Origin of the sequence: Sphingobacterium sp. UBA7625, assembly GCF_002484085.1 — a bacterium.
Lineage (GTDB): Bacteria > Bacteroidota > Bacteroidia > Sphingobacteriales > Sphingobacteriaceae > Sphingobacterium > Sphingobacterium athyrii.
Genome location: NZ_DLJD01000003.1, coordinates 288,358 through 345,732, shown reverse-complemented (window position 1 = coordinate 345,732; position 57,375 = coordinate 288,358). Strand labels below are relative to the sequence as shown.

Here is a 57,375-nt window from a genome sequence, read left to right as displayed (position 1 = left end):
CGGTAAAAGCACTTTCACTGCGATTTTAGCGAGTACATTACATTATAGTCGAGGACTTAATGTAGCTGTTTTTGATTGCGACTATCCCCAACACAGTCTTGCCCAGATGAGGCAGAGAGACCAATCCGCAATTATGAAAAATGAGACCTTTAAAAAATTGGCTTTCCAACAATTTAAGACAATAAATAAGAAAGCTTATCCCATATTTCAATGTAAGCCTGAACTTGCATTAAAAGAGGCAGAGCAATTTTTAACATTGTCGTCCATTCCTGTTGATATCATATTTTTTGATCTACCGGGAACAGTTAACACTCCCGGCCTTCTAAGCACTCTTGCGGGAATGAACCACATTTTTTCTCCGATAACAGCGGATCGTGTTGTGCTTGAAAGTACACTTTCTTTTACCGATGTCATGACCAATGTTTTGATTAAAAATGGAGAAACCTCGATTAAAACAATTAGACTCTTCTGGAATCAGGTAGACGGTAGGGAAAGATCTGTTCTATATAACCATTATGATAAAATAATTCATGAACTGGGATTGACATTGATGGAAACTAGAGTTACTGACAGCAAACGATTCAGAAAAGAAAGTGAATCAGAGGCAAAAACGGTTTTTAGGTCAACTCTGCTCCCACCGGATAGAAGGCTCATAAAGTCCTGTAAAATGGATTTGTTCATTGAGGAATTTCTAAAAACAATAAAAATGCAGGATAATGGATAAAAATGAGAAAAAAGCGAACCTCCCAAAAGTTGATGAAGAATATCTTATGCAAGTTATGGCTGAGGGTACACGGGATCCAAACCTGCCAGTTCAGCAAGAACCTCCCGTTGAAAATAAGCCTGCGGTGAAAGATAAACCGAGAGGAAAAAGACAGCCAGAAGGAAGCTACGGGGAACTTTTTCTTAAGAATCATTCCATGAAACGAAGAGGTGAAAAGAGTATCTATATCAGGCCGGAATATCATGAACGTTTATCAAGAATAGTACAGGTTATTGGCGAAGATAAAATCCCGCTGTATGCCTATCTAGACAATATTCTGAATCACCACTTTGAACTATTTGAAAAGGCAATTACAGATGACTTCAATGATAAGTTTAAACCAATCTTCTAATTATTTCAATTTATAACAATGAATATCAAAATGAAAAAACAACAAAATAGCCAATTGAAAAAAACACTTCATATAGATGAGTATGAATGTGCTTTTTTAAAGCCGACAAGCACGGTAGCCAGATGTGGAAAATCGGTTTATATATGTTCAGATTTTCACAAAAAACTTACCCGGATCGTATATATTCTTGGGGATGGTGAAATTACGCTCACTGACTATATCCATAATGTCCTGAAGCAGCATTTTGAAAATTTCGCTGACGAGATAAACACGATCCATGCCCTGAACCAAAAACCAATATTATAACGATGGAAGTATTGATTTTAATCTTTCTTTTAACAATAATTATTCTTTTGTTGAAAGATAAATTGGTTATAAACAAAATTGCAAGAACTCAGGTCGTCGCTCCTAAGAAAGATCAGAAGGATATCATGGGCAAATCCACCTATGATGGAAGACTTACCACGCCAAGTGTATCCTCTGAAAGCCAAATAAATGAGCGAAAAGATAAAGAGGATAATTTTGAAATGAAAACCGAGGGAAAGGGTTTAGAACATCCTGTTTCAGATGGAAATTCTGATGAGACTTCCAAAGAGCAAATTGACTACGAGGAAGAAGAGGAAGAATTTAAAAACATGGGACTTCCGAAAGAGGTCAGAGGGTATGCCAAAGGGGTTTCCTTTCAAGAGCTCAATGATGCCGGGCAGGTATTGAGGAACAATGATCCGGAACCTGTTTCAGTTAAAAAGGCGGTCGCTGTAGTTCGTAAAATTGAAGGTACCGACCTGTTTTATCTTTTGGAAAATGCTATGGAGGGTTCATCCCGTAAGATCGCAGATCTTTTGAATAAGAATTTGCCAAGCGAAGAAGAACCTAAAATTTCTGAAAACAGTGATGATTTTAACATTGGGGATTTTATTTAAGATCCCCTTTGTCTTTCCATAATAACCTAAATTTAAAATATTACAACTATGGTAGGATCAAAAGATAACCCGGACTATATATTTGAGGAATATAAGGGATATATCATTGCTAGCCACAAACGGAATGTGGCTGAAAGGCATGTTGATAATTTCATCTTAATTTATAAAGAATTTGATTTCCCTCATTATGGATATGTGCTAGGTCTTGATGATAGTAAATCATCCGGAGGAAGAGTAATGTACCCAAGCAATCTTGAAGATGCAAAATTTCATATTGATAGGGAGCTTAAAGAAATAAGGAAAAAGGCCCTGGCAGTAATACCTAAAAAGTTAAAAGGGCCAAAGTTGTAGCGATAGTTATCGCAGTAATTATTAAACCAATAATTATGAATACCGAAAACCTTTCGATACCGGAGATTGAAATTCTGGGGACAATTTTCCAATTCGATATTGATAGAATTGAACTGATTGAAAAAGCTAATCCCTACAATAGAATCTACTTCAACTGCATGACTGACTATGGAACACATTACAAATTCGATTACAGTGCCAGACCAAAAAAACTATTCCTTTGTTATTTACTGTAGTGATTCAGGAAGTATTGTTATTCATCTGGTTGACATAAAATTACAATATGAAAAAACTATAGAATAATAGTTTTAATACTAGGCTTAAGAGAGGACCAAAATTGAAAATCTGCCAAATAAATATTTATAATATTAACTTTTGGCGTCAACGTGATTTGTTGGCGCCTTTTTATTGCAATAATCCACACAAATATGCCACTCAAAGCCAAATAATTCCCAGGAATTCATCTTTATCCAATGTCATCAATTTTCGGATCATTTTTACCATAAAATAAAAAAGAAAATTATGGATAAAGAAAACAGAAAATTACCGGAGATTGAAATTGAGAAAACAATTTTTCAATTTGACATTGATAGACTGGCGCTCATTGAAAAGGATAATCCAAGCAATTCGATCAGCTTTGCCTACATGAAAGATCACGGGACACACTATTCCTTTAATTACAGCCCAATCTCTAAAAATCACGATTTTATCGTTATCAATCCCGAATTTGACGACACTGGAAAAATAATCCTTGATCCTTATTTTGAGACCAGTGTTAATGTGATGATTCCAAGGATTACAGAGATTGATCCATTGGGGGTTAGTCAGAAGTACAATTGCACCAGCAAAGATATGGTTGAGAAGACTGACTTTGAATTGATGGTTAACCAGGAGGTTTACAATAAGAGAATTGATGGTCATCCCGTAAAAGTAAACATTTGCGACAATGAATATGTAGTTGATCCTGACAATGATATCTTATGGTCAATTCAGGGAAAACCGGATATTGAACTTGAAGGTTTGAGAGATTATTATAGTGACAAAAACAGAGCCTATAATATATTATATGAACCGGCAACCGGACGGGTTATTGATCTCAAAAAGGAAAGTGTCATGGACACTGAATCGGTAAGGCTTGTGGAGATTCCAGACATAAGAACCATAGACCCCATAGGTAAAAACCATGCGGCAAAATTACCGCTAAAATTTGGCCTTATATATCATGACCTAAAGCTCGAATACGAACTTGCCTATAGTCACGATGAAATTAGCCAGGTTATTCCAGCTCATAGGAATGATCAGGGCCAACTGGAATTACTGATCGAGGGGACTACATTTATTGTTGATATCAACAGATTTGAGTTCCGTGACAAGTCCAATCCAAGTAATGTAATTCCATTAAAAGAAATGCAGGACTGCGGTGATGGCTATCTGATCGAATATAATGACAAGGATATTCACTTACCTGAATTTGTTGTACTTGACCCTTCGGGCATGGCAAAAAAATATAACGTTTCCATCAAGGAAGTGGAAGCGCATGATGACTTTCATTTTATGGTTGATCAACAGGCTTTTCACAGCCGGATGCAGGGCAAGCTTCCAACTATTGAAATTGAAGGTCATACCTTTACTGTTGACATCAGGATGAATATGCTACGTTCCGCCACTGATTTCGCGTCTAAAGGGATAAATTTTGATGATATTGACCATTATTATTCGGAAGAGAAAGATGCTTATCTCATTCCGTACGATCCCAAAAAACATGAATTTCGTGAATTGGACTATGCAAATATTTCCAGCATCCCAAAAGATCTGATCGCCATTGAATTTCCATTTCAAACAAAACTTGATCCGATTGGATGGAACCGTGAAGGTGGGTGGGATCTGAAAAGTGATTTAAAATGGCTTGGCATACAGAGCCATTTTGAAGCCAAGAAAATTCCCTGGGAAAAAACTTTTATTGTTGACGTCATCAAAGAAAACAAGGAAAAACAACAAAAAGGTCAGGATAATCAAAAGACCAATAATCAGTCAAAGAAAAGTAAAGGCCGGAAATTGTAAACATTTCAATTATATAAGATTAAAAGTGCTAGTTCTTAGGATTCAGCACTTTTTTTTTGTTTCACTAAAAAGATAAAAATCCTCCCATCCTTTGACCAGAATCGTATGGTTATAAATACTCATTATTAGGTCAAAAAAGTACCCACTGACAACCTTAGAACGCCAAATAATTCCACGGATTTCCAATTTATAAGAGTGCTTTCAATTCTGTCTCACATTTGCCATGTAAGCCTGCAGGGTGCAGGAAAAGAATAACAAAAAATTCGATTAAAACATGGAAAAACAAAGAAAAAGAATTTTGCTGACAGCATTGTTAATGATGTCAACTTATGGCGCATTTGCCCAGGGAAACGGTCAGGGCGGTATTCAGGAAGCAACTCAAATGGTTACTTCTTATTTTGATCCTGCAACGAAATTGGTTTATGCTATCGGCGCAGTAGTCGGGCTGATTGGAGGTGTCAAGGTTTACAACAAATTTAGCTCCGGTGACCCCGATACCAGTAAGACTGCTGCCAGTTGGTTTGGAGCATGTATTTTTTTAATTGTCGCGGCTACGATCTTACGATCATTCTTCCTGTAGCCTTCAATTCAAACCTTCAAATCAACAGCTATGACGACAGCAAAAAAAATAGTTACTCCATTAACATATTATGGAGGTAAGCAAAAACTCGCAAAGGTGATAATTCCTCTTATCCCGCCACACAAGACATACGTTGAGCCTTTTGTCGGTGGCGGGGCTATATTTTGGTCAAAACCTATCACAAAGGTTGAAGTTATCAACGACTACAATAGGGAATTGATCAATTTCTACGAAATGGTCCAAAACCAGTTCGTAGAATTAGAAAAGCTGATCAGAATAAGTCTCCACAGTAGATCCTTACATAACGACGCCCTAGTGATTTACAACAACCCTCACTTATTTGACAGGTTAAAGCGTGCCTGGGCAGTATGGGTTCTCTGTAACCAATCCTTTAGTTCAATTATCGGGGACGCCTGGGGCTACGACAAAACCAGTTCTACGAGCGCTCGAAAGATCAGCAATAAGCGCAACTCATTTTCAGAGGAATATGCGATCAGGTTACAGAATGTTCAGATCGAGAATACCGATGCGCTTCGCATCATTAATTCACGTGATCACATTTCTGCATTTCATTACTGTGATCCACCATATTACAATTCTGACTGTGGCCATTATGACGGCTATTCGAGAGAAGATTATTCCTCACTCCTACGTTGCCTATCCCAGATCAGCGGGAAATTTCTGCTGAGCAGTTATCCGAGCCCTGAGTTAAAGCAATACATAAAAAATCAGGGCTGGTACACTTTACAGATGCAGTCCAGTGTAATGGTGGATAATGCGCATGGAAAACCGCATAAAAAGAAGATTGAAGTCTTGACGGCGAATTACGACCTGAACGCAATTCAGGGAACTATAAACTTTTAGACCATACCGATGAAAACATTTAATATCAATAAAGGTGTGGGCCGTTCGGTTGAATTTAAAGGACTTAAAGCCCAATACCTTTTCATTTTTGCGGCAGGTCTTCTGGGTGTATTGATCCTGGTCATGATCATGTACATGATTGGTCTAAACTCCTATGTATGCCTTGTACTGGGAACTATGGGATCATCGGTTCTCATCTGGCAGACTTTCTCACTTAATGGGAAGTATGGTGAACATGGACTTATGAAAATAGCTTCAAAAAAGCGACATCCAAGGTTCATTATCAGCCAAAAGCGGATCTATCGCTTACTAAAATCCAAGTTGAATTTCAAATCACTCAAATAATGAGAAATATGGCAAAGACAAGGACTTTGGAATCAAAGTTTCCGCTACTTGCAGTTGAAGAGAACTGTATTATATCGAAAGAAGCGGACATCACTGTATGTTTCAAAGTTATCCTTCCGGAAGTATTTACGGTATCATCTGCCGAGTATGATGCTATGCACTCTGCCTGGCATAAAGCAATTAAAACCTTGCCCGATCATTCAATCGTGCTAAAACAGGATTGGTTCATTAAAGAAAGTTACGAGCCGGATCTTTCCAAAGAAGATATAAGCTTTTTAGGGAAATCCTATCAACAGCATTTTAATGAACGCCCCTTCTTGAACCATTACTGTTATCTATATCTGACCAAGACCAGTAAGGAACGAATGCGGATGCAATCTAATTTCTCCTCGCTTTGCAAAGGTGTCCTGATACCCAAGGAAATACGTGACAAAGAAAATATCCATAGGTTCATGGAGGCAGTGGCGCAGTTTGAACGGATTTTAAATGACAGTGGATTTATATCTCTTGAAAGACTTACGAGTGAGGAAATTACCGGAACTGACAGTGATCCGGGCCTCCTTGACCAATACTTAACCCTTTCCAGAGCCAAAGACGAACCTTTACAGGACATATCTCTTGGAAACGAAGAAGTGCGCATTGGTAATAAAAGGCTCTGTGTGCACACCTTATCGGACACCGATGATCTTCCTGGTACTGTTTCGATAGATAGCAGGTACGAGAAACTATCAACGGACCGTAGTGACTGTTTACTGTCATTTGCTTCACCTGTTGGTTTGTTGCTTAACTGTAATCATATCTACAACCAGTACATTTTTTTGGATAATTCTGACGATAACCTCAGAAAATTTGAGAAATCCGCGCGCAACATGCATTCGTTGGCAAAGTATAGCCGTAGCAATCAGATTAATAGGGAGTGGATTGAGAAGTATCTCAATGAAGCGCATTCTTTTGGTCTTTCTTCGATAAGGGCACATTTCAATGTGATAGCCTGGTCAGATGATCCTGCTGAGTTGAAAAGAATAAAAAATGATACCGGCAGTGCACTGGCTCTAATGGAATGCAAGCCCAGACATAACACGGTTGATGTCGCTACGCTGTTTTGGGCAGCAATGCCAGGCAATGCAGGCGACTTTCCAAGTGAGGAAAGCTTCTATACGTTTATTGAACCAGCGCTCTGTTTTTTTACGGAGGAAACGAATTACCATGATTCCCCCTCTCATTTCGGGATAAAAATGGCTGATCGACTTACAGGAAAACCAGTTCATCTGGATATATCTGATTTCCCGATGAAAAAAGGTATCATCACAAACAGAAATAAATTCATTCTTGGTCCTTCCGGTTCGGGCAAGTCTTTTTTTACTAACCACATGGTTCGCCAGTACTGGGAACAGGGGTCGCATGTTTTATTGATCGATACCGGGAATTCATATCAGGGGTTATGTGAAATGATAAAGGGTAAGACCAAAGGGCAAGACGGGGTATATTTCACTTACACTGAAGATAATCCAATATCCTTTAACCCCTTCTATACAGACGATAACGTTTTTGATATTGAAAAAAGGGAAAGTATTAAGACGCTTATCCTAACACTATGGAAGCGAGATGATGAACCTCCAAAACGTTCAGAAGAAGTTGCTTTGTCGAATGCGGTAAGCGGGTACATCGAACATATTAAAAATAGTGATGTTAAACCGTCCTTCAATGGATTTTACGAGTATGTCAAAAACGAATACAAGCAAGTTCTCCAAGCTAAGGAAGTCCGGGAAAAAGACTTTGACCTTGCCAATTTTCTAAACGTGCTAGAGCCTTACTATAAAGGTGGAGAATATGACTATTTACTAAATTCCGAAAAGGAGCTGGATCTACTGAATAAACGGTTTATTGTTTTCGAAATCGACGCTATCAAGGATCATAAAATTCTTTTCCCCATTGTGACCATTATTATAATGGAAACTTTTATCAATAAGATGAGGCGGTTAAAGGGTATCCGGAAGCTAATTCTGATTGAAGAGGCTTGGAAAGCGATAGCAAAAGAAGGTTTCGCGGAATACATAAAATACCTCTTTAAAACGGTCAGAAAATTCTTCGGAGAAGCAATCGTTGTGACCCAAGAGGTAGATGACATCATTCATTCACCCGTGGTCAAAGAGACTATCATCAACAACTCTGATTGCAAAATTCTCCTTGATCAGCGTAAATATATGAATAAGTTCGATGACATCCAAGCGATGCTAGGTCTTACCGAAAAAGAGAAATCCCAGATACTTTCGATCAATATGAACAATGATCCTTCCCGAAAATATAAGGAAGTATGGATCGGGCTTGGGGGCACTCACTCTGCAGTCTACGCAACGGAGGTTTCAATGGCCGAATATTATGCCTATACCACAGAAGAAACCGAAAAACTGGAGGTCATGCAACTGGCTGAGGAACTCGGCGGGAATGTTGAGCATGCCATAAAACGCATTGTTCTCAAAAACACCGCAAATCAAAATAATAATTAATCTCTAAAATTTTAAAATAATGAAAAAGATCATTTTCATGGTGATGATGGCATTTACATTCGCCTTCACACCATTAGCAAAGGCGCAGTGGGTTGTCACCGATCCGACAAATCTTGCATCGGGTATTGTCAACAGCGCAAACGAGATTGTCCAGACATCCTCGACAGTTTCAAATGTAATCAAGAATTTCAACGAAGTCAAGCGAGTCTATGAGCAAGGAAAAGAATATTACGATAAGCTCAAGGCTGTAAATAATCTTGTAAAAGACGCGCGCAAAGTTCAGCAAACAGTTTTACTCGTTGGTGATGTATCTGAAATGTACGTTACCAATTTTGGTAAAATGATGAATGATCCCAATTTCAAACCGAATGAACTGGCGGCCATTGCAAACGGCTATTCTGCCTTGCTTAATGAGAGTACTGAGCTTTTAAAAGAATTAAAGCAGATTATCACTGCCAACGGCCTTTCCCTGAATGACAAGGAAAGAATGGAAGTTATTGATAAAGTATACAAGGAAGTAAGGGAATACCATGCCCTTGTAAAATACTTTACCAACAAAAATATTTCGGTGAGTATTATACGTGCCAAGAAGAAAAACAATACCCAACGAGTTCTTGAACTCTATGGAAATCCAGATCAAAAATATTGGTAAATCATGGAATACGAAAACTTACATGAAATCTTAAGGTCGTTATACGACGAGATGATCCCACTTTCGGCTGATATGGCGGGAGTGGCTAAAGGTGTAGCTGGTTTAGGAGCGCTTTTCTATGTGGCTATAAAAGTATGGCAAGCATTAAGTCGTGCGGAACCTATCGACGTTTTTCCTTTACTCAGACCGTTCGCTTTGGGCATTTGTATCATGTTCTTTCCGACAATTGTGCTGGGATCTATCAATGCTGTTTTAAGCCCGGTTGTTAAAGGAACGCATGCCATGCTCGAAAATCAGGTTCTTGACCTAAATGCTTTACAGGAAAAGAAAGATAAACTGGAATATGAGGCAATGATCCGAAATCCTGAAAAAGCATATTTGGTTTCTGACGAAGCATTTGACAAAAAACTGGAAGAACTTGGCTGGTCGCCTGGGGACCTTGCCACCATGAGCGCAATGTATTTTGAGCGGGGAATGTTCCAATTTGGACAGAGTATTAAAGATTCTTTTAGGGAGTTTCTGGAAATATTATTCAATGCAGCGGCTTTGGTGATCGATACCATAAGAACATTTTTTCTGATAGTCCTTTCAATACTAGGGCCAATCGCATTTGCCATAAGTGTCTGGGATGGCTTTCAGTCCACATTAAATCAGTGGTTTACGAGATATATCAGTGTGTATTTATGGCTACCTGTTGCTGACCTGTTCAGCTCCATCCTTGCCAGAATACAGTCTCTGATTTTGGAGCGGGATATCGAGAATTTATCCGATCCTTCCTTTATTCCAGATACAACCAACACCGTATACATCATTTTTATGATCATCGGGATAGTAGGGTATTTTACGGTTCCTACGGTAACAGGCTGGATCATTCAAGCTTCTGGTGCTACAAATTTCACCCGAAATATTCAGCAGGCTGCAAGTGTTGCTAGTGGTGGTGCGGGGGCTGTTGCCGGAAATATTGGTGGGCGATTACTTAAAAAATAACATACCTAAAAAATTAAAAACATGGAATTTAAAACCCTCCGGAATATAGAAAATAGCTTCCGTCAAATCAGGCTATATGCGATAATTTTTGCCTTGTTATGCACTGGTATCGTTGGATACGCAATCTGGAAGTCATACAGTTTCGCGGAAAAGCAACGGGAAAAAATCTATGTCTTGGATCAGGGCAAATCATTGATGCTGGCACTTGCACAGGATGCCAGCATCAACCGCCCTGTTGAGGCAAGAGAGCATGTAAGACGTTTTCACGAACTGTTTTTTACCCTGGCCCCGGACAAAAATGCTATTGAGAGCAATATGAAGCGTGCTTTTAATCTTGCCGACAAGAGCGTATTTGATTATTACAATGACCTTGCTGAAAAGGGATATTATAATCGTATCATCAGTGGAAATGTACAGCAAAGGGTCGAAGTTGACAGTGTGATCTGCAACTTCGATTCTTACCCCTATTCAGTAAAAACTTATTCCACACAATTTATCATCCGTTCAAGCAACGTGACCAAGCGTAATCTGGTCACTTCCTGTAATCTGCTAAACTCCGTTCGGTCTGATAATAACCCACAGGGCTTCAACATCGAGAAATTCGCCGTGTTGGAGAACAGGGATCTAGAAGTTGTAGAACGCTAAATGTATCATTATGAATCTAAGAACAAAAATCGAAAATCGTATCAATGATCTTGATGACTGTTGGCGCGAATTGCCCATTAAAAAGCAGCGAAAATATACTATTTATTTTTTCCTGTTGTACACCATTTTAACGCTTATTGTTGTGGTGAACGTATGTGTCGAAACGGGAGAAGCAGATCAGGAAGTTGCCATCCGGCATATTGAGAATCCTGTCGAAAAAACAGGGAAGTCCGGTCTTATAGCCAAGGACAGTTTATCAATTAACTTAAAAAATGAGAATAATGGAAAATAACGAGAATAAAAGGATCAGTATTCTAGTCGAAGAATCTGACCAGAAATCTGAAGATTTAATAAGTGGGAATGACAAATCCAAGCTGGAAAAGTTAAAAAAGCCATTGATCTATCTTCTAATGGGAATTGTTTTCCTTGTCTGTCTATATCTGATTTTCAAACCATCGGCCGATAAGGATGAGAACAAAGATTCGGGCCTCAATGGTGCTGTTCCGCAGGCAACAGAAATAGGTATGCAGTCCGATAAACAAAAAGCCTATGAGCAGGCAATGATGGACGAGAAAAACCAGCAAAAAAAGAATATGCTCACATCACTTTCCGATTATTGGAATAGTGACAGTACGATGCAGGCCGCCGATCCGAATTCAGGATTAAATGAGAGTCCAACAAATAATCCATCAGGAAAGAGCAATCAGGCCGAAAGTCCGGCATTAAACTCCTATCGCAACGCACAGGCGACTTTAGGATCATTTTATAACAGTAATGAAAATTATGAATCAAATGAACTTCGCAAAGAGATTGCAGGATTAAAAAGGCAACTTGATGAAAGGGATGCGAACCCCGCTCCCTTGACAGTTAATGATCAATTGCAGCTCATGGAAAAATCTTACCAGATGGCGTCCAAGTATCTTCCAAATAATGGTGGTGAGCAAAAAAAGTCAGACAGTACAGCCATTAGAAATACCGGAGGTCAGAAAACATCCTTTGTTGCTTTTTCGCCGATGCGTGCCAATGTGGTTTCCGCACTTTATCGTGAACCTACAGATCGGGAGTTTTTGGAAAATATTAACGGAGAAAGAAACCGTGGATTCTACACTGTGGGTGTAACCGAACAGGCTACCAAAGTTAAGAATAGTATTCGGGCATGTATTCATGAAAACACAACCATTGTTGGTGAAGGAACCGTGAAATTGCGGCTGCTTGAAGATTCAAAGACTCCTGATTTCACTATTCCCTCCGGTTCTATTGTTACTGCCGGAGCAAAATTCAACAATGGACGTTTAAGCCTAAAGGTTTCTTCAATAGAATCCGACGGCAATATTTTCCCGGTAGAGATCAACATTTATGATCTGGACGGTCAATTGGGGCTGAATGTGCCTTATTCCGCTGAAATGAGTGCCGTCAATGAAATTGCTGCTAACATGAGCCAGTCTTCCGGTACTTCTATCATGATGAGCAGATCCGCAGGCCAGCAAATAGCGGGCGACCTCTCCCGTGGCCTGGTTCAGGGAGTTGCGGGCTATTTTTCAAAGAAAGTAAGAACACCCAAAGTAATGTTAAAGGCCGGTCATCAGGTTCTTTTAGTTTCAAAAAAATAATACTAATTCTTAAATCAAATAGAAATGAAATCGATCATTAAAAAAATATTAATAACGATTTGCGCAATACTTGGGTTTGTTTATTCGCATGCACAAACAATTACAGACTCATTAAATCATAAGTTAGATTCAGAACACGTTGAGCCTTATCACATCACTGTAACGTATAATAAAACAACGCACCTTATCTTTCCATCTGCGATCCGTTATGTTGATCTGGGAAGTGAATTTCTTACTGCGGGAAAAGCTGATGATGCGGAGAATGTATTACGGATCAAAGCAGCAGTGAAAGATTTTGAAGATGAATCCAATTTCTCAGTGATTACGGATGACGGAAAATTTTATAGCTTCAGTGTTTTTTACAGTTCTTATCCGGAGATCCTAACCTATAACCTTGATCCAATGGATAAATCCGTATCAAACTCCAGAGCCAATATACATCTGGAAGACCTGGGTTTTTCTCCTTCTGTTCCCGATCAGCTCATGGAAGCTATCTATAAAAAAAACCGGAACAATATCAGGCACATTGCTTCCAGAAGTTTTGGAATTCTCTTTAGCCTGAAAGGGATTTACATATACCAGGGGAAATATTACTTTAATACGCAGATTCAGAATAAAACCAATGTTTCCTATCAGATAGACTTTATAAATTTTAAAATAGTCGATAAAAAAGTAGCAAAACGTACTGTATTTCAAGAGAAACCACTAAATATCGTACGGACTTACAGCGATATTGCCGAAGTTCCGGACAACAAAACGAGCCGTGAAGTTTATCTGCTGGATCAGTTCACACTTGATCATGATAAAATACTTGTAATTGAGCTTTTTGAAAAGAATGGTGGAAGGCATCAACGACTTGAAGTTGAAAATGAGGACTTGCTCCGCGCAGTACTATTGAAGGATCTACCACTAAAAATTAAATAACAATCTTATTTAAAATGATATGAAAAAGATATTAAGCATATTCTTAATGGTTCTATTGCCATTTACCTCAATTTTGGCGCAACGATTACTACCTTATCAAAAAGGTTTACAGGTCACTGCTGGCATGTTTTCCAATGATCAGCCAAAGGACAATTATTTTGTGAATCTGGAGCTGACACAAAATCACAAAAAAGGAAACTATCATTTCTTTTCAGCAGAATATCAGCGCAGGACAACATTCTATACTGAAACCCCCATTCCGATAGAAACTTATTTATTATCGGGCGGATATAGTTTCCATGTTTTAGGCTTACCAAATAAAATTGTGAATTTAAATTCAGCAGTCGAGGCCAGTGGTGGTTATCAGTTGGTCAATCACAACAAACTATTGCTAGCGGATGGTTCCCAGATCAACAATGAAAGTAGTTTTGTGTACGGTGCCGGAGGTAGGCTGACCCTAGAGACATATCTGACCAATTTTATTATCCTATCCTTACAGGCCAGAGCAAAATACGTTTGGGGAACAAATTTTAATCAATTCCGTCCTTCCGCGGGTATTGGCCTTCGTTTTAACCTTTAAATTTTATCTATATGAAAACATTCTTAGATACAAAATTCCAGTATAGCTGGTTCATTTTACTAATGAGTATTGGCTTATTATTTTCCTGTAAAAATGATGATCTTGATATTCAGCAGAACTTCCCATTTGAGGTTGTTGTCCTTCCTGTTAACAAAGCAATTGCAGTCGGTCAGACTGAGGCAATTTCCATGAAAATCAAAAATACAGGAAGTTTTTCTGGTGTTCAATATTTCTTCCGGTATTTTCAGTATGACGGAAATGGAAATCTGATCTATGAAATTGGGAAGACAGGGAAAAAAGCCTTTCTACCCAATAAAGTATACTTTCTTTCCGATGCCAAGAGTTCGGAGATCACCTTTTACTACACATCGCTATCCAATGTCCAGCAATCATTTGACATTTGGCTATTATGTGGTATACCACATAAGATCCATTATGTTGTGTAGTCACTTATGTTCGTGTTCCAGTTATTTTATCGTTTAACACTTAATAATAAAAGATAAAGTAATCTGGAACACAACATAATAATTTACCAAATTAAAGATTATTTAAAAAAGTCATTAGGTCATCATTATTTTTCCAATGTGTCCTTTTATTGTCCACAGATACTTCGCAGGCACTTAAAGCCTTCGCTTTCATTTCAATATCTATTTCAGCATAAATATTCGTTGTATTTATAGAAACGTGTCCAAGCCATGCCCGAATAGTATTAATATCTACACCAGATTGTAATAGATGCGTTGCTGTAGTATGCCTTATAGTATGCGGACTGACGTTTTTTTTAGATATGGAGGAGACTTTTAGAGAAGCTCTTTCCGTATATTTTTCAATTACGTTATAAATGCCGAAACGGGTCATTGATTGCTTTTGTCTATTAATAAAAAGATTCTCAGAAGGGTCTCTGGCGTTTGAAAGTATTGTTAATTGGTCCACTGTCTCCTGCCAAAGAGGACATCGTCTTTGTTTATTCCCTTTTCCTTTAATTAAGACAGTTGATATCTCGTTTTTTCTCTGAGCAAGACTAAGATTAGAGATAGTCATCTGAGCAACTTCGTTAGCCCTTGCCCCGGTATTATAAAGTAAAAGAATAAGCGCATAATCTCGCTGTCCTTGTTTAGTTTGCTTTTCAGGTTCATCCAGCAGGGCATCCATTTCTGACCGGTCGAGATAGGTTATTGTCTTTTGAGGCCCCTTTTTAATCGGTATAAGTTTTATCATTCTAACCCATTCTATATAATCTATGCAATTTTGACCGACGAATTTCGCAAAGGAATTAATAGCCGCTAGGCGCTGGTTGCGGGTAGATATGGAACATTTTCTTTCTGTTTCAATATTTGAGAGGAAGTTTTTGATCAAATCTGCATTTAGATCTTCAATCATCAATTTGTCAATAGATTTATTTCTCAATTTCGAGGCATATGGTATTATCAGCCGCAAGGTATCCCTATAACTTGCAAGCGTGTTAGGCGAAAGATTTCTATTGTTGATAACATATTCGGTCAAAAATCTCCTGACCCACGTGCTTAGGTATTTTATATTTTTCATAATCGATTTTCATTTGCATAATGATTAAATTTTTTATTCGCCTCTTCAAGCAATTTGTTGGTCATAGAAAGGTATACGGATGTATAATCCAAACGATGGTGCCCCAGGAATGTTGATAATACAGGTAAAAGTATCTGTACGTCTTTCCCCTCTTCATACCAGCTAATTAACCTGTTTGTCGCAAATGTATGCCGAAGATCATAAATCCTTGGTTGATAAACTGCTCCATCAGTCCTCTTAATACCAGCATTTAACCGTATTTTGGAGAAAATAGCATCCAGCAATGACCCTCCAAATGGTTTATTACCCTTCCATACAAACAAATAAGAACCAGAATCTTGTGTGATACCTTTTTCTTTTCGATGCAGAAGATAATGGATAATGATATCTTTAATCTGCTGGTTAAAAGTTACATAACGGGTTTTATAAAATTTTGATTGTTCAATTAGTATTGTTCTTTTACCTAAATCAATATCTTTAAGTTTAATTAAGAGCACTTCTCTTCTTCTCAATGCCATGGTGTATGTTAAAATCAATATCGTTCGTATCATGACAGGATCTACTTGAGAAGGCCTCTTTTGATAAGTCAAAGCCGAATCAAAAAGACTTTTCAATTCTTTATTACTGTAGATATAAGGAATGTATTTCGCAGGTTTTTGTGGAGAGAAATCAGGCAATGGGATTTCAAAAATGTATCTCTTTAATTTGGCGTAATTAAACAATCCTCTGATTACAGTCCGTTTCGAAAACCAGCTGTTTGTTATCATTCCTTTTTTTCCAACTAGAAAGACCAGCACCATCTCTGTAGTAACGTCTTTAACATTGATATTGGCGCCCATTTCTCTTGAGAATTGTTTTAACAGATATTTAAGCTGAATAGTACAAGACTCTCCTAATGAATCCCTATATTCAACATAGCTATTTACTAAATCTTGCATTTTCATAGTATTTCCCAGTTAGTATCTGCTACCTTGTACAGATTGGTTAAATCTACCTTTGAATATATTCTGGTTGTATCAATTTTTTGATGACCTAAATAATCACTGATTTCCTTTAATGAAAAACCTGTATTGATCAAGTAGGTGGCACTTGCATGTCTCAAACAATGAGGACCACAGGATTTTATATTCCAATCCATCGGTTTTAATATCTTATTTATGATTGCGTAAATAGAGCTGTTATTTAACTTCTTGTAAGGTCCAATCTGTGTTAGGAAAACTTCCCTCAAACTTGATTCATTGGGCCGTGCTTCTTTAAGATAATGTATTATGGCATCACCAACAGTTGGGGTTAAGGGGAATAATTGCGGCTTACATCCTTTTGATCTTCTTACGTAGATAATCTCCTTTTGCCAGTCTAAATCATCAAGCTGAAGATATGCTACTTCACTGCTTCGAAGTCCATAAACCGTAAGTAGCTGTAAAATGGCAAAATCTCTTATATTAATAGGTCTTTCAGTTGCGAATTCTGAGACCATCTTCTGGATATTTTCTCTTGTTGGTGCTAATGGCAACAGCTCATGTTCATAGATTCTGGGAGCTCGGATAGATTCAGATAAACCGTTCATACACCATCTTTTCTCAGATGCAAAGCAAAGGAAAGATCTCAATACACTTAATTCGTTTTTAATTGTTCTTCTGGAAAGACCGGTCTTCTTACGGTTGCTAATAATTTTTCCAATGATATCTGGTGTAACTTGATTAAAGTGGACACAATGCTCACTGATGAGTTTCAGATAACCCTTTAATATTCCGCGTCTGGATATTATAGTTCTTTCTGATAGACCTTTGATTCTTGATTGAAAATATAAGTATTTGCTCAATTCTTTTGTAAAGGGAATTGAGGGCACTGTATCATCTTCCAAACAATCTAATAAGGACAACCATATTTTAGCAGTATGAATTAAGCTTAGCTTATTCTTATAAGTATAATTTTTTGTTCTGGGATGTATCTTGTCTAATCTTGACCAATTACCAGCCATAACTGTTAATTCAGAAACTTTTACTGTCCGTACCGAATAGAACTTAAGATGAGTCATGATAACCAACAGACTCATTGCTTCGTTATAAAGGGTAGAATCTTTTATCCCTTGGTTCTTCCGATGGTGTAAAAACAGCAGCCGTTCTGCCAGTAAAGGGCTTTCTATTTGATGAAATAAAACATGACGTAATTTAAATAACTTTTTCAGTAATATATCATTTTCTTCTGAAGTTGCTTCCACACGGTTCAGAAAGCCCAACCAGTCTAGTCCAATTTTAATAAACAGCTTCTTTCCAAATTGATTAGAACTTGTTTTTGTATTGTATTTTTTACTTAAACCCCATTTTTGGGCAGCCTCAATTAACTCTTTAATAGTAATTATCCTGCCATTTTCCAGATGCAAAAATTCTATTATTCGCAGAAGATAAGATGCTGTAAGCTTTAATTCCAGAGTTCGCTTCTCCTGGCTTTGTAAATATTTCAAATATGAGATTCGCTCTGGAAGTAATGGATGGCCTAGATGCCGTTTTAGCGTGCTGGATGTTTTATATAACTCCTGCAGTATTTCATTTCCCTCTTCTATGACAGGTACATCCAGCCAGTTTAGGTACCTTAACCATGATTTAGTGTACATAGAAAAATTTTTTTTTCCAGATTCCGAAAAATTCTTTTTTAAATGGTGAGTAGTTTTCATTTTCCCCCATTTCACAGCGGCCGCCTCAATTTCTTCCACAGTTACAATCCTATGATCCTGCAGACGGAGCAATTCGGTTGCTCTTAATAGATATCCTTCAATTAATTTCAATCTGAATTCTGTAGCATTATTAATCGACAGATAATTCAGATACTCAACTCGCTCTTTCAGTAGTGGAGCGTTTTGATGATGATTTAAATTTCTTTTGAATAATTGTTCTAACATATGTTTCTGTTTTATACCTATTTATTCTAACGTTGAAATACAATTAAAAATTTGAATTTTAAATAGTTACGTGTAATAATCAACATTAGTTCTAACCGAAAACAAAGCAAAAAGTCCACATAAAATTTAAATCTGCATCTTTTTTATTTTGTATTTAAAAATAATATCGTAATATTGCAATATAATAATTGATTATGGGAGCAACAAAGACAGATCATTTTACGGACCGCCAAAACCAGATTGCGGTTATTGCTAAAGCATTGGGTCATCCTGCAAGGGTTGCTATTATAGAATATCTGCTAAAAGTCAATACCTGTATAACCGGCGATATTGTCAATGAGCTGCCACTCGCACAGCCAACCGTATCACAGCATTTGAAAGAATTAAAAAATGCGGGATTGATACAAGGGAGTATTGAGGGAACATCTGTATGCTACTGTATTGACGAAAATACATTCAATATATTGAAAGAGTATTTTTCAAAAATAATTTCTACAGTAACCAATCAAAAATGTTGTTAATGATGGAAACTGCTTTCATTATATCTTCGGTATTACTGATCAGCTATTCATTATTGGCAGTATTTGATGGTGTATTTCTGCATCTGTACAAATATCACCTCTATGAGCATAAAGAAAGCCGGTTTGAACATCTTACCCATACGATAAGATCCTTTTTATTTACAGGTATTCTTGCAACTTTATTTATAAATATTGAAAACAACAACCTTTTTGTAATAGGGTGCGTTTTGCTCGTTGCGGACATCATTACATTGCTGTTGGATGCTTATGTGGAAAAAGACAGCAGACAATTTATGGGTGGACTTCCCCGTTGGGAATATATTATCCATCTTATGGTTAACGGCTTCCACTTTGCGGCTATCGCTGTATTTTTAGTGATCAAACTCAATTTTGATTCTACGGGTTTTACATTAGCGCAGAACTTTCAACATATAGAAAGCTATGACACATTTAGATTTATAGCAATAAATCTACTGCCGGGGGCGATTACCATAAGCCTCTTACATGTGCTGCTTTACATTCCCAAATTCAGTAAGTATTTTAATAAATTACAGCTAAAGTGCTGTTAAAAAAATTTGTTTGAAATCATCGCAATATTGCATTATAACTATAAATATAAAACAATGAAATTATCAGAAATCAAAGAAATCCTTCCAACATTGGAGAATGTTGAATTTCAATTAGAAAACGGAACATTTGTGCCCGAGCATTTCCATGTGACCGAAGTCGGCCAGATCAATAAAAGATTCATTGACTGTGGCGGTGTAATACGTGATGAAAAGGCGGTAAACTTTCAGCTATGGAACGCCGATGATTATGAACACCGATTAAAACCCGGAAAGCTATTACATATTATCAGCCTTTCGGAGGAAAAATTAGGTATCGAAGATGCTGAGATCGAAGTGGAATATCAAAGTGACACAATTGGAAAATATGATCTTGAATTCAATGGCAAAACTTTTATATTGAAAAGTAAGACTACTGCCTGTCTTGCACAGGATGCATGCGGGATACCTTCCGAAAAACAAAAGATAAACCTTTCTGTACTTGCAAGTACTCAAAATAATTCGTGTACACCGGGTGGAGGATGCTGCTAATTCGCTGTAGAATGTCGATTAAATCTTTTAAATAAAATGCAGTAAAATTAAATCGATGGATGAAATCTTTGATGTTATTGTTATTGGCGGAGGCCAGAGTGCGCTAGCATGCGGATATTATCTGAGGCGGGCAAAACTGAAATATCTTATACTGGATAAACAGGATATTCCAGGTGGTGCCTGGCTCCACAGCTGGGATAGCCTGACGCTGTTTTCTCCGGCAGATTACAGCTCTTTACCCGGATGGTTGATGCCAAAATCTGAGCATCGGTTTCCGCTCAGACAAGAAGCAATTGACTACTTGGGTAAGTACGAAGAGCATTATCAATTGAATGTGAAGAGGGGTATTGAAGTTGTTGAAATTAAAAAAGAGGGGAATGTTTTTCAGGTCCATACCCTTCAGGGGGCTTTAAAAGCTAAAACAGTTATTTCGGCAACCGGGACCTGGGGCAATCCGGCTATTCCAAAGCTAGCAGGAATAGAAGATTTTAAGGGGCTTCAAATTCATTCAGGAAAGTATAAAAGCCCAAAAGACTTTACGGGACTGAAAACGCTGGTGGTAGGAGAAGGTAATTCCGGTGCCCAAATTGTCGCAGAGGTCTCAAAAGTTACGGCTGTAAAGTGGTCAACCAAAAAGGAACCAGAATTTTTGCCAGACGAAGTAGACGGATATTATCTGTTTAACGTAGCCTCGGCACGATACAAGGCCGAAAAAGAAGGAAAACCCTTTGATGCATCGCAATATAATTTAGGAAATATAGTAATGGTTCCATCTGTTAAAGAGGCCCAACTCAGAGGCGTATTGGTGTCAAGTGGTACATTCGATAAGTTATATGATAAGGGGGTGATTTGGCATAATGGGGACAAAGAGGAATTTGATGCTATTATTTGGTGTACAGGATTCGGTTATGATACTTCTTATCTGAAATCATTGATACACATAGACGAAAAGGGCGTTGCAAAGACCAGTGAAAGTAAATCATTAGAAATGCCCGGATTGTGGCTCGTTGGATACGGCAACTGGACCGGTTATGCCTCCGCCACAATCATAGGTGTAAATAGAACAGCAAAACAGACCATACTTGAGATTGAAGAATTTTTAAAAAATAGTAACTAATAAAATATGAAAATTGCATTATTCAGCGATATACACGCCAATTTACCCGCTTTGGAAGCTTTCTTTGAAGATGTCGATAAAAGAAATCCAGATAGTATCTATTGTTTGGGTGACCTGGTAGGTTACAATATATGGCCAAACGAAGTGATTAACGAAATCCGTAAGCGGAAAATTCCAACCATTGCAGGAAATTACGACTTCGGTATCGGACGTATGAGCAATGAATGTGGCTGTGCCTATAAAACCGATAGTGAAAAAGACAATGGCAATATCTCTATCTCTTTTACCAATTCTATCATGAAGGACAATGAACGTGCCTATTTGCGCACGCTCCCTGCACATATCAAAGTTGAGTTTCAATTGAATGAAGATAAGCTCAATTTGCTTTTGGTGCACGGCAGTCCAAGGAAGATCAATGAATATCTTTTTGAAGACCGTGAGGAAAAAAGTATGCTCAGGATTATGGAGCAGGCTGATGCAGATATCATGTGTTTCGGGCATACGCACAAACCTTACCATCGCATTTTAAATTCTGGATCCGAAGACCCGGCTCATTATCGTCATGCGGTCAATATCGGTTCCGTTGGTAAGCCCAAGGATAATAATGTCCGCGGTGCTTACGTCATGCTGACTATTAATGAAAACAGTTCTATCCTGAATAAAGAAAGCATCGGTGTCGAATTTATACGATTTGATTATGACATTGAAAAAGCAGCAAAGGCGGTAGAAGAAAGCCCCCTGCCTAATGAATATGCAGAAAATCTAAGAAGAGGCTATTAATCTTAAATCATAAAAATGAACCATAAAATTATAACGACCATTGAATCCATTTCAACAAATAGTATTTCAGAAGAAAGAAAAACAGTTTTACAGCCATTGGCAGACTACATACAAAGGAAGGTAAGAGAAAACCAGACAATCCGGTTAAATTTCATCTGTACGCATAACAGCCGCCGTAGCCATTTATCACAGATCTGGGCTCAGACAATGGCCTATCATTTTGGGATTACTAATGTGTTTTGCTATTCAGGTGGTACTGAGGCAACTGCAATATTCCCCAAAGTTGCAGAAACATTGAGCGATCAGGGGTTTCAGATTCAAAAGCTCAGCGAAACAGAAAATCCTGTCTATGCAATTAAATATGCCGAAAATGAGGCAGCGGTTATCTGCTTCTCCAAAGAATATAATAGCGAATTTAATCCTAAAAATGAATTCGGTGCCATCATGACCTGTAACAATGCAGATGAAGGCTGTCCTTTGGTTTTTGGAGCTGAGGCAAGATTCCCGATAAAATACGATGATCCCAAAGCCTCGGACAATAGCCCACAGCAAACAGAGGTGTATGCGGAAAGAAGCTTGCAGATTGCAGCAGAAATGTTTTATGTTTTTTCACTGGTAAACAAATAGAATGGAAATAACAGCAATCGGTAAGGAGCATTATTCAAATATCTCCAGAATATACAAAGAAGGCATTGAAACAGGCCATGCCACTTTTGAAACAGCAACCCCAGAGTGGGAAGATTGGGATAAAAGTAAACTAAAACACAGCAGGTTTGCAGCAGTAGTTGATGGTATCATAGTCGGCTGGGCAGCCCTTTCGGCAGTGAGTGACCGATGTGTTTACGGAGGTGTAGCAGAAGTAAGTATTTATGTTTCTAATTCTCATAAAGGAAAAGGCGTCGGAAAGACCTTGATGGCCAGGCTAATTGAAGAAAGCGAAGCTTATGGAATTTGGACGCTTCAAAGCGGAATGTTTCCTGAAAATGAAGCAACAGTAGCGCTTCATCAACGCTTTGGTTTTAGAATAGTCGGTTTCCGTGAGAAAATAGGAAAACTGGGAGACACCTGGCGCGACACGATTATTATGGAAAGAAGAAGTAAAACGATAGGAATAAATTAAAATAGTATGCAGCCAAAATTAAAATTTCTTGACAGATACCTGACCTTATGGATATTTCTTGCCATGGCAGTTGGTGTGGGCTTGGGATTCTTATTTCCCGGGACTTCAAAAGTTATGGATTCCCTATCCGTAGGTACAACTAACGTCCCATTAGCTATTGGACTGATCTTAATGATGTACCCTCCACTCGCTAAAGTTGATTATTCCCTTCTACCTACTGCTTTTAGGGATAAAAAAGTAATCAGTATATCATTATTATTAAATTGGGTGATAGGACCTATTTTAATGTTTGTTCTTGCCATTTTGTTTTTAAGAGATGAGCCGGACTATATGATCGGATTAATTCTTATTGGTTTGGCCAGATGTATTGCAATGGTGATTGTATGGAATGATCTCGCTAAAGGAAACCGAGAATACGCAGCCTTATTAGTAGCCTTAAACAGTATCTTTCAGGTATTTACCTATAGCTTCTTTGTATGGCTATTTATCAATGTACTGCCCGGTAAATTAGGACTAGCCAACTTCAATGTCAGTGTTTCAATGACGGACGTCACAGAAAGTGTTCTTATCTATTTGGGTATTCCTTTTCTGGCCGGCTTCCTAAGCCGATATATCTTAGTTAAATCAAAAGGTATAGAATGGTACAATAGAAAATTTGTACCTACAATATCACCTATAACATTGTACGCTTTATTATTTACGATCGTCTTAATGTTCAGCTTAAAAGGTGAAAAAATCGTGGAGCTTCCCATGGATGTGGTAAAAGTAGCTATTCCACTGGTCATCTATTTTGTCCTTATGTTTTTTGTAAGCTTTTTTATCAATAAATCAATGAAGGTACCATACGATAAAAACGCATCCATTGCATTTACGGCCACTGGAAACAATTTTGAACTGGCAATTGCGGTAGCTATCGCAGTGTTCGGCATCAACTCTCCGCAGGCTTTTGTAGGCGTAATTGGCCCGTTAGTAGAAGTTCCGGTACTCATACTTTTGGTAAGGGCCAGTTTGTGGTTGAAAAAAAGATATTACAGTTAGACCGTTTCAAAAAAAGCAAATTTATAGTGAATAGACTTAATTAATAAGTCTATTTTCTTTATATTTGCAATCTCTTATGAATTTATTTAGAATTACATCTTCTCAAGTTACACCGCCTTAATTTAGCAGGCCAATAATTCATTCTATATCCAAAAGCCTTTTTTGGATAATTTTTCTTATACTTTCAAAAATCAATTTTAAATCATTATTCCATAATTTACTATGGGATCAACATACAATTTATATCTATGGAAAACACTTTCTTAAGTTTTCAATCATTACGAAACGTAAATATCAAAAATGAAATTTTAGCTGGATTAACCGTTGCGATGACCATGATACCTGAGTCATTGTCATTTGCGATTTTAGCAGGTTTATCTCCATTAACAGGACTTTATGCAGCTTTTTTAATGGGAATTGTTACTGCCTTTTTGGGTGGCAGACCGGGAATGGTTTCCGGTGGCGCGGGTGCTACTGTGGTTGTTCTAATTGCTCTGGCTTCCGCTCATGGTGTTGAATATCTTTTTGCAGCAGTTGCTTTAGCAGGAATTATTCAATTATTAGTCGGGGTGCTGAAACTAGGTAAGTTTGTAAGATTGATACCACAACCCGTGATGTATGGTTTCTTAAATGGTCTTGCGGTGATTATTTTTATGGCTCAGGTTGCCCAATTTAAAGTGTTAGAAAATGGAGTAAGCTCTTGGATGGAAGGTTCAGCACTTGCTATAATGGCCGGATTGACTATGTTAACAATTGCTATCGTTTTAATTTTCCCAAAAATTACGAAAGCCATCCCCGCATCACTAGTTGCCATCATTGTTGTTTTTGGTCTGGTGTATTTCTTAAACATAGATACCAAGAAAGTGATAGATATTGCATCAGTGAGTGGTTCCCTGCCGTCTTTTCACATTCCAAATATTCCGTTTACCATAGAAACTTTAAAAATCATCTTTCCATACGCCGCAATTATGGCCGGAGTGGGACTTATTGAATCTTTATTGACTTTAAATATGGTAGATGAGATTACCAATACAAAAGGACGTTCCAATAAAGAAGCCTGCGCACAAGGTATAGCCAACATTACCAATGGCTTTTTTGGAGGTATGGGAGGCTGTGCTATGGTAGCCCAAACCTTGGTAAATATCGATGCCGGAGCAAGAACCAGAATCTCTGCAATTATCGGAGCGGTTACTATTTTGATTATCATTCTGGCAGGTGGGCCGATTATTGAACAGATCCCGATGGCTGCTTTAGTTGGTGTTATGATGATGGTGGCAATAGGCACTTTTGAATGGGTTTCATTCCGTATCATAACCAAAATGCCCAAATCAGATATTTTTGTGGGTATGCTTGTAGCAATAATTACTGTTTTACTTCATAACCTTGCCTTAGCAGTACTGATTGGTGTTATTATATCCGCTTTGGTTTTTGCCTGGGATAATGCAAAAAGAATCAGAGCTAAAAAATCAATTGATGAAATGGGTAATAAAGTGTATGAAATTTACGGTCCCCTTTTCTTTGGGAGCACGACAGCTTTTGCAGAGAAATTTGATGCGCAGGGTGATCCGGAAAAAATAATTATTGATTTCAAAGAATCCCGTATCGTTGATATGTCTGCCATTGAAGCACTGAAAAAAGTGACCGAAAAATATACAGCTAATAATAAAGAAGTTGTTCTAAAGCACCTCAGCCCAGATTGTATACAACTTCTGGATAATGCCAGTGGCTTTATTGAAGTGAACCTTCATGAAGATCCTACCTATAAGGTAATGCCGGAAAAATAAGATGAAGACCAATAGTTTAAGCCATAATTAATAGCAAAAAAAACATCAGTTGTGTTTTTTTGCTATTGAACATCTTCGTTATTAAAAGTTTTAGTAACGAAGATTGAGATATGGCTATTTTTGCTCTGTTTTTATAATTAATTTTATAACATAAAAATATGAGAAGAAATTAGTTGAAAAAGAGCATCAGCATAAAAAGTAAAATTGAAGCAGCAGAACTAATAAAGGTTTTGCCGTTCAAAAAGGAAATTCGTAAAACCGAACCTCATAAGCACAACAGTTATTTTGAAATTATTTACCTGCGGAAAGGAAGCGGTTGCCACACCATCGACCATACTCCTTTTCCGATAGATCCACCGACACTATTTTTTGTTCGAAAAGAACAGGTACATCATTGGGATATTACAGATACACCAGATGGTTATGTACTACTTTTAAAGAAAGGTTTTGTAGATAACTCGATGGACGGCGAACTAAAAAGTCTTTTATCCAAACTAAGCGGATTAACTTGCATTCATTTGAGAGAAACTGAAAGTATCGGTACGTTGTTCAATTTACTCACCAAAGAAAAAGACTTTACAGTTACAGAAGGATTATTGAAAGCACTATTTGCTAAAATATTGATTGCCGCAAAACCTCTGGTAATTAAGACCAACAAAACGGATGATATCATTGCATTGCTCAGGGAGTTACTGAACCAGACAAATGACCTGCAGAACAATGTTGCCTACTACGCAGAAAAGCTCCATACGACACCACAAAATCTAAATGCTATTTGTCGTAAAACACTAAGCCAATCAGCGGCAGAAGTAATTGCTGAGCATATCATCAGCGAGGCAAAAAGACAATTGATTTATACGGAAAACAGTGTTTCTGAAATTGCCTATAGTTTGAATTTTAATGATACTTCCCACTTTGTAAAGTATTTCAAACGCTTTGCAGGCATTACACCACAGGTATTCCGCAATACCTAAAAACTGTCGGAATATTTTCAAATATACCGTATAAGGTGACTTGTATTGTACGAAATTTGTGTAGAGTAAATTGTAAGCAATGAAATATTCAACATGTTTGTTAATAATTCTTTTTATTTCGGCTTGTAACCAAAAACAAGAAACAGTCCAGGGGCAGTGGATAAAAGGAAACGAGCAAAAAAAGCTTGAAACGATAGAAAATCAATTTCGTGGTTTCGATATGGCAATGGTTGAAACCGGATATCGTTATCAGGAATTATATTGGGCTGGACAAGACGAAAACTGGGGATATGCCGATTATCAATTGGAGAAAATCCAAAAGGCAATTGAAAATGGCCTGGAAAGAAGGCCTAAACGGGCACAATCCGCACAGCATTTTTTAACCGTTATCCTTCCTCAAATGAAAGAGGCACTTGAAAAAAGAGATACGGTTATATTTAATGAAAATTTCCAGATGCTGACCAATAGTTGTGTTAGCTGTCATGCAATGGAAAAAGTACCTTTCTTTACTGTAAAAACTCCAACCCAAAGACAATCACCCATAGGAAAATGATAAAACGATTTTTACAGACAGACAACTCGAAAGGAACTATACTAATCCGTCTGATGGTGGGTGCAGTATTTCTTTCTGAAGGGATTCAGAAATTTTTATTCCCTGCTATACGTGGTGCAGGACGGTTTGAAAAAATAGGATTGCCCTTGCCCGAATTTTTAGGAAACTTTGTGGGTACTTTTGAAATCCTCTGTGGAATACTTATTCTTATAGGGCTTCTAACGAGACTGGCAAGCATTCCGTTAATCATGATTATGTTAGTAGCCTTTGCAACCACCAAATCGGAAGTTTTAGCCGTTAAAGGTTTTTGGGAAATGATGCACGGAAGCCGCACCGACTGGGCAATGCTGTTGGGAAGTATTTTTCTATTGATAAAAGGTGGAGGCCGATGGTCGATTGATAATCTGGTAGATCAATCTAAAAATCACAATGAAGGTATTTAATCCTGAACTTTTAATCAAATAGATGAAGTCGAATTAAGATAGTTAAAATGGAAGAGAACGTAAACTTAAAAGAAATCGCAAAAGTTTTCGGGAAGTTGGGTATTATAGGTTTTGGAGGTCCAGCGGCACATATTGCTATGATGCGGGATGAAGTAGTGATCAAACGAAAGTGGATGAACGAGCAGCACTTTTTAGATTTACTGGGTGCAACCAATCTCATTCCAGGACCAAACAGTACTGAAATGGCGATCCATATCGGTCATGATAAAGGAGGTTGGAAAGGATTGATAATAGCAGGTTTATGTTTTATTCTACCTGCCGTATTCATCACCGGAATTTTTGCATTACTATATCGCCAATATGGGCAATTACCTGAGGTTCAACCATTCATTTACGGTATTAAGCCTGCTATCATTGCTATTATAATTGGGGCGGTTTACCCTTTGGCAAGAAAGTCTGTCAAATCCCCATTTTTAGGTTTCATTGGTATTGTAGTATTGTTAGCAGCCGTGATTGGAATTGAAGAAATTTATTTAATGTTTGGGGCAGGTTTACTGGCTCTTTCACTGTTTTATATTCAGAACAAAAAGCCCGATAAATTTCAAAATATTGTACCGCTTACTTTTCTGCAAATCACACAGACAACTTTCTGGACTACCACTAATGCCCAATTATTCTGGACATTCCTTAAAATCGGGTCCATACTTTATGGAAGCGGTTATGTCTTGTTCGCTTTTTTAGATACGGAATTGGTAGATACAGGTCTGCTCACCAAACAACAATTAATGGATGCCATTGCCGTGGGTCAGTTCACGCCCGGTCCTGTTTTTTCGTCGGTAACATTTATCGGCTTTCAAATCAATGGGCTTTCAGGAGCTATTGTTTCAACTATAGCTATTTTCCTCCCATCATTTGTTTTTGTAGCACTGCTCAATCCGTTAATGAAAAAATTGCGAAGTTCTAAAGGGTTATCTGCCTTTTTAGATGCTGTCAATGTAGCATCCGTTGCCATAATTGTAGCCGTGTGTTTTGAAATGGGTAAAGAAACGATTACCGATTGGCGAACTATTTTGATTGCGGTTGTAAGTTCGATCATAGTTTTAAAATTCAAAAAAATCAATAGTGCGTTTGTAGTTTTTGGGGGATCATTTTTGGGATATATATTAAAAATGATCTAAAAAATATGATACCATTATTTCAATGCTAATAATCTGTTTTCAAGCAATCTTTTTAAAGATAAAAATATCTCAATTATACTGAATATTCAAAAGTTCCAACACTATAGATTTAGCTTTAAATATAACAAAAGCTAAATAGGTATATATGAATTCTCTTACGAACTTGTCTTTTTCACTATTGGTTGAGCTTAAAATCAATAGTATTTTGATCCCATTAAAAATCAAGTAAAAATATCTGCTGATAATTTGTTTCCATTTTTATTTTAGAATAATCATGCAAATATTATGTTGTGTTCCAGATTACTTTATCTTTTATTATTAAGTGTTAAACAATAAAATATCTGGAACACTAACATAAATGCTTACACAACATAATGGATACTCGATAATTTTGGAAATGAAAGACAATTGAGCTTTCAATTTAACAGTATTGATTAATTAATGTAATGGGACAGCTTTATGATCAAAGCTGTCTCATTTATTTTTCTCTCATTAAAACTTAACGATGACGATTTCAGAATACGATTATTTGCTTACAATCGACTATCTAAAAAGAACACTTGATAAAGGTAAAAGATATTTAGCCTATGGTGATTGGATAACATTATGCACCCTTGAAGACCTGAAATCACTTCCTACTTTCCGAACTAATTATGATGCGACAGAATATTGCTTTGAAAACACCACGGATCGTGATTTTGTGGTTCAGTTATCGGTAGAATGGATTTATAAAGCGATGCTGGAAGGCATAAAAGATCCTACCATACTTGTAAGAAAGGGAAACTTAATCAATGTGGAAATGACAGCTTTTTATTATGCTGACAAAGTAGAGAACGAACTAACAAAAATTGAAAAAAAGGAGATCAGTAATGAAAAAAATAACCCAAAAGAAAAAACTTTGGAGCATGTCGGACATTTTGAAAAAGAAAACCCAGTCTCTCAGCAAAAAGATAAACAAAACAAAAGTCTTTCAGATCAGAAAAAGAACCGGAAACCGGAACGGAAAAGAAGAAGATTCAGATTATAGATTAAATCAGGATTGCAGGATTATACGGTTGAGGAAATAGAAGTGGGGGTTGTTTCACAGTGAAACAACCCCATTTTTTCCTAGTCATATCCAATGAAGAAAAAAAAAATTCGTATTTTTATAGCAACCAAAACACTGAATATGACACCTTTATTAGTTATGGGCATTGGCTTTTTAATTCTCGGACTGGCTTTACGTTATTGGATCAACAGACGTAAATTCTACCGTCGTGGTCCCGCAGGCGCTGAAGGCTTTTCCAGTTATGAGCGATCTGTCATTATAACCTTAGTGGAAAGATTTGGCAAATGGATAGCGTATGCTCTGATCATTTTAGGTATTGGTTTTTTATGGACAGCAAGAACTTTCAAAAAAGATCAGGAAAGACGCCAAAAGAGTATTGAAGCCTATCAGAAGTAAGCCATTTAAAAGCTAAAATTCCATATAATCCTATCCTTATATCTCCAGTCGTAGAAATACGACAATTTCTCAAAAATGTGGTATAAAATTTTGTCAGAAATTTTTATAGTTATATATTGGCTTACCAAGTCATTAATTATTAACCTATTAAAAACCGCTAATGAATCATTTATTTAATTTTCAAATCACCTCTTGTTGAGGTATTCCCGCTAGTTTTCGCTACAATTACAAGCAAGTGAAATTAATGTAAATGGAACAGGGCCTACCTTTTTGTTTGCAGTTGTCCTCAAAGAATCCTACCCAAAGGATTATATTTTAATTAAACACAACCGAAAAAATTATTATCATGTTTCAAGAAGAAAGGGATCTTTCCCATACCGGAAAGTATTCAGATAAGATGAATTATGAGAACGAATTCAAAAAAAATGTAAATGTTGAAGATCTAGACCAAGATGCCGTTAAAGTTAAAAATGCCATCAGCACAGGGAAACAGATGTTCAATAAGTCGATATTACCCAATGAGCCAGAGATCTCAAAAGAAAAAATCTGGGGCAAACAACCTACTTCACAGATCTATAATGCCAAAGCAATTCCCGAAAATGTCATTGCAGGCATAAATCGAGTGGTGAATCTTGACATTCATGTTGAAGGCAAGCCGATAAAATATTTCAAACATTTCAAATTAAAACAGAGAGCTTCAAAACATCATAAATTTGAACTTATCCTGGCCCATGATACATTGGGAGATCATGAGAATCATAACCTGGAAAATGCACAGAAATTTTTAGGTAAGAGAATTACAGTTGTTTTTAAATATAAAGAAGTTGAGCAAAGTCCTGAGCGTAACTTTGTCGGTGTTATAACAGAGGTTGGCTTTAGTCAGGAAAAAGGCAGTTTGGGAAATATTGTATTTTCAGGATATAGTCCAACAATTTTATTAGATGCAGCACCCCATATCCAGAGTTTCGGAGGTATGCAGCCAATCAGCCTGAACAGCATTGCAACTGAAGTAATTAAAGAAGCACTGGATCAGGGAAAATATGATTTTCGTGTTGATGCTCAGCACGGTAATATTCCATACAGCTGTCAATATGAAGAAACACATTTTAATTACTTGGCAAGAATTGCAGAAGCCTATGGTGAGCAGTTCTTTTATGACGGCGAAATTCTCCATTTTGGGAAAATGCCACCACAGGAACAATCTGTTAAACTGGTTTACGGAAGTAATTTAAGTGATGTTAAGATCAAAATGAAAGCTCAGCATGTAAAACCGACATTTTACGGTTATAATAGTAGTAAAGATGAAAAGTTTCAAGGCAGCGGTTCCAAAATCACCCATACCTCGGATATTGCCAAACGTGCCTACGAGATTTCTGAAAGGACATTTCAAACACCGTCCTTACGGGTTGCACCGATCAAAGCAACATCTTTTATGGATATTGATGCTTCCCAAAAAGGTACTGCTGGAAGCAAAGCTGCAGAGGTATTGGTTACTTCTGGAAAAACAAGTTTGCCATTTCTTTATCCTGGCTGCGTCGCTGATATAGAAATGCGAAAGCGGGACTCCAATGAGACTACTTTCTTTACGAAATTAATGGTTATTGAAGCTCTTCATCAGGTAGATGCCAGAGGCTATTATGAAGGATCATTTAAAGCAATTGCCTCCGATACGGGCTTTCTGCCAAGACCAGAATATACCAATCCATTAGCGGAGCCACAATTTGCAAAAGTAATATCTAATACAGACCCCTTAAATCAGGGAAGGGTACAGGTACAGCTGGACTGGCAAAAAGGTCAGGATACTACTGAATTTATTCGTGTTATGTCACCCGATGCAGGAAGTAGTGATAAGGTTGGAAAAAACAGGGGATTTATGTCTATACCCGAAGTTGGAGATCAGGTAATTGTTAATTATGTGCATCTTCATCCTGATCGTCCTTTTGTTATGGGCGGAATGTATCACGGTGGAATCGGAGCCGGAGGAGGCGAAGGAAATAATATTAAAAGTCTTAGTAGCAGAAGCGGAAATAAACTGGAGCTCAACGACGGAGAGGGTTCTGTTTTTCTTACTGACCAAGGTGGAGCAAACATGAAATTTGACGGTGCTGGGAATGCCGATACAAATGTGAATGCAAGTCATAAAATTAATGCAGGAAGTACAAGTTCCATAAATGTTGGTGGGAAAAAAGGCGGAGGTGCAAATTCGATGTTTAAAATGGATAATGCGGGGAATATAAAATTGGAATGTGATACCAACATTACCATTAAAACAGGAGCCAGTTCGATGACACTTATGTCAGATGGTAAGATTGTCCTCAGTGGTAAAATAATTGGAATTGGAGCTGAGGGCATCGGTCTTGCAGCTAAGGAAGGAATCAATCTGACTTCACCATCAAATCATATCGGAGGTGGTCAGACAAAAATCGATGGTGGTGATGCTTTCATTAACTGATAAATACTAACCGATGAAAAGCAAAATAATAAAGATCCGTCGGCCATTTTCAGAACAGTACACGATGTATATTGATACGGATCTCTATGGTGTCAATGTTAAAATGGAGAGTAAGACAAAACTTCGATGGGATTTCACCGTTGTTTCTGTCAACGAAGGAGAAATTGAGGTAAAGTTGCTATTACTTGACCATATCTTATTACATACAGATAATCCAATTGTGAAAGAAACGGCAACTATGACACAGGTATTTTCCCGTATGTACAATGAACTTCATCTGATTATTGATCAAGCCGGAGTAATTAAAAAAATACTAAACCTTCATGTTGTCCTTGATAAATGGAAAGATGTAAAAAAAGAAATGGTAGCAATTGCCGAGCGTACTCCTGATATTAAAAACGCGATTCAGCTACATGACAGTATTTTCAATGATGAATCACGATTGATACAAGGGATTCAGTATGGTGAATTCTTTATGATTTATTTTAATAAATTTTTTGAAAAGAATCTACCAAAATCCGAAATACTGACAGGAACGAACTGGTTCAAGACTGCAAATGTAACCTGGCGCTATATGTACGAAATTATTAGAGATTACAGTAATTCGGACAGGAATATAATTTTACAAGTAAAAGGTATTCCGTCAGTAGTTCTTGGGGCTGGATTCTATCAACGTGCCTACCTGCAATTTAGTCAAATGAAAGACATAGGAAAACTTACCACGGAACTTGATGAAACCGGAAAATACGAAATTGAAGAAGAAACAGGTCGTCTGATTCAGGCCAAGATATACAGGAATGAGATTGCTGATAAAGATCTGTATATGAAAATGACCTATACTCTTGTGTGTGAGGAGATCCTAAAAGAGAAATTATTGAAAGAACAGGAACTGGATACTAAACAAATTGAATTGACCATTGAGTAAGACGTTATGACCAATATTACAGCAATAAAAAATCAAGATAAAAAACTCCCGAAAACTTTCAGTTTTGGGAAATTCCGACTGTCTTTAAATTTTACCAGCAATTTGGCTATTGAAGAAAAATTTAATGGAAAAGCGTTTCTTATTGAACTGTCTCATCGGAGTGGAGAAATTATCACTTTACGCTCATATCTTTTTGAAATGAGAATGTTCGAGAAACGAGTTAGGCTATATTATTATAAAAGAAAACGGATTTTGAGAAAGGAGGATGGGAAAGATCATAACTGAAAAAGATTTTTGGATGTGTTCTTCCGGCGCAATGCCCGCGCCTGTACAAGGAACCCGAAAGAGCAATACAAAGGAAGGTGGTGGAGAGACGTATATTACGGTAGCGGATACGGCCACTTTGAGTACCATTGATTTTGGATGCACTAAATCCATGCTAATGACCGCTATATTGACAGCAATAGTAGTTGTTGTTGCGGCTGTTGTTATTTCAGCTTTTGTGATTGCAACTGGCGGTGCAGGGCTTGGTCTTCTAGCGTTAGTTGCCATTGGTGCTGGGGGCGGTATTGTCGGAGGTATCATAGGAATGGTCGAGGGAAATATGAAATGTGGTCAAAAGAATGCTCAGGTGAGACATTGGTCAGACAGTAAAGGAGATCTTTTGTTAACCAATACACCTGCGATTACAAGTGATTGTGTTATGACCTGTGATGTTGGTGGAGTAGTTAAATACGCGCCCAACATTAAAACCTGGAATGATGCCTACATGCAAGCTGGTCTTTCATATTTTACTACCTTTTTGGAATGTGCATTAGGTGGTGCGGGAATTGGTCTTTTGGGAGGACTTGGAGCCAGTGCCTTTACGGGTATGAGCGGAGTAGCGACGCTTTCGCAGTCTGTTGCATTTACTTGGCCAACATGGTCAAGCATTGGTATAAATTTAGGTATTATGGGTGCTGTAAAAGGTACATCGGGATACAATCAATACCAAAGAGGCGAAGCTTGGGATTTAAGTGAAGAACAGAAATGGGACATGGCAATACCTGAAAAAGAAGCTATAAAGAGAATTCAAGAAAATGGATATCAATCTATTACATTAAATGATGTTCTTCTCTTCGGTTCAGATCTCATTGGCCCATTTATTAATATTAAAACAGCTCCTTCACTTGCAGCTGCGGAAGCAAGGGCCGCTGCGCAAGGTAAATCTAATACCGACCCTGCTAGTGCGAAACCGGCTACAGATGATGGTATTGTGAATAAGCAAGAGCCTGTAGCTAAAAGCCCCAACAGTAACACTGAAACTCCTACTGAAAATTCAGCTAATCTTAAAGGGGATGCATTTGAATCAAACCCGCCAGCCGATCCGCCTGGTACATTTAGAGATAGTAACGGAAAGCTAAGGAATCCAGACGGAACATACGCTAAAGATCCAAATGCAACTGGTGGCAAGTCCCGTACAGGGGATGAATACAATAGAAGTATGTCTGAGCGTAGGAAAACCCTGTTGAGAGATGCGGATGATCCAAATGCGGATTTAACACCGGAAGCCCGTCAATTTATTAAAGATAATAACGGAAATAAAGTTCCTGAAGGTTATGAAGTTTCTCATGAAGAGCCTTTGTATACAAGAAGTACGAATGAGGGTAAATCTGAAATAGACGTGGCGGATAATATGAAAACTCAGCCTAAAGACACCCATAGGGCTAGGCATAAAATTTGTGGAGATCAATATCACGAATTCGGACCTGCCAATAAACCCAAAATTCTTAAATAAATTAGTAATTTAACAAAATGAATGATAATATAGATTTGAACTATCAAAAGGCTAATGAAACCGATAGTTTCAAAGTACATAATGACTTTTTAAACAAACTATTGTTAGATACCTCCCATGAAGGGATGGAAAAACATTATCAGTTATTCCAAGACAGTCAAAATAAAGATCTAAAAAGAATTCTAGGAAAAGGTTTCTTAAAAAGAGGCGAAGCTGGTTTGATTTTTTTAAGTGAAAAACTTAAAAATGAAAACGATACAACAAAAAAATCAAATGTAATTCATCTATTAGGATTATCCGGCGTTAAGAAATATCTCAGCGATATAACTCCATATTTGGACAGCACTATTTATGATCTAAGGTATAAGGCTATTATCGCAATTGGATGGTTAGGAGATACAGACATGATAAGTATTTTACAAAATCATTTTTTAACGGAAAAAGAACTGGATCTTAAATGTTTTCTGATCACTGCAATGCGTCAGATATATTTTAGGATTCCAGCTGCTAAAGACATGATATTACCTTTCCTTTATGAAAAGTTAAAGTCAGAATCAAATGAACAGCTGATTGCTATAATCGTTGTTGTAATTCAGGATCTGACAAAGATAAAATATGGTCTAAAAGAAGACCCAATTTCAGGAGAGATTTCAGGAAACATAATTGGTTCGAAAGATAAAATTATTAAAAAATTTAATTTATTATGATTAGGACATTCTATTATGACTCATCCTCAGACGAAGGAATTGAATCTAGTGAAGCCCGTGAAATGACTTTAGAAAATGCATTAGAAACTTTCTATAATCTATCGGAAGAAAAAGGAAGCTTTATTGGCTTTAAGACCAATGATAAAATAATTCAATTTGATTGGAACGATGATAATCTATGGATGGCGGATATTCCCGATCCGCAGAAACGGGGCTCCTTTCAGAAAGAATGCGATTATGATCAATGTGTAGATATAATTAAATCTGCTTTTGATAATCCAAATTGGCAAATACCAAATGACTTTGGTTTTATGAGTTGGTAGTAAATAGATCCCCTCTTTTCGTATGTTACTCTTTAGATTTGTTTAAGTGCTGTTATTCTATGTTGGAAAATATATTAAATGAATTAAATTTAGGAAAGGAACTTAAATCATTGTATAAAGGTGAAATTCCGATTATTGATGAGTATAGCATGTTTAGGTTTTATATTGAAGAGCCAAAAACAGGCTCATTTGCTCATCCACCGTTTTTCATACCTTTTATGTATAGTTATGACGCAGACCATTATCATGTGGGAATTATTAAACACTGGTTTTCAGACAGGAAAATTAGTTTTGGAGATATGATAGATGGATCTGGGTTTCAAACAAATGAAATTGCCAGAAACGAGAAGCAACTGTTTTCGCGATTGTTGTTTAACGAATTCGTGAACAGCGAGGATTGTATTGTTACTGAAAGACTAGAAAAATGTGCGGCACTCATGGGGTTGAGAAATCAAAATTTTTTAGAATTTCAACAAGCAAATCAGAGCCATCAACAAAATCCAGAATGTAATTTATCGATAATTGATACAAATAGACCGCTTTCCTGTCTAAAAGAAAATGAAATTTATGATGGTGAATTTCCCTCTAACGATAAACTGATAATTTTGAGCAATGTTCCAAAGTCTTGTTACTTTGAAATCTTTCAAAAAGAATGGATTGGATACAATAAGGATAAGTCAGGTTTTCCTTTTTTTAAAAAACATCCAAAATATAAACCAATCGACGATATTCCCGAATGGCTTTTAGCCAATACAAATAAAAAAGAGCTATTTGAAAAGTATATTATTTCTAGAGAGTACGACAAAGCCTGGTTCACAATTAATGGTATTGGCTTTACCCCCAAAGAAGTAGGTGAAAGACTATACCGTCTGAAAGAATTCACCAATGAGAAAGCCTATCATTTATGGGCGGACTTTTGGTGTGAAAAGTATGGGGATATGGATAGTTTTATTTTCATATAAGTGTGAGGCGAAATTAAAGAATGAAAGAAATTTTAAATGAAATTTGTTCAGATCCCAGAATAACTGAGATTTCAATGGGAACAATAAGACCCTTTAGTGAATATAGTGGTTGGGAATACTATGGGGCTACATCTAAAAATGATAAAGCAGACTTTCCCTTTCCTCCGTTATTTATTCCGATCATAATTGATTATAATTCTACTCCAGTAGCTGAGGGAATTATTAAGCATTGGTTTTGTGAGCGAGAATATACATTTGGATATATTGACTTTGGAAACGGTTTTCTAATAGGTGAGTCTGCCAGAAGCTATGAGCAGTTTATCGAAGGAATGTTATTTGAACAATTTATTGATCAATTTAATTATGTAATGACTGATGAATTTCTTAGTCTTGCTAAAAAATTGCAGATTTCAAAGGAAGATTTATCTAAATTTTATGAAATTAGTGAAAGAGAAACTAATAACACTGAATGTTTTCTTCCAATTTTCATTGAGAATCAACCATTAAACTGCATCTACAATAAAAATAACTATGACGGTAGTCATCCTAGCAATGAATCAGTAATTATTGAAAGAAATATTTTACAGGCTTCTTTCTTTGAAATTTTTCAAAAGGAATGGCTTGGATACGATATTAAAAATAGAGGATTTTCAATTTTTAATAGGAAACCTAAATATCAGCCCCTAGATAATATTCCTGATTGGCTTAAACCAGATATTGAAAAGAAGGAATTATTTGAATATTACATGGTAAAAAAAGAATATGACAAAGCTTGGCTTACAATAAATGGACCTGGCTTTAATCCTAACGAAGTTGGAGAAAGATTACAGCGGCTAAAACAAGTTTCTACTGAGAAAGCATTTCATTTATGGGCTGACTTCTGGTGTAGTAAATATGGTTACATGGATAGTTTTATTTTTGTTTAAGTGCTTTTATGCCTGTAAATCTTTATTGAACAAAAATAGAATTGGATTTTAATATGCTAACGAATAATGATGAAATTAGTTTTTACGCGAACAGAGAAATTAGAACTTGAAGGTTTATTGTATACCAATTCAAAATCTCCGCAGTTTCAGAAACTGCTACGCACGAATAAAAAGCTTTTAGTATTTATTTTGATTGGGTTTGCCATAATATTATTCTTTTTCAACAAGCAACTTTCACTACTTATTACTATTGTCGGCGCCATTGCTGTTATTATTTTCCCAAGGTTTCAGCGGTGGTTTTATTGGCGGTCCTTTAAAAAATTAATAAAAGCAGATGAGCATAAAAATCTCTTTGGGGAACAATTTACTGTAACTTTTGAAGGTAACTATCTTGAAATTGTGGGATCTATGGCAAGTTCAAAACATAACTATGACAACTTTAGCTATGTTTCTGAAACCATTGATAATATATTTATTAAACTTATTGTTGGAAACTATCTAGTGTTCCCAAAAGACCAGATAAAAGATTTGCCTGAGTTTTTGGATTACATCCAAGGATTTTGTTCCGATCATTCGCTACAATACATTGATGATAGACACTGGAGATGGTAAAATATCGCGATAATTTAAATGATTAAAAAAATCATAGATTGCCAATCATTTGGCTTTATATCGGGGTAAGCCAATTTCATTCTCCTGTGGATAAGGAGCCCTAAAGGTCATGCTGACATCCTCTTTTATACGTTCTTGTGCTTCAAACTTTTTTGCTTCATCATGGGCATATCTCGGATCAGGAATGAAAGGCATTTTTGCCATTTTAGTAATTGTAATCGTTGGAAAATGAAAATCAACCTCAACAATTCCCAGCAACAAATAACATCCGCCGCCCTGAAATGGATACTTCCCAAGACAGTCTGGAAAATGTGCTGTGTCAAAGTAGTCACCATTAACATCGACCCAGGTACCAAAATACATCGTTCCCCTTTTCGTTGGAACATGCTTTCTTGAAATCAGATATGCGAGCATCTTCACTTCTTTCTTGTGGTAGGTGGTCAAATCTTTTGCCATTACGGTTCCCCTATATTTAGTTTTTAGTAGGTCAAACGGAGTACATGAAACAGGAAAGCTCAGGATCTCGATTTCATCAAAAGCGTCTTCAAAGATATCACGTCTCAATTCAGGAAATTTAAATTCTTTTACCGGCTGCTCAAATAAAGTTTCAAAACGACGTTCCGGCTTAAATTCACCGAGCAGAACCCTCGCTTTTAGAAGCAACTCGTTTTTTGGAACACCACTGAAACGAAAAGCGCCAATGAAAATAAAGATCTGAATTGTTTCAATACCTATCGGGATTCTTTTAATAAAATCTTCCATTGATTTATAATCCCCATTTCTGCGCCTTTCTTCGGGAATCAGTTCAGCTACCTTTTTTTCTACTTTTTCAAGATGCATCAAACCTAAATATATCTTATCACCAAATACCGTAGTTTGATACTCACTATGATTAACACATGGATTTAATATTGTTGCTCCCGACATTCTTGCCTCATGGACGTACACTTCGGTTCTGTAGAATCCCCCCATATTGTTGATTACAGCTACCATAAATTCAATGGGATAATTGACCTTAAGGAATAAGCTCTGGTAACTTTCTACAGCATAGGATGCTGAATGAGCTTTGCAGAACGAATAACCAGCGAAAGATTCTATCTGTCGATAGATCTCTTTACTTAATTCTTCTGGATGTCCCTGTTTCTTACAGGCATCAAAAAAATCATCCTTAACCTTCTGTAACGCAGCAAGCGAACGGCCTTTTCCGCTCATTGCCCGTCTCAGTATATCCCCATCGGCAGCAGATACGCCACCATAATGCAAGGCGATCTTAATGACATCCTCCTGATACACCATTATCCCATATGTCTCTCCCAGCTGCTGTTCAAATACGGGGTGGAAATATTCAAACTGGTCTGGATTGTTATGGCGGAAAATGTATTCCCGCATCATACCGGACTGTGCGACTCCTGGACGTATGATCGATGAGGCTGCTACTAAGGTTTTATAATTATCACATTTCAATCTCCGAAGCAAGCCACGCATTGCTGGTGACTCTATGTAAAAGCAGCCGATAGTTTTGCCCTGACTTAAGAACTCATTGCATTGCTTTTCATTCTTAGAAATTGAAGTGTCTTTAATGTTGACTTTTATTCCCCGTTTTTCTTCGAGAAGTTTTACAGTGTCATTAATAGTTCCCAGCCCACGCTGAGATAGAATATCAAATTTTTCAAAACCTATTTCCTCAGCGGTATGCATATCCCATTGCACGATGGGAAACCCTTTAGGAGGCATTTCGAGTGCTGTAAAATTCGTCAGTGGCTCTTCTGAAATCAGTATCCCACAGGAATGCATACTTCTCTGATTTGGAAATTTTTCTAAAAGCTTTCCGTATTTCTGTACCTGTTGGACAATCTCATCCCGAAAAACCTTTTCAGGATTTTTGCTGAGTTCATCTAATTCTTCCTTTGGTAAACCAAATGCTTTACCGACCTCACGGATAATTGATCTGTATTTAAATTCAACATTTGTTCCGCAGAACGCCACGAACTCTTTCCCATAACGATTGAAAATGTAATCAAGGATAATATCACGTTCCTGCCAAGACCAGTCAATATCAAAATCGGGGGGACTTTTTCTGTTTTCGTTCAGAAAACGTTCAAAGTAGAGATCAAGCTCCAGCGGACATATGTCAGTGATTCCCAAACAGTATGCAACAATACTGTTCGCCCCGCTCCCACGGCCGATGTGCATAAATCCCATACTGTTGCTGTACCTGATGATATCCCAGGTTATCAGAAAGTAACCGCTAAAATTCAATTCATCAATTACTTTCAATTCCTTCTCAATCCGTTTTTTAGCTAGCTGGTGGTGTTTTCCGTATCGTCTTTCTAACCCCGCATGGGCCAATCGTGTCAATAACATCAAGTCATCAGCCTTTGTTCCGGTATAGTGCTTTTTATTCCTTGGTGTGCCAAATTCAAATCGGTACTCACAATCTGCTAGTAATGACGCGGTATTCTGGATAATCTGAGGATAATTTTCATAAATTTTTAAAATAATATCCGAGGGCTTAAAATATTCAGATTTTGCGCATACATCATCTTCCTGAAGCCTCGAAAGCAATACGTTATTATCTATAGCTCTTAAAATCCGATGTAGATTATATTCTTTTTTAGTACTGAATGTTACCGGATGTAGGATGACCATCTTCGGAATTAGCTTTTTGTATTCCGCGCGAATCAAAAGGTTTAAGTTTTCTAGCCTTACCCCAACAAATTCGTTATCCTTAAGATCTGCAGGAATATTATTGAGCGGATAAATTATAAAGTTCTTCTGAAGATTCGGTCTTACTGGAAGATCAACCTCATCGCAGTTATAAGATGACAATATTCTATTCACTTCCGATAAGCCATCAAATTCTTTCGCAATGCAAATATATTGGAGGATATTATTCTTTCGAACCTCTACTCCTGCTATTGGTTTTATACCATGTTGTTCACATTTCTTCTTAAATTCATATATACCCGTAACGGTGTTGATATCGGTCAATACAAGTTCCCTTACTCCCAGCGCCGAAGCTTGGGATACAAGGTCATCTATGGATAATGTGCCATATCGAAGACTATAGTAAGAATGACAGTTTAAAAACATACTTGTGCGTTTTAATGTAAAAAGTCAAAGCCTATTGCCCGGCCGACAGCAGAGCTTCCAAACCGATTCTTGATATTATCCATCGCCTGATATAAGCTGATCAATTCAGATGAATCTTCAAACAGGTTCATTTGGTAGCTACCGTGTACCAGATCTGTAAAACGTAAGCCTACCAATCGAAGCCGCATTCGCCTGGAATAAATTTTATCGAAAAGTTCCACAGCAACCCTGGCAAGGGTATGATCTGCCGAGGTATATGTCACCCGACATTGTTTGGTTTCTGTATCAAAGTTTGAATACCTAATCTTGATTACCACAGTGGAGGTCAGCCATTTTTCCTGTCTCAATTGATGTGCTAATTGCTCCGCCATACCAGCAATGAGCCCCTTTACTTCCTTGACATCCATCGTATCACTGCTAAAGGTGCGTTCTTTTGATATAGATTTCCTTTCTGAATATGGGACAACAGGAGTTTCATCAATACCGTTTGCTTTCTTCCACAAGTCAATACCATTCTTTCCGATCATTTGTTGCAATACCTCCACAGGCATTTCGGCCAGCGTCCCAATGGTTCTAATTCCAACTCTTGAAAAAAGCTGAAATGTTGCATTTCCCACCATCGGCATCTTTCTTATTGACAATGGGCTTAAAAAGGAATGAACGCCCAAAGAGGGAATTTCACGATGTCCATGTGGTTTAGATTCGCCCGTGCCTATTTTACTTACCGTTTTATTAACTGACAATGCATAACTGATCGGAAGTCCCGTCTCTCTTTCGATCTTTGCTCCCAGCTCTTTTGTCCATTTGTATGCCCCGAAAAACTTGTCCATTCCGGTCAAATCAAGATAAAACTCGTCTATTGATGCTTTTTCCATAAGTGGTGCAGTTTCCTCGATCACCTCAGTCACTGTGTGGGACATTTTTGAATAAAGTTCCATGTCACCTTTGACGACCTTGGCCTGGGGGCATAAGCGCAACGCCATTCGCATTGGCATAGCCGAACGAACGCCGAAAGATCTCGCTTCATAAGAACAAGATGACACGACACCCCTGTCACCACCGCCAATAATGAGGGGTATGCCATTCAATTCTGAGTTGACCAACCGCTCACAGGACACAAAAAAAGTGTCCAGATCCATATGTACTATCGCCCTTTGCATACTGTCAAGTTTTATTTTACAAAATTGCTATGATTTTTAGCAAAATACACTAACTTTGTTGCTATAAATTATAGCAATGTTATTACTCGCTGATAATCTGCGTTTTCTGAGAAACGAACTTAATGCTTCACAACAAATTGTTGCGGATGCGCTTCATATTACAAGAGGTAGATATAGCAAATATGAGGAGGGTGCCAGTGATCCACCCATTGACATTCTACTTAAGATATCCCGCTATTATAAGGTAAGTGTGGATCTATTAATTTCAATAGATTTACGAAAATATAAATTGGAGGAGTTGCTAAAGCTGCCTGACAACAGAATATTATTGCCTATCAAAACGGATAGTAAAGGTGAAAATAAAATCGAAGTTATTCCATTCAAAGCATCGATGGGTTATCTGGTTGGTTATTCTGATCCAGAGTATATTGAAAACCTGCAGACAATGTCCCTTCCATTTCTCAATCACGGAAAGTATCGGGCATTTCCTGTTGAGGGTGATTCTATGCCACCGTACAAAGACGGAAATTTTATTATAGGACAATATGTTGAATCTCTCAGTGATTTAAAATTAGGAAAATCTTATATATTCATAACCCGTGAAGGCATCACCTATAAAAGACTCGAAGAACAATCTTCGAGCAAGATTAAAGTTGGCGCTGACAATAAATTCTATAACTCCTATGAAATTGCAAAGGAGAATATACTGGAAATATGGGAATTCAGATGCAGTATATCGACTGAAGAATTCGATATATTAAAGATAGAAGCCGATAAAGAAAGAATTCTGAAACTGTTTGAGGAATTAAAAGGTGAAATTTTAGAACAGAGATTTTAGATGAAACCTTTGAATGCTTTAAGATACACATTAAAAAAAAATGTAATTTTAAAGGAAAAATGAAAGTAGCCGAATTCCAACAACCTAGATTTATTGTAATTGAAACGGGACTCGTGGATTATCATTATGAAAACGAATATCATTATTCAAAAAGTAATTCATTCAGTTTTGACACTGACGAAGAGCGAATTTGGGTATATCATCTGGAGAGCGAATCCTTAATCGAATTGGTATATATGAATGAGCGTTCCCCGCTATATTTCGCGACCAGGAATAAAACGTTTTCTTATAAGGAAGACATATATACCGGTTACTTTGTCAAGAATAACGCAAGACGTCTCGGATTTGATGAGGATTTGATTTTGGAATCAGCCTGGGCATTTTTACTCGGAAAGCGTAAATGGGCAGAAGAATTTAAGGAAACATTTGGAAACAGAGATTAATATCAAAAAAAACAACAAAGAAATATCGTAGATTAGTAGAGAGTAATTAACGATATCTGTCATGAATAGTTTTGAATTTAAACAGCCTGAGTTTCTTCTTTGCGAAATAGGTATAAAGGATTCCACACTTCTGGGGGATCACATTCTCAACGATGAAAGGATCTGGGTATATCACCTAAAAAGCCAGTCACTCGTAGAATTTGTTTTTATGAACGAACTGGGAACCTATAATTTCAATGAGAAACATAAAGAATTCACTTATTTTCAATATCGCTATATAGTTTTTTTTGTTAAGAACAACTGCAACATTACTAAACAGAGTGAAGATGTGGTATTAGATCTAGCCTGGGACTATCTAGAAAGTTTTTTTATATGGGAAGACAAAACAATCAATATAAGAGATCACTTAAAATCCATCAGATCCGGAAATGATTTTAATATCAACTGATCCAAATTCCATAAATTTCAAAAACTTTATTAATAAAGTAAGCCATATCACCACATTAATAATTTTTATAACTTTTTTAGAAAAATGAAAAATATCGAGTTTCATCAACCAGAATTTCTTTTGTGCGAAAAAAGCATACAGGATTACGAAAATGACGGTGAGCTTGTGTCCCAGAAATCGGATTCGCTAGTGGGCGGGTATTATATTGAAGATGAAAGAACCTGGGTCTATCACCTAAAAAGCGAATCATTGATCGAGTTCCTGTATATGAATGGACGAGAGCCCCAAAAATTTACATCAAAACATAAAGACTTTGTGTATAAGACAGAAAATTACACGGGATTTTTTGTTATAAATAAAGCAAAGAACCTAGGTCAGGACGAGGATATAGTACTCGATAAAGCCTGGGAATTTTTAAAGGCTAAATTCCACTGGGAGGATACTTACTTTGAACTCGAAATAGAATAATGGAAGAAATTAAAAGCTACATATTTTAATCAGGCGACGTTCTTTTGCTTCTCCTATGTTTGTATAATTATAATCTAAGTGAAGAAGAGTGAGAGTAGATTTTGCTTTAAATAGCCATACGGTATATTCGGGAAAAGAAACTACCTCCTCTTCTTTACCTTTTAGAATCTGAACAGAATGTAAGGAATGCACTCATTATCAAGAGTCGTATAGCCAGTATATCCACTCAGGAGAAAAGATGACGAAAGGTTTTCACTTATCTAAAACAAATAAGATGAAGGTATTATTAAAACAAACGGTAGGCATTGATGTGGCACAAAACGAATTGGTGGTATCACTTGGCCGAATGGATGAGCATCTCAGTATAGAAGTTTATGCTTATAAAGTATTTGCAAATACCAAAAAAGGTTATTCAGCTCTTGTATCGTGGGTCAATAAGCAGACATCGACCTCAACAGAGATACGGTATGTAATGGAAGCGACAGGTGTTTACCATGAATCCCTGGCATACTATCTATACAATGTTAAAAAACAAGTCAGTATCGTTTTACCGAATAAGATCAGCAATTATTCGAGAACACTAGACATAAAAACGATAACGGACAAGAGTGCATCACAAGCCATTGCGAGATTTGGTTTGGAAAGACAATTGGAAGTTTGGGAACCTCCTTTAAAAATATACAATGATTTGAAGCAACTTTGTCGAGAGCGTGAACAGTTGATACAGGAGCGTACAATGTTAAAAAATCAACTGCATGCTGACCATACTTCTGAAACTTCAAATGCCAGTTCAGTGAAGAGAACAAAAAAGAGAATATCCATAATAGATCTGCAGGAAAAAGAAATACGTGAAGAAATAGCTGTACTTATCAAAGGAGATCACGTTTTAGCGGATAAGATGACAATAGTATCTTCTATTCCGGGAATAGGAAGCCTAACAGCTGTGACAATTATAGCCGAAACAAATGGCTTTGAGTTGATAAAAAATAAACGACAGTTAGTCAGCTATGCAGGATTGGATGTAAAAGAAAAGACGTCTGGAACTTCAGTGAAATCGAAACCCCGAATCTCCAAGCGGGGTAATCGCTATTTAAGGAAGGTAATGCATTTTCCTGCTCTAGCTGCAATCAGAACCGACGGAAGGTTCAGAGAGATTTTTTTAAGATTAGTTTCAAAGCATGGAATTAAAATGAAAGCTGTTGTGGCCATTCAAAGAAAACTATTAGAGTTGACTTTTATTTTATGGAAAAATAATTCATATTATGATCCGCAATTTGTAGATTATTCCATAAAATTAAAAAGAGGGAGGTCGATTTAAAACTTATCAGTTCCAAATCGACCTCCCTATAATTTATTTAAAAGGTTTTAGATTATACTACTACCCCTGAATTTTATTGCATTATCTTAAGAATAGTATTTTTTCTTCAGCCACAGACTTGCTCTGACCAGTAGTATGAGTACAGGAACTTCCACTAAAGGTCCAATGACACCAACAAAAGCTTGTGGAGAATTAATACCAAATACAGCAATCGCAACTGCAATGGCCAGCTCAAAATTATTCCCTGTCGCTGTAAAGGCAATAGATGCATTTTTGTCGTAAGGTACTTTTAAGGATTTGTTTACAAAGAAACTAACGAAGAACATTAGGATAAAATAGATTATCAATGGTATGGCAACTTTGATTACGTCCATTGGAAGCTCTACGATTTTTTCACCTTTCAAGCTGAACATTAAAACAATCGTGAATAACAAAGCATACAATGTAATCGGGGAAATTCTTGGAACAAATTTTCTATTATACCATTCGATCCCTTTTGACTTTACTAGAATGTATCTGCTTAAGAATCCGGCTAGAAAAGGAATACCAAGATAAATAAGTACACTTTCTGTAACATCTTTCATGGATACGCTGACATTGAAATTAGCAAGACCTAATTTACCAGGCAGAACATTGATAAATAACCAGACAAAAAAACTGTAGGTAAATACCTGAAAGATACTGTTTAAAGCTACCAGAAGAGCAGCATATTCTCTATTTCCTTTTGCTAAATCATTCCATACGATGACCATAGCGATACATCTTGCTAATCCGATAAGGATTAATCCTATCATATAGTCTGGCTCATTTCTCAAAAATAAAATGGCTAGAACAAACATTAAAATTGGTCCTATAACCCAATTTAGCAATAGTGAAATACTAATTACCTTTTTATCCTTAAAGGCAGTCGGTAAAAGGGAATAGTCCACTTTAGCTAGTGGAGGGTACATCATTAAGATCAATCCAATTGCTAATGGGATATTGGTTGTACCCATGGATAAGGAATCTGTTACCTTTGAAATACCAGGGAATAAGAAACCTAAGCCCACGCCGATGGCCATAGCAAGAAATATCCATAAGGTCAGGTATCTATCAAGAAATTTTAATTTTGGTTGCATACTATTTTAATTTAATCCTATTGTTTTACTTCTTCTTTCCATGATTACTGTGTCACGCCAGGTATCTCCAAGCTTTCCGATTTTTTCACGGTGACCTATTATTCTAAATCCCGTACTCTTATGAAGAGCTATTGTAGCTTCATTTTCTGGAAACATTCCACTTTGTATTGTCCAAATTCCATGGATCTCACTTTCCGTTATCAATTTTGTCATCAGGGCTTTTCCTATTCCTTTTCCTTTGTGGTCATTGGAAATGTAAATGCTCACTTCAGCCACTCCGCCATATACACAGCGATCACTAACCGCAGATAACGCTGCCCATCCCACTATGATATTGTCAATGACAGCAGCAAAACGGCTATGCTCTAATTTACTTTTGTCCCAATCTTCCCAATTGGGAACTGAGGTTTCAAAAGTCGCATTTCCAGTTTCAAGGCCCTGTCTATAGATTTCAGCAATTTCCCTAAACTGTTCTTTACCAAATGAAATTATATCCATATTATTTCTTTAATTGTGAAAAGACATAAAGCATTTCTGATGCTATCTGTAAACTTCTTTCTGCGTAGACCTGAGTTTGTTCCGGGGTATTGTCAGAAGCTTTGGGATCATCGTATTTTATTGGAAATCTATCCTCTGCTCCAAACACAATCGGACAGCCTTCATCCGCATTATTGCAGGTCATAATTGCTCCGAATTCATTTTTTGGATTAAAGTCATTGTTATATTCTTTGGAGAAACAGATTACAGCAGCTTCATTTTGTGCGTACTTTACTGCATAGACAGGGTTTTCGTTCTCGCTAAGTTTTTGGATCTGAAAACCTTGGTTACTTAACGTTTCTGCTACTTTAGGAAACATCGCTGTTGCCTCAGTGCCACCTGAATAGCAATATACGTTCTTAACGTCAAAATGATAAGCCATAGTCTGCGCCCAGATCTGCGATAAATGACTTCTTCTACTGTTATGGGTACAGATGAAATTTAAACGGATCGTCTGGTCAGTTTCTATTTTCCTCTGCACATAATCAACTAAAGGTTGCAAAACTATTTTTCGTTCTTCTGATATCGTACCAGCTGAGAGTGCTTCGATATTTTTTACAAGTGTTTGGTTCATTTCTAAATTCTAAAATTAATAGCCTCTTCTTAAATTTTCTGCATATTCATTAGGTAGTGGGCTGTTTTCAACTGCTTGTGCCGCTTTTTCAATATCATAATCAAATCGAATAAATTCAACTTTGATACTGTCTTTATTAAGCACAGAACTATTGTCATTGATCGTTAACATAACATAGCCTCCCCGCACATCATTATCTTTTGGTTTTCCAACAGAACCGATATTAACTGCATGGCGATAATGCGGAAGATCCTCAGTACCTGAATTTAAAATGCGATGATATGGCTTATGGGTATGTCCAAAACACATAATATCCGCATCCGCTTGCTCCATGATCCTGAGCATGCTTTTTTCCTCCCGGTCTTCAAACAGATATTCATTGATTTTTCTTGGGCTGCCATGTACTAATAGAAGATTTAATTTGTCTTCATTAAGCTGGAACTCAACTTTGATGTGTGCAGGAAGTGTTCGCAGATAGGAGCGTTCATCGTCCATCATAATGGAGTTTGTAAAAGAAATGGAAATGTTACCATTGTCTTTTTCACCGTCAGTTTTATAGGCACAACCACATTCGTTGCTCATACGCCCAATGCCAAAATCATAATTTCCGGCAATGGTTGGTATTTTCCTCTTCCGGATCTCATTGACCACCTCGTTGGGCCAAATATTGTAACCTACAAGATCTCCTAAACAGTAAATACTATCCGGATCACGGAATTCGACATCTTTAAAGAAAGCTTCCAGTGCCGGTAAATTTGCGTGAATATCACTGAATAATGCAATTTTCATTTTAGTTTTGTTGGTTTAAAAATTCTTCGATTTCAGCAATGGTCTGTTTTGCTATTCTGTTTACCCCTATTAATGTTGCAGAGGCGTAACCAGTCCAGTTGCCATATCCTACAAGCCATAGTCCGGTCACTTCTAAGGACTTGCTTTCTGTAGTTTTTGCAATGCCCTTTTCATCCGTTTCTATAAGTGATTTAAGATAAGAGGTATTGTAACCGAAACCTGTGCACCAAATAATAGCATCAAATTCCTCTTTTTCACCATTATACCAGATTACCCCTTTATCGTATAGCTGATGGAATGTACCACTTGATACAAATACGCCTCTTTGTTTAGCCTCCTTAACGGTTGGAACCATTACGATATTACCTAAATTGTATTGCGATGAATCAAACGGTTTTCCTTCTTTTTCCGCCTTGTATCGGGCAGAGGCAACAGTGAATAAATAATAACCATCTACATCATCAGGTAAAAATTCAGGCTCCTTTTTGGTTGACCATTTTACAGTGGTAACTTTTGAAAGCTCTGCAACAATCTGTGCGCCTGAATTACCTTCGCCTACTACTAATGTTTTCAGTCCGATAAATTTTTCAGGGTTCTTATATTTTCCCGAATGTATCTGTAAACCTTTATAATCTTCTATTCCATCAATCGTTGGAATAAATGGATTCTCCCAAGTTCCGGTTGCTGAAATAACTGTTTTGGCTTTAAAAATCCCTTGAAGAGTATGAACGTAAAATAAACCTTCATTTTTTTTAATTTCAGTAACTTCAGTACTCCTTTGAACATTCAGTTGATAATGGTCTTCATACTTGCCCAAGTAATCAATTACTTCTTGTCTTAGCGGAAACTGATGTTCAGATTTAGGCATTAGCCAACCCGGTAATGAACTGTATTCTCTGGGAGAAAAAAGAGTCAGACTATCCCAGGTATGGAGCCATGCACCACCTGGAATATCCTGCTTGTCAAGTATAATATACTTCAGTTTTGCCCGTCTCAGATAATATCCACAAGCTAAGGCACTCTGTCCCCCTCCAATAACAATAACATCAAAAATTTCTTCCATCGGATTTTAATACTGTTTAGAAGTTATATATTACATTCTTCGGATAGTTAGCAACAACCACCTCCGGGTGTACATGTATTGCTCTGATTTACCGTTAACTCAGAAAGGTTTTTCTTTTGCTTTTCTGATGGAATACCACAAGCGTCCTGGGCAAGGCATGCTGTTGTTTTGCTTTTCAACACAAATGTTTTTCCGTTAAACTCCAGATCATATTTACCGATGGTATCACTTTGATATTCAACTTCGATCTCCGAATCTTCGATTCCTAATTTCTCCTCAGAAAGTCTGATAATGTTTAACAACTTACCTGGTTTTAAACGATGTTCATAATCATCTGCATTCCAAAGCTGAAAGTTTACAGCCTTTTCATCACGGATTACACCACCGCAATCAATAAATCTTTTATTGATCTGACCCACTTCTGTAACATGGAAATGTTCAGGTACAAATGTTCCGTTTTCTAATTGAAATTCAACATTCTCTAATGTTGGAAGAATTTCTTTGATTTCTGATAATTTCATTGTTTTAATATTTTATAGTTATAATGCAATATTGCGATATTTGTTAGCAAATTTTTTTAACAGCATTTGATCTGTATCTTTTCAAAATAACATTTGAATTTTGGAACATAGACCATAATATGTACGAGGCTGATGATTATCGCACCCGGTAAAAGGTTCAATGCGATGATCTTAAAAGTTTGATAGTTTTCTATCTGCTGAAAATTTTCCGTTAAACTGATGCCATCAGCATTTACATCTATTTTAATCACTAAAAAAACAGCGATAGCAGCGAAGTGGAAACCATTTACCAAAAGGTGAACAATATATTCCCATCTTGGCAGCCCTCCCATAAATGCTCTACTATCTTTTTCAACATAGGCATCGACCAACAAGGTGATAATATCAGCTCCAATCAAAATGCAGCCAAATAAAAACAAATTGTTGTTTTCAATATTGATGAATAGTGAGATTAAGATACCCGTAAATAATACGGCTCTGATTGTATGTGTAAGATGTTCAAAACGGCTTTCTTCATGTTGATAGAGGCGATATTTATATAAGTGTAAAAATACACCATCAAATACTGCCAGCAGCGAATAACTGATCAACAATATCGACGATATTAGGAAAGCAATTTCCATATGCTTAACAACATTTTTGATTGGTTACTGTAAAGATTATTTTTGAAAAATACTCTTTCAATATATCAAAAGTATTTTCATCAATGCAGTAACAAACTGAGTTACCTTCGATGCTTCCCTGTATCAAACCCGCATTTTTTAATTCTTTTAAATGCTGTGATACAGTAGGCTGTGCTAATGGTAGTTCATTCACAATATCTCCAGTGATACAAGTATTGACTTTCAATAAATACTCGATAATAGCAATTCTCGCCGGATGTCCCAAAGCTTTAGCAATAACCGCAATCTGGTTCTGGCTTTCAGTAAAATGCTCTGTTTTTGTAGCTCCCATGTCATAATTATTATATTGCAATATTACGATATTATTTTTGATATAAAAAGATAATGATGATATTTTTTTATATGTTACCGCAAACCTTAAATATAAAAAAAGGGATAATTTAAATTGTTTCTTTGAAGTTTAACGTAAAAGAGGCTGCGTTTGTCATTATAATTTACTCCTTGTTTTTATCCAAGAATTTGTAATTGTATCTAGGTTTAAATAAATACCCAGAGTTTAACAGCATTTTTTATTTTCTTGAATTGGCGGACACTTTACAGAGCCGAAACTACAATATACGCAACAATCACCCTTGAGAGGTTTTAAAACTCTCTTGCACTTTTCACATTCGTAAAAATATTGGCAGGCGTTTGTTGGCATTGTTTCCTCTTTCTTGTAACCACAGTCTGGACAAGTTATTATTGTTTGTAACTTTATTTCCATTACGATACAGTTTTACTATTTAATGCTTTATATCCTGTTGAATTGATAGCATTTTCAATTTCTATGATACTTGTTTGTTTACTGTCGAACTTAACAATAGCGTTGCCCTTTTCATAAGATACTACAACTTCGACGATTCCTTTTAGTTTGCTGATCTCTGTTTTAACGTGATTTTCACAGCCTGAGCAAGTCATTCCTTTAATTGTAAACTCAACTTTCTGAAGTTTGGAAGTTTCGGAAAAAATTGCTTTACTTTCAGTCTTTGGAAAAAAGATGTGGGCATAAATTGGAAATGATAAAAGTAAAGCTGCCACGATAGTAATAATTCCTAAAAATGATTTTGTCTGCATAAAATTTGGTTTTTCAGTTATTTCACAATTACAGTCAATTTTCTTTTGTGGTTTCAATTTTTGATACCATGCAAATCCAAGCACTAAAATTGTTAAACCGATAAAATATGGACGGAAAGGTTCCAGCCAGGAAAAAGTTGAAGCAAGACCACTTGTTCCAGCTATAAGCGCCAAAACAGGTGTTATACAACACAGAGAAGCTGCAATAGCTGTTAGAAGTCCAGTACCGATAAGTTTTTTATCCGTTTTCATATTGTTTCTAAAACTTTATTATCAATTAGTATTTTAAAAAATGGATCCAGCAATTTTTCGTACTCTTTTGTCAATGAGTAAAAAATGGTTTGTGCCTCTCTTTCCGTTATAATTAGCTTTCGGTCTTTAAGCTTTCGTAAGTGCTGGGAAACTGCTGAAATTGTCATATCTAGTATATCGCTTAAATCACATACACAAAGTCGTTTTTCTTCATGTAAAAGAAACAAGATTTTCAGCCGTACATTATTTCCAGCTAATTCAAGTCCACTTGATAAATAATCAAAGGGGTCTTGGAGTTCTAAAACTCGATTTTTACAGCGATTGATCTGTTTAATATCCGCCTGTTGTCTTATACACGAAGTATTTTCCATCTTGCAAAGATAGCTAACTTTATTATTTAAGCAAGTGCTTAAATATTGATTGAAATGTTTTAAGAATTGTTCGGATTATAATACAGAATCTATTGCTCAGAAAAAGATACAGTGGATACCTACCTTCTTTACATTCCGATCTTTTTGAACTTTTTAAGAGATATTTTTTCCTAATGGATAAAAGTAAAAAAGCCGAATAGATTAGTATTCGGCTTTTTATAAGATATTATTTTGCTAGTTTCATAATAGAAAATGCGCCACGTATTACAATTGCGAAGACTACCGTTCCAACTATCAGGTCTGGTATTCGGGAAGAAGTAACATATACCAAAATTCCTGCAAGGATAACACCTATATTTATAATAACATCGTTTGAGGTAAAAAGCTGGCTGGCTTTAATATGAGCATCATCACTGTTTGTACGACGGAGAATGATCAATGAAGCAGCATTACCCATTAAAGCTAAAAGGGATATCGTAATCATTGTTGAAAACACAGGTGTTTCTCCATATCCCATAAATCTGCGTATGACTTCGAAAAATCCTAAAACAGCCAAAATAAGCTGTAAATATCCGCTTACCTTTGCAATATTCTTTTTTCGCATAATTGATCCACCCACTGCCCATAGGCTAAGTCCATAAACAAGTGCATCGGCCAGCATATCTAAGCTATCGGCTAACAGTCCCATTGAATTTGAAATAAAACCTGTAATGATTTCCAGACCAAAGAAAAAGGCATTGATCAGTAGAACAAGCCACAATAATTTTCGCTCTTTGCGCTCATCTTTTTGAACTGGATTATGATCATGTGAATCGACGGAACCGATATAACGGTCCTTGAGATTCAGTTCACTGATAGCCGCCTTGATCTGTTCCATGTTATCCAGATGGTATACTTCCAATTTCCTGGCTGCCAGATTAAAATCCAATCTGGATATGCCTGTAATCTCACTAAGTTTCATACGGATCATCTGTTCCTCGGCAGAGCAGTCCATTCGCTTAATTTCGAAAGTCGACTTCTTCATCGCTTAGAATTTAAGCTTTATGCCAACATTAATTACAAACCCATCAACAGGCGCATATATATCCTGGAAAACAGGGTTTGTAATAGGTCCTGAATAAATCGGTCCGAATTTGGTCTGACGGGTATTTGTATAGTTCTCAAAATTCGCAAAGATTGAAAAACGTTCCCAAATTCTTTCTGCCATCAATCCCGCTGTCCAATAACCTTTACCGGTACTTCCATCATTTAACTGTTGTGGACTGAAATAATAAGCCTCAGCACCCACTTTCCACTTTTCTTCGATTTCATACATCAGCACATTATTGAGCCTGTGTTTGGAAACAAGCGGATAAATTTTTGAAGTACCATCCGTATGCTGATTAACATCGGCATAGGTATATCCCACAAATAGTTTAAAATCCCCGTATGTAAGCTTGACATTTGTTTCCATCCCTTTGGTATCAAAATTTCCGGAAGGCTGGACATACTGATACATGTTACCTGTTGTAGAGGTTAGCAGAACCGGATTGTTGATACGGGTATAGAAAAACATATGATTGATACTGAAACGTACCTGACCATCAAACAATGCTGTTTTGTAATTGATATCATAATTCGCACCATAAGAGCGCTCGGCTTTTGTATCATCCAAATTCAAAGGCAAAACTCCTCTAAACTGGATACGTTCAGCGTCTTCGGTAAATACAGTTGGTGCTTTATAGCCAAGACCACCACCCAATCGTGTTGAAAAATGTTCATTGATCTTCCATAAAGTAGATATTCTAGGAAGAAAAAAGAACCCGAAGCGGTTATGATAATCACCTCTAATACCTGATTCGATGGTAATTTTATCTGAGGTATTCCATGTATTCTGAACAAATCCGCCAACAGTTGTGTAATTATAATCTCTTACAGGAGTTCCAGCTACTTGCTTCTCCGTAAATTTATCGGTCAAAAAATTTGCACCAAGCACCCAGTCAGTCTTTTCGCCATTAAGGGAATAGTTTGCTTCCGTATACGTAGACAATTGATCACCAGAAAATTGATAAGCAGGCAAGCTAATGGTACGGTCATAGTAACTGACACTGTTTTTTATCACAAATTTAGCCCTGTCATTTATTCTACGATCCAATTCTAACTGAGTACTGTAACGTCCGGTTTTATTTTCCTCAAAGTAGGAATGATCTGTACTCCCATTGCCTTTGATATATTCCATATCTCCACCAATTCGTTTTTCGGAAGTTGCATTGATTCCAGCCATTAATGTGGTATTCTCATTGAAATAGAAAAATACTTTGGGATTCAACGTAAAACGGTCAAATTTAGGAATAGCCGTAAGTCCAATATCAGCAGGATCATAGGCAGTCCCATGATTATATGCCGCATATATTGTTGTTCCTATACCATTAAACTTTTGGGCATAAAAGCCACTGGCGTCAAGTCCCAGGGCAGAGGTTCCATTGAGCAGAAAATTAAGCTGTCTTTGCTCGGTTGGTTTTTTTGAAACGAGGTTTACCAAGCCTGCAATTGCTCCGCCACCATACAGTGTGGAAGATGATCCTTTTATCACCTCAACCTGCTGAAGATCCAAAGGTGCTACCTGTAATAGACCCAGACCACCTGAAAACCCGGAATATAATGGAAAACCATCACGGATAACCTGCGTGTATTTACCATCGAGTCCTTGGATACGTATGGCAGAGTTTCCACTGGTTGCTGAGGTCTGCTGCGTCTGGATTCCAGTACTTTCAGCAAGCAACATTCTGATATCTCCGGGTTTCATATTGCCTTTTTCTTCCAGTTCTTCGCCGCCGATAAATTCAATCCGAGTTGGGATATTTTGAATGCTTCTCGTACTTCTTGTTGATGTAATTACCACACTCTCTAATTCCTCTGAGTTTTCTTTAAGAAGAATTTCTATTATGCCGTTCTCTTTTAATGGGAATTTTATTATTTCAGTAAACTCTTCGAAGCCTAAGTAACTAAAGTGTATTTCCTGTAATCCATCGGGGATATTTGACAATGTAATCTGTCCTTTTTCATCAGATATTGCACCATTTGAAGTGCCTTTTATAGAAGCTGTTACCCCAACAAGAACTTCTTTTGTTTCGTTATTTTTAACAACGGCTTTTAATGTGTTTTGTGCATATACACAAAGGTTTATTGTCATAAAAAACGACAATATGAGCATTTTCTTCATTATAAAATGATATTTAATGTGATTGTATAAACTTAACGATGCAAAGACATCGTTATTAATTAATTTGTGCTGAAAGCACTACACATTAAGCATATTTCGGGGGATGCCAAACTGAATATCGGA

At 37.0% G+C, this 57,375-nt stretch carries 65 protein-coding genes (1 of these 65 only partly in view); 47 read left to right on the top strand and 18 right to left on the bottom strand.

Going from position 1 to position 57,375, the window contains the following annotated elements:
• From B4G94_RS01565 to B4G94_RS01475, 19 genes are all read left to right on the top strand, one after another.
• Positions 1 to 724, top strand: partial view of a ParA family protein gene (locus B4G94_RS01565; RefSeq protein WP_286856712.1) — the 3' portion only. The gene continues 56 nt to the left of window position 1, outside the view; only the last 724 of its 780 coding nucleotides appear in the window; its start codon lies beyond the left edge, outside the window; the stop codon is at positions 722 to 724.
• A complete protein-coding gene (locus tag B4G94_RS01560) occupies positions 717 to 1,115 on the top strand; it encodes a DUF3408 domain-containing protein (RefSeq protein ID WP_286856711.1) in 399 nt (132 codons plus the stop codon). Before B4G94_RS01565 ends, B4G94_RS01560 begins: the two co-directional genes overlap by 8 nt.
• A gap of 30 nt (positions 1,116 to 1,145) precedes the next feature.
• Complete coding sequence (locus B4G94_RS01555) at positions 1,146 to 1,421, top strand: DUF3408 domain-containing protein (protein ID WP_124533480.1); 276 nt, start codon at positions 1,146 to 1,148, stop codon at positions 1,419 to 1,421.
• Positions 1,422 to 1,423: 2 nt separating this feature from the next.
• Positions 1,424 to 2,038 (top strand): conjugal transfer protein TraD, encoded by a 615-nt coding sequence (locus B4G94_RS01550; protein WP_286856710.1) that lies wholly within the window; start codon positions 1,424 to 1,426, stop codon positions 2,036 to 2,038.
• Positions 2,039 to 2,086: 48 nt separating this feature from the next.
• The gene (locus B4G94_RS01545) at positions 2,087 to 2,389 is read left to right on the top strand and encodes a hypothetical protein (protein ID WP_124533484.1); all 303 of its coding nucleotides are present in this window, start codon (positions 2,087 to 2,089) and stop codon (positions 2,387 to 2,389) included.
• Positions 2,390 to 2,424: 35 nt separating this feature from the next.
• Complete coding sequence (locus B4G94_RS01540) at positions 2,425 to 2,625, top strand: hypothetical protein (protein WP_286856708.1); 201 nt, start codon at positions 2,425 to 2,427, stop codon at positions 2,623 to 2,625.
• Between the two features lie 286 nt (positions 2,626 to 2,911).
• Positions 2,912 to 4,450 carry a hypothetical protein gene (locus tag B4G94_RS01535; RefSeq protein ID WP_286856707.1) on the top strand — a complete coding sequence of 513 codons (1,539 nt, stop codon included), beginning with the start codon at positions 2,912 to 2,914 and terminating at the stop codon, positions 4,448 to 4,450.
• Positions 4,451 to 4,724: 274 nt separating this feature from the next.
• Positions 4,725 to 5,030 (top strand): DUF4134 domain-containing protein, encoded by a 306-nt coding sequence (locus tag B4G94_RS01530; RefSeq protein WP_286856706.1) that lies wholly within the window; start codon positions 4,725 to 4,727, stop codon positions 5,028 to 5,030.
• A 30-nt stretch (positions 5,031 to 5,060) separates the two neighbouring features.
• On the top strand, positions 5,061 to 5,894 hold the full coding sequence (locus B4G94_RS01525; RefSeq protein ID WP_286856704.1) for a DNA adenine methylase: 834 nt from the start codon (positions 5,061 to 5,063) through the stop codon (positions 5,892 to 5,894).
• A 9-nt stretch (positions 5,895 to 5,903) separates the two neighbouring features.
• Positions 5,904 to 6,239 (top strand): DUF4133 domain-containing protein, encoded by a 336-nt coding sequence (locus tag B4G94_RS01520; protein ID WP_286856702.1) that lies wholly within the window; start codon positions 5,904 to 5,906, stop codon positions 6,237 to 6,239.
• Positions 6,239 to 8,746 carry a TraG family conjugative transposon ATPase gene (locus B4G94_RS01515; RefSeq protein WP_286856700.1) on the top strand — a complete coding sequence of 836 codons (2,508 nt, stop codon included), beginning with the start codon at positions 6,239 to 6,241 and terminating at the stop codon, positions 8,744 to 8,746. The genes B4G94_RS01520 and B4G94_RS01515 overlap by 1 nt, the downstream gene beginning before the upstream one ends.
• 19 nt (positions 8,747 to 8,765) lie before the next feature.
• Positions 8,766 to 9,398 (top strand): DUF4141 domain-containing protein, encoded by a 633-nt coding sequence (locus tag B4G94_RS01510; protein ID WP_048506326.1) that lies wholly within the window; start codon positions 8,766 to 8,768, stop codon positions 9,396 to 9,398.
• Between the two features lie 3 nt (positions 9,399 to 9,401).
• On the top strand, positions 9,402 to 10,385 hold the full coding sequence (gene traJ, locus B4G94_RS01505; RefSeq protein WP_286856699.1) for a conjugative transposon protein TraJ: 984 nt from the start codon (positions 9,402 to 9,404) through the stop codon (positions 10,383 to 10,385).
• A gap of 21 nt (positions 10,386 to 10,406) precedes the next feature.
• Positions 10,407 to 11,030, top strand: a complete 624-nt coding sequence (gene traK, locus B4G94_RS01500) for a conjugative transposon protein TraK (protein ID WP_048506328.1) — start codon at positions 10,407 to 10,409, stop codon at positions 11,028 to 11,030.
• 10 nt (positions 11,031 to 11,040) lie between these two features.
• The gene (locus B4G94_RS01495; RefSeq protein ID WP_286856698.1) at positions 11,041 to 11,322 is read left to right on the top strand and encodes a nitrogen regulatory IIA protein; all 282 of its coding nucleotides are present in this window, start codon (positions 11,041 to 11,043) and stop codon (positions 11,320 to 11,322) included.
• Positions 11,312 to 12,640 carry a conjugative transposon protein TraM gene (gene traM / locus B4G94_RS01490; protein ID WP_286856695.1) on the top strand — a complete coding sequence of 443 codons (1,329 nt, stop codon included), beginning with the start codon at positions 11,312 to 11,314 and terminating at the stop codon, positions 12,638 to 12,640. The genes B4G94_RS01495 and traM overlap by 11 nt, the downstream gene beginning before the upstream one ends.
• A 24-nt stretch (positions 12,641 to 12,664) precedes the next feature.
• Positions 12,665 to 13,564 carry a conjugative transposon protein TraN gene (gene traN / locus B4G94_RS01485; RefSeq protein WP_286856693.1) on the top strand — a complete coding sequence of 300 codons (900 nt, stop codon included), beginning with the start codon at positions 12,665 to 12,667 and terminating at the stop codon, positions 13,562 to 13,564.
• A 19-nt stretch (positions 13,565 to 13,583) separates the two neighbouring features.
• Complete coding sequence (locus tag B4G94_RS01480) at positions 13,584 to 14,144, top strand: conjugal transfer protein TraO (RefSeq protein WP_286856692.1); 561 nt, start codon at positions 13,584 to 13,586, stop codon at positions 14,142 to 14,144.
• An 11-nt stretch (positions 14,145 to 14,155) separates the two neighbouring features.
• On the top strand, positions 14,156 to 14,590 hold the full coding sequence (locus B4G94_RS01475) for a TraQ conjugal transfer family protein (RefSeq protein WP_286856691.1): 435 nt from the start codon (positions 14,156 to 14,158) through the stop codon (positions 14,588 to 14,590).
• Positions 14,591 to 14,681: 91 nt separating this feature from the next.
• Here the strand turns inward: B4G94_RS01475 and B4G94_RS01470 are convergent, their stop codons facing one another.
• The 3 genes from B4G94_RS01470 to B4G94_RS01460 are packed head-to-tail and all read right to left on the bottom strand — an operon-like array spanning position 14,682 to position 18,588.
• A complete protein-coding gene (locus tag B4G94_RS01470; RefSeq protein WP_286856689.1) occupies positions 14,682 to 15,689 on the bottom strand; it encodes a tyrosine-type recombinase/integrase in 1,008 nt (335 codons plus the stop codon).
• On the bottom strand, positions 15,686 to 16,633 hold the full coding sequence (locus tag B4G94_RS01465; RefSeq protein ID WP_286856688.1) for a tyrosine-type recombinase/integrase: 948 nt from the start codon (positions 16,631 to 16,633) through the stop codon (positions 15,686 to 15,688). Before B4G94_RS01465 ends, B4G94_RS01470 begins: the two co-directional genes overlap by 4 nt.
• Positions 16,630 to 18,588, bottom strand: a complete 1,959-nt coding sequence (locus B4G94_RS01460) for a tyrosine-type recombinase/integrase (protein ID WP_286856686.1) — start codon at positions 18,586 to 18,588, stop codon at positions 16,630 to 16,632. Before B4G94_RS01460 ends, B4G94_RS01465 begins: the two co-directional genes overlap by 4 nt.
• Positions 18,589 to 18,782: 194 nt before the next feature.
• Between B4G94_RS01460 and B4G94_RS01455 the strand changes: the two genes are divergently transcribed.
• The 23 genes from B4G94_RS01455 to B4G94_RS01345 all read left to right on the top strand — a co-directional run bounded on the left by B4G94_RS01455 (position 18,783) and on the right by B4G94_RS01345 (position 39,321).
• A complete protein-coding gene (locus tag B4G94_RS01455) occupies positions 18,783 to 19,109 on the top strand; it encodes an ArsR/SmtB family transcription factor (protein WP_021190660.1) in 327 nt (108 codons plus the stop codon).
• Entirely contained in the window at positions 19,109 to 19,678 is a 570-nt protein-coding gene (locus tag B4G94_RS01450; RefSeq protein ID WP_286856682.1) for a hypothetical protein, read from the top strand. The genes B4G94_RS01455 and B4G94_RS01450 overlap by 1 nt, the downstream gene beginning before the upstream one ends.
• Positions 19,679 to 19,732: 54 nt before the next feature.
• Complete coding sequence (locus B4G94_RS01445; RefSeq protein ID WP_286856680.1) at positions 19,733 to 20,206, top strand: DUF6428 family protein; 474 nt, start codon at positions 19,733 to 19,735, stop codon at positions 20,204 to 20,206.
• Between the two features lie 55 nt (positions 20,207 to 20,261).
• Complete coding sequence (locus B4G94_RS01440; protein ID WP_286856679.1) at positions 20,262 to 21,323, top strand: ArsO family NAD(P)H-dependent flavin-containing monooxygenase; 1,062 nt, start codon at positions 20,262 to 20,264, stop codon at positions 21,321 to 21,323.
• 6 nt (positions 21,324 to 21,329) lie between these two features.
• On the top strand, positions 21,330 to 22,103 hold the full coding sequence (locus B4G94_RS01435) for a metallophosphoesterase family protein (protein ID WP_286856678.1): 774 nt from the start codon (positions 21,330 to 21,332) through the stop codon (positions 22,101 to 22,103).
• Between the two features lie 15 nt (positions 22,104 to 22,118).
• Positions 22,119 to 22,730 (top strand): low molecular weight phosphatase family protein, encoded by a 612-nt coding sequence (locus B4G94_RS01430; RefSeq protein ID WP_286856677.1) that lies wholly within the window; start codon positions 22,119 to 22,121, stop codon positions 22,728 to 22,730.
• Position 22,731: 1 nt separating this feature from the next.
• Entirely contained in the window at positions 22,732 to 23,223 is a 492-nt protein-coding gene (locus B4G94_RS01425) for a GNAT family N-acetyltransferase (RefSeq protein WP_286856675.1), read from the top strand.
• Positions 23,224 to 23,229: 6 nt separating this feature from the next.
• Positions 23,230 to 24,261, top strand: a complete 1,032-nt coding sequence (arsB, locus tag B4G94_RS01420) for an ACR3 family arsenite efflux transporter (RefSeq protein WP_286856674.1) — start codon at positions 23,230 to 23,232, stop codon at positions 24,259 to 24,261.
• Between the two features lie 248 nt (positions 24,262 to 24,509).
• A complete protein-coding gene (locus B4G94_RS01415; protein ID WP_286856673.1) occupies positions 24,510 to 26,045 on the top strand; it encodes a SulP family inorganic anion transporter in 1,536 nt (511 codons plus the stop codon).
• Positions 26,046 to 26,218: 173 nt separating this feature from the next.
• The gene (locus B4G94_RS01410) at positions 26,219 to 27,019 is read left to right on the top strand and encodes a helix-turn-helix domain-containing protein (RefSeq protein ID WP_286856671.1); all 801 of its coding nucleotides are present in this window, start codon (positions 26,219 to 26,221) and stop codon (positions 27,017 to 27,019) included.
• 79 nt (positions 27,020 to 27,098) lie between these two features.
• Positions 27,099 to 27,572 carry a hypothetical protein gene (locus B4G94_RS01405; protein ID WP_286856670.1) on the top strand — a complete coding sequence of 158 codons (474 nt, stop codon included), beginning with the start codon at positions 27,099 to 27,101 and terminating at the stop codon, positions 27,570 to 27,572.
• Entirely contained in the window at positions 27,569 to 28,015 is a 447-nt protein-coding gene (locus tag B4G94_RS01400; protein ID WP_286856669.1) for a DoxX family protein, read from the top strand. Before B4G94_RS01405 ends, B4G94_RS01400 begins: the two co-directional genes overlap by 4 nt.
• 47 nt (positions 28,016 to 28,062) lie before the next feature.
• On the top strand, positions 28,063 to 29,193 hold the full coding sequence (gene chrA / locus B4G94_RS01395) for a chromate efflux transporter (RefSeq protein WP_286856668.1): 1,131 nt from the start codon (positions 28,063 to 28,065) through the stop codon (positions 29,191 to 29,193).
• 505 nt (positions 29,194 to 29,698) lie between these two features.
• On the top strand, positions 29,699 to 30,220 hold the full coding sequence (locus B4G94_RS01390) for a hypothetical protein (RefSeq protein ID WP_286856667.1): 522 nt from the start codon (positions 29,699 to 29,701) through the stop codon (positions 30,218 to 30,220).
• Between the two features lie 141 nt (positions 30,221 to 30,361).
• Positions 30,362 to 30,637: a molybdenum ABC transporter permease gene (locus tag B4G94_RS01385; RefSeq protein ID WP_124533510.1), complete on the top strand. Its 276-nt coding sequence runs from the start codon at positions 30,362 to 30,364 to the stop codon at positions 30,635 to 30,637.
• Between the two features lie 346 nt (positions 30,638 to 30,983).
• Positions 30,984 to 33,089, top strand: coding sequence for a type VI secretion system Vgr family protein (locus tag B4G94_RS01380; protein WP_286856665.1), 2,106 nt, complete (start codon positions 30,984 to 30,986; stop codon positions 33,087 to 33,089).
• A 13-nt stretch (positions 33,090 to 33,102) separates the two neighbouring features.
• Entirely contained in the window at positions 33,103 to 34,014 is a 912-nt protein-coding gene (locus tag B4G94_RS01375) for a hypothetical protein (protein ID WP_286856663.1), read from the top strand.
• 265 nt (positions 34,015 to 34,279) lie between these two features.
• The gene (locus B4G94_RS01370; RefSeq protein WP_124533516.1) at positions 34,280 to 35,791 is read left to right on the top strand and encodes a hypothetical protein; all 1,512 of its coding nucleotides are present in this window, start codon (positions 34,280 to 34,282) and stop codon (positions 35,789 to 35,791) included.
• A gap of 17 nt (positions 35,792 to 35,808) precedes the next feature.
• Positions 35,809 to 36,498, top strand: coding sequence for a HEAT repeat domain-containing protein (locus B4G94_RS01365; RefSeq protein WP_124533518.1), 690 nt, complete (start codon positions 35,809 to 35,811; stop codon positions 36,496 to 36,498).
• Positions 36,495 to 36,821 (top strand): hypothetical protein, encoded by a 327-nt coding sequence (locus tag B4G94_RS01360; protein ID WP_124533520.1) that lies wholly within the window; start codon positions 36,495 to 36,497, stop codon positions 36,819 to 36,821. Before B4G94_RS01365 ends, B4G94_RS01360 begins: the two co-directional genes overlap by 4 nt.
• Positions 36,822 to 36,880: 59 nt before the next feature.
• Entirely contained in the window at positions 36,881 to 37,783 is a 903-nt protein-coding gene (locus B4G94_RS01355) for a hypothetical protein (protein ID WP_286856660.1), read from the top strand.
• A gap of 20 nt (positions 37,784 to 37,803) precedes the next feature.
• Positions 37,804 to 38,709 carry a hypothetical protein gene (locus tag B4G94_RS01350; protein WP_286856657.1) on the top strand — a complete coding sequence of 302 codons (906 nt, stop codon included), beginning with the start codon at positions 37,804 to 37,806 and terminating at the stop codon, positions 38,707 to 38,709.
• Between the two features lie 66 nt (positions 38,710 to 38,775).
• A complete protein-coding gene (locus tag B4G94_RS01345; RefSeq protein WP_124533526.1) occupies positions 38,776 to 39,321 on the top strand; it encodes a hypothetical protein in 546 nt (181 codons plus the stop codon).
• A gap of 45 nt (positions 39,322 to 39,366) precedes the next feature.
• Here the strand turns inward: B4G94_RS01345 and B4G94_RS01340 are convergent, their stop codons facing one another.
• A complete protein-coding gene (locus B4G94_RS01340) occupies positions 39,367 to 42,414 on the bottom strand; it encodes a DNA polymerase III subunit alpha (RefSeq protein ID WP_286856653.1) in 3,048 nt (1,015 codons plus the stop codon).
• Between the two features lie 11 nt (positions 42,415 to 42,425).
• Positions 42,426 to 43,574 (bottom strand): DNA polymerase IV, encoded by a 1,149-nt coding sequence (gene dinB / locus B4G94_RS01335; protein ID WP_286856651.1) that lies wholly within the window; start codon positions 43,572 to 43,574, stop codon positions 42,426 to 42,428.
• Between the two features lie 76 nt (positions 43,575 to 43,650).
• Here dinB and B4G94_RS01330 point away from each other — a divergent pair, with 76 nt between their 5' ends.
• The 5 genes from B4G94_RS01330 to B4G94_RS01310 all read left to right on the top strand — a co-directional run bounded on the left by B4G94_RS01330 (position 43,651) and on the right by B4G94_RS01310 (position 47,089).
• The gene (locus tag B4G94_RS01330) at positions 43,651 to 44,412 is read left to right on the top strand and encodes an XRE family transcriptional regulator (protein ID WP_286856649.1); all 762 of its coding nucleotides are present in this window, start codon (positions 43,651 to 43,653) and stop codon (positions 44,410 to 44,412) included.
• A gap of 59 nt (positions 44,413 to 44,471) precedes the next feature.
• A complete protein-coding gene (locus tag B4G94_RS01325) occupies positions 44,472 to 44,855 on the top strand; it encodes a hypothetical protein (protein WP_286856647.1) in 384 nt (127 codons plus the stop codon).
• 61 nt (positions 44,856 to 44,916) lie between these two features.
• Positions 44,917 to 45,303 (top strand): hypothetical protein, encoded by a 387-nt coding sequence (locus tag B4G94_RS01320; RefSeq protein WP_286856646.1) that lies wholly within the window; start codon positions 44,917 to 44,919, stop codon positions 45,301 to 45,303.
• Positions 45,304 to 45,387: 84 nt separating this feature from the next.
• Positions 45,388 to 45,771, top strand: coding sequence for a hypothetical protein (locus B4G94_RS01315; RefSeq protein ID WP_286856645.1), 384 nt, complete (start codon positions 45,388 to 45,390; stop codon positions 45,769 to 45,771).
• Positions 45,772 to 46,045: 274 nt separating this feature from the next.
• The gene (locus tag B4G94_RS01310; RefSeq protein WP_048506343.1) at positions 46,046 to 47,089 is read left to right on the top strand and encodes an IS110 family transposase; all 1,044 of its coding nucleotides are present in this window, start codon (positions 46,046 to 46,048) and stop codon (positions 47,087 to 47,089) included.
• 86 nt (positions 47,090 to 47,175) lie between these two features.
• On the opposite strand, the gene arsB (B4G94_RS01305) is transcribed toward B4G94_RS01310, so the two are convergent.
• The 13 genes from arsB (B4G94_RS01305) to B4G94_RS01245 form a co-directional block, all read right to left on the bottom strand.
• On the bottom strand, positions 47,176 to 48,207 hold the full coding sequence (gene arsB / locus B4G94_RS01305) for an ACR3 family arsenite efflux transporter (RefSeq protein ID WP_048506344.1): 1,032 nt from the start codon (positions 48,205 to 48,207) through the stop codon (positions 47,176 to 47,178).
• Between the two features lie 6 nt (positions 48,208 to 48,213).
• Positions 48,214 to 48,705: a GNAT family N-acetyltransferase gene (locus B4G94_RS01300; protein ID WP_286856642.1), complete on the bottom strand. Its 492-nt coding sequence runs from the start codon at positions 48,703 to 48,705 to the stop codon at positions 48,214 to 48,216.
• A 1-nt stretch (position 48,706) separates the two neighbouring features.
• The gene (locus B4G94_RS01295) at positions 48,707 to 49,318 is read right to left on the bottom strand and encodes a low molecular weight phosphatase family protein (protein ID WP_048506346.1); all 612 of its coding nucleotides are present in this window, start codon (positions 49,316 to 49,318) and stop codon (positions 48,707 to 48,709) included.
• A 15-nt stretch (positions 49,319 to 49,333) separates the two neighbouring features.
• The gene (locus B4G94_RS01290; RefSeq protein ID WP_048506347.1) at positions 49,334 to 50,107 is read right to left on the bottom strand and encodes a metallophosphoesterase family protein; all 774 of its coding nucleotides are present in this window, start codon (positions 50,105 to 50,107) and stop codon (positions 49,334 to 49,336) included.
• 1 nt (position 50,108) lies between these two features.
• Entirely contained in the window at positions 50,109 to 51,170 is a 1,062-nt protein-coding gene (locus B4G94_RS01285) for an ArsO family NAD(P)H-dependent flavin-containing monooxygenase (RefSeq protein WP_124533540.1), read from the bottom strand.
• 47 nt (positions 51,171 to 51,217) lie between these two features.
• Entirely contained in the window at positions 51,218 to 51,691 is a 474-nt protein-coding gene (locus B4G94_RS01280) for a DUF6428 family protein (RefSeq protein ID WP_286856638.1), read from the bottom strand.
• A gap of 56 nt (positions 51,692 to 51,747) precedes the next feature.
• Complete coding sequence (locus B4G94_RS01275; RefSeq protein WP_124533544.1) at positions 51,748 to 52,314, bottom strand: hypothetical protein; 567 nt, start codon at positions 52,312 to 52,314, stop codon at positions 51,748 to 51,750.
• Positions 52,315 to 52,318: 4 nt separating this feature from the next.
• Positions 52,319 to 52,645, bottom strand: a complete 327-nt coding sequence (locus B4G94_RS01270; RefSeq protein ID WP_124533546.1) for an ArsR/SmtB family transcription factor — start codon at positions 52,643 to 52,645, stop codon at positions 52,319 to 52,321.
• A gap of 225 nt (positions 52,646 to 52,870) precedes the next feature.
• Entirely contained in the window at positions 52,871 to 53,077 is a 207-nt protein-coding gene (locus tag B4G94_RS01265; protein WP_073060390.1) for a GDCCVxC domain-containing (seleno)protein, read from the bottom strand.
• Positions 53,077 to 53,679 carry a mercuric transport protein MerTP gene (merTP, locus tag B4G94_RS01260; RefSeq protein WP_124533548.1) on the bottom strand — a complete coding sequence of 201 codons (603 nt, stop codon included), beginning with the start codon at positions 53,677 to 53,679 and terminating at the stop codon, positions 53,077 to 53,079. Before merTP ends, B4G94_RS01265 begins: the two co-directional genes overlap by 1 nt.
• Positions 53,676 to 54,050: an ArsR/SmtB family transcription factor gene (locus B4G94_RS01255; protein ID WP_124533550.1), complete on the bottom strand. Its 375-nt coding sequence runs from the start codon at positions 54,048 to 54,050 to the stop codon at positions 53,676 to 53,678. The genes merTP and B4G94_RS01255 overlap by 4 nt, the downstream gene beginning before the upstream one ends.
• A 226-nt stretch (positions 54,051 to 54,276) precedes the next feature.
• Positions 54,277 to 55,074, bottom strand: a complete 798-nt coding sequence (locus tag B4G94_RS01250; protein WP_124533552.1) for a cation transporter — start codon at positions 55,072 to 55,074, stop codon at positions 54,277 to 54,279.
• A 3-nt stretch (positions 55,075 to 55,077) separates the two neighbouring features.
• Positions 55,078 to 57,222 carry a TonB-dependent receptor gene (locus B4G94_RS01245; protein WP_286856632.1) on the bottom strand — a complete coding sequence of 715 codons (2,145 nt, stop codon included), beginning with the start codon at positions 57,220 to 57,222 and terminating at the stop codon, positions 55,078 to 55,080.
• Between the last annotated feature and the right edge of the window lie 153 nt (positions 57,223 to 57,375).

Bases quoted from the DNA above. Each gene is read 5' to 3' on its own strand.
- B4G94_RS01560 (WP_286856711.1), top strand. From the start codon at position 717: ATGGATAAAAATGAGAAAAAAGCGAACCTCCCAAAAGTTGATGAAGAA.
- B4G94_RS01555 (WP_124533480.1), top strand. From the start codon at position 1,146: ATGAAAAAACAACAAAATAGCCAATTGAAAAAAACACTTCATATAGAT.
- B4G94_RS01550 (WP_286856710.1), top strand. From the start codon at position 1,424: ATGGAAGTATTGATTTTAATCTTTCTTTTAACAATAATTATTCTTTTG.
- B4G94_RS01545 (WP_124533484.1), top strand. From the start codon at position 2,087: ATGGTAGGATCAAAAGATAACCCGGACTATATATTTGAGGAATATAAG.
- B4G94_RS01540 (WP_286856708.1), top strand. From the start codon at position 2,425: ATGAATACCGAAAACCTTTCGATACCGGAGATTGAAATTCTGGGGACA.
- B4G94_RS01535 (WP_286856707.1), top strand. From the start codon at position 2,912: ATGGATAAAGAAAACAGAAAATTACCGGAGATTGAAATTGAGAAAACA.
- B4G94_RS01530 (WP_286856706.1), top strand. From the start codon at position 4,725: ATGGAAAAACAAAGAAAAAGAATTTTGCTGACAGCATTGTTAATGATG.
- B4G94_RS01525 (WP_286856704.1), top strand. From the start codon at position 5,061: ATGACGACAGCAAAAAAAATAGTTACTCCATTAACATATTATGGAGGT.
- B4G94_RS01520 (WP_286856702.1), top strand. From the start codon at position 5,904: ATGAAAACATTTAATATCAATAAAGGTGTGGGCCGTTCGGTTGAATTT.
- B4G94_RS01515 (WP_286856700.1), top strand. From the start codon at position 6,239: ATGAGAAATATGGCAAAGACAAGGACTTTGGAATCAAAGTTTCCGCTA.
- B4G94_RS01510 (WP_048506326.1), top strand. From the start codon at position 8,766: ATGAAAAAGATCATTTTCATGGTGATGATGGCATTTACATTCGCCTTC.
- traJ (WP_286856699.1), top strand. From the start codon at position 9,402: ATGGAATACGAAAACTTACATGAAATCTTAAGGTCGTTATACGACGAG.
- traK (WP_048506328.1), top strand. From the start codon at position 10,407: ATGGAATTTAAAACCCTCCGGAATATAGAAAATAGCTTCCGTCAAATC.
- B4G94_RS01495 (WP_286856698.1), top strand. From the start codon at position 11,041: ATGAATCTAAGAACAAAAATCGAAAATCGTATCAATGATCTTGATGAC.
- traM (WP_286856695.1), top strand. From the start codon at position 11,312: ATGGAAAATAACGAGAATAAAAGGATCAGTATTCTAGTCGAAGAATCT.
- traN (WP_286856693.1), top strand. From the start codon at position 12,665: ATGAAATCGATCATTAAAAAAATATTAATAACGATTTGCGCAATACTT.
- B4G94_RS01480 (WP_286856692.1), top strand. From the start codon at position 13,584: ATGAAAAAGATATTAAGCATATTCTTAATGGTTCTATTGCCATTTACC.
- B4G94_RS01475 (WP_286856691.1), top strand. From the start codon at position 14,156: ATGAAAACATTCTTAGATACAAAATTCCAGTATAGCTGGTTCATTTTA.
- B4G94_RS01470 (WP_286856689.1), bottom strand. From the start codon at position 15,689: ATGAAAAATATAAAATACCTAAGCACGTGGGTCAGGAGATTTTTGACC.
- B4G94_RS01465 (WP_286856688.1), bottom strand. From the start codon at position 16,633: ATGAAAATGCAAGATTTAGTAAATAGCTATGTTGAATATAGGGATTCA.
- B4G94_RS01460 (WP_286856686.1), bottom strand. From the start codon at position 18,588: ATGTTAGAACAATTATTCAAAAGAAATTTAAATCATCATCAAAACGCT.
- B4G94_RS01455 (WP_021190660.1), top strand. From the start codon at position 18,783: ATGGGAGCAACAAAGACAGATCATTTTACGGACCGCCAAAACCAGATT.
- B4G94_RS01450 (WP_286856682.1), top strand. From the start codon at position 19,109: ATGATGGAAACTGCTTTCATTATATCTTCGGTATTACTGATCAGCTAT.
- B4G94_RS01445 (WP_286856680.1), top strand. From the start codon at position 19,733: ATGAAATTATCAGAAATCAAAGAAATCCTTCCAACATTGGAGAATGTT.
- B4G94_RS01440 (WP_286856679.1), top strand. From the start codon at position 20,262: ATGGATGAAATCTTTGATGTTATTGTTATTGGCGGAGGCCAGAGTGCG.
- B4G94_RS01435 (WP_286856678.1), top strand. From the start codon at position 21,330: ATGAAAATTGCATTATTCAGCGATATACACGCCAATTTACCCGCTTTG.
- B4G94_RS01430 (WP_286856677.1), top strand. From the start codon at position 22,119: ATGAACCATAAAATTATAACGACCATTGAATCCATTTCAACAAATAGT.
- B4G94_RS01425 (WP_286856675.1), top strand. From the start codon at position 22,732: ATGGAAATAACAGCAATCGGTAAGGAGCATTATTCAAATATCTCCAGA.
- arsB (WP_286856674.1), top strand. From the start codon at position 23,230: ATGCAGCCAAAATTAAAATTTCTTGACAGATACCTGACCTTATGGATA.
- B4G94_RS01415 (WP_286856673.1), top strand. From the start codon at position 24,510: ATGGAAAACACTTTCTTAAGTTTTCAATCATTACGAAACGTAAATATC.
- B4G94_RS01405 (WP_286856670.1), top strand. From the start codon at position 27,099: ATGAAATATTCAACATGTTTGTTAATAATTCTTTTTATTTCGGCTTGT.
- B4G94_RS01400 (WP_286856669.1), top strand. From the start codon at position 27,569: ATGATAAAACGATTTTTACAGACAGACAACTCGAAAGGAACTATACTA.
- chrA (WP_286856668.1), top strand. From the start codon at position 28,063: ATGGAAGAGAACGTAAACTTAAAAGAAATCGCAAAAGTTTTCGGGAAG.
- B4G94_RS01390 (WP_286856667.1), top strand. From the start codon at position 29,699: ATGACGATTTCAGAATACGATTATTTGCTTACAATCGACTATCTAAAA.
- B4G94_RS01385 (WP_124533510.1), top strand. From the start codon at position 30,362: ATGACACCTTTATTAGTTATGGGCATTGGCTTTTTAATTCTCGGACTG.
- B4G94_RS01380 (WP_286856665.1), top strand. From the start codon at position 30,984: ATGTTTCAAGAAGAAAGGGATCTTTCCCATACCGGAAAGTATTCAGAT.
- B4G94_RS01375 (WP_286856663.1), top strand. From the start codon at position 33,103: ATGAAAAGCAAAATAATAAAGATCCGTCGGCCATTTTCAGAACAGTAC.
- B4G94_RS01370 (WP_124533516.1), top strand. From the start codon at position 34,280: ATGGGAAAGATCATAACTGAAAAAGATTTTTGGATGTGTTCTTCCGGC.
- B4G94_RS01365 (WP_124533518.1), top strand. From the start codon at position 35,809: ATGAATGATAATATAGATTTGAACTATCAAAAGGCTAATGAAACCGAT.
- B4G94_RS01360 (WP_124533520.1), top strand. From the start codon at position 36,495: ATGATTAGGACATTCTATTATGACTCATCCTCAGACGAAGGAATTGAA.
- B4G94_RS01355 (WP_286856660.1), top strand. From the start codon at position 36,881: ATGTTGGAAAATATATTAAATGAATTAAATTTAGGAAAGGAACTTAAA.
- B4G94_RS01350 (WP_286856657.1), top strand. From the start codon at position 37,804: ATGAAAGAAATTTTAAATGAAATTTGTTCAGATCCCAGAATAACTGAG.
- B4G94_RS01345 (WP_124533526.1), top strand. From the start codon at position 38,776: ATGATGAAATTAGTTTTTACGCGAACAGAGAAATTAGAACTTGAAGGT.
- B4G94_RS01340 (WP_286856653.1), bottom strand. From the start codon at position 42,414: ATGTTTTTAAACTGTCATTCTTACTATAGTCTTCGATATGGCACATTA.
- dinB (WP_286856651.1), bottom strand. From the start codon at position 43,574: ATGCAAAGGGCGATAGTACATATGGATCTGGACACTTTTTTTGTGTCC.
- B4G94_RS01330 (WP_286856649.1), top strand. From the start codon at position 43,651: ATGTTATTACTCGCTGATAATCTGCGTTTTCTGAGAAACGAACTTAAT.
- B4G94_RS01325 (WP_286856647.1), top strand. From the start codon at position 44,472: ATGAAAGTAGCCGAATTCCAACAACCTAGATTTATTGTAATTGAAACG.
- B4G94_RS01320 (WP_286856646.1), top strand. From the start codon at position 44,917: ATGAATAGTTTTGAATTTAAACAGCCTGAGTTTCTTCTTTGCGAAATA.
- B4G94_RS01315 (WP_286856645.1), top strand. From the start codon at position 45,388: ATGAAAAATATCGAGTTTCATCAACCAGAATTTCTTTTGTGCGAAAAA.
- B4G94_RS01310 (WP_048506343.1), top strand. From the start codon at position 46,046: ATGAAGGTATTATTAAAACAAACGGTAGGCATTGATGTGGCACAAAAC.
- arsB (WP_048506344.1), bottom strand. From the start codon at position 48,207: ATGCAACCAAAATTAAAATTTCTTGATAGATACCTGACCTTATGGATA.
- B4G94_RS01300 (WP_286856642.1), bottom strand. From the start codon at position 48,705: ATGGATATAATTTCATTTGGTAAAGAACAGTTTAGGGAAATTGCTGAA.
- B4G94_RS01295 (WP_048506346.1), bottom strand. From the start codon at position 49,318: ATGAACCAAACACTTGTAAAAAATATCGAAGCACTCTCAGCTGGTACG.
- B4G94_RS01290 (WP_048506347.1), bottom strand. From the start codon at position 50,107: ATGAAAATTGCATTATTCAGTGATATTCACGCAAATTTACCGGCACTG.
- B4G94_RS01285 (WP_124533540.1), bottom strand. From the start codon at position 51,170: ATGGAAGAAATTTTTGATGTTATTGTTATTGGAGGGGGACAGAGTGCC.
- B4G94_RS01280 (WP_286856638.1), bottom strand. From the start codon at position 51,691: ATGAAATTATCAGAAATCAAAGAAATTCTTCCAACATTAGAGAATGTT.
- B4G94_RS01275 (WP_124533544.1), bottom strand. From the start codon at position 52,314: ATGGAAATTGCTTTCCTAATATCGTCGATATTGTTGATCAGTTATTCG.
- B4G94_RS01270 (WP_124533546.1), bottom strand. From the start codon at position 52,645: ATGGGAGCTACAAAAACAGAGCATTTTACTGAAAGCCAGAACCAGATT.
- B4G94_RS01265 (WP_073060390.1), bottom strand. From the start codon at position 53,077: ATGGAAATAAAGTTACAAACAATAATAACTTGTCCAGACTGTGGTTAC.
- merTP (WP_124533548.1), bottom strand. From the start codon at position 53,679: ATGAAAACGGATAAAAAACTTATCGGTACTGGACTTCTAACAGCTATT.
- B4G94_RS01255 (WP_124533550.1), bottom strand. From the start codon at position 54,050: ATGGAAAATACTTCGTGTATAAGACAACAGGCGGATATTAAACAGATC.
- B4G94_RS01250 (WP_124533552.1), bottom strand. From the start codon at position 55,074: ATGAAGAAGTCGACTTTCGAAATTAAGCGAATGGACTGCTCTGCCGAG.
- B4G94_RS01245 (WP_286856632.1), bottom strand. From the start codon at position 57,222: ATGACAATAAACCTTTGTGTATATGCACAAAACACATTAAAAGCCGTT.